The organism is Pseudoalteromonas byunsanensis (genome assembly GCF_001854475.1).
Lineage (GTDB): Bacteria > Pseudomonadota > Gammaproteobacteria > Enterobacterales > Alteromonadaceae > Pseudoalteromonas > Pseudoalteromonas byunsanensis.
Map to the genome: position 1 here is coordinate 315,788 of NZ_MNAN01000032.1, position 57,671 is coordinate 373,458.

53 protein-coding genes (1 of these 53 cut by a window edge) are annotated in these 57,671 nt (G+C 42.8%); 19 read left to right on the plus strand and 34 right to left on the minus strand.

Annotated features, from left to right (window positions below; translation table 11 throughout):
- Positions 1-158: 158 nt before the first annotated feature.
- Both BIW53_RS13425 and dnaQ read right to left on the minus strand, forming a co-directional pair.
- A complete protein-coding gene (locus BIW53_RS13425; protein ID WP_070992520.1) occupies positions 159-1,526 on the minus strand; it encodes a TIGR03503 family protein in 1,368 nt (455 codons plus the stop codon).
- 11 nt (positions 1,527-1,537) lie between these two features.
- Entirely contained in the window at positions 1,538-2,245 is a 708-nt protein-coding gene (gene dnaQ / locus BIW53_RS13430; protein WP_070992521.1) for a DNA polymerase III subunit epsilon, read from the minus strand.
- 70 nt (positions 2,246-2,315) lie between these two features.
- On the opposite strand from dnaQ, the gene rnhA reads away from it, so the two are divergent.
- Positions 2,316-2,795 carry a ribonuclease HI gene (gene rnhA / locus BIW53_RS13435; protein ID WP_070992522.1) on the plus strand — a complete coding sequence of 160 codons (480 nt, stop codon included), beginning with the start codon at positions 2,316-2,318 and terminating at the stop codon, positions 2,793-2,795.
- 9 nt (positions 2,796-2,804) lie between these two features.
- Here rnhA and BIW53_RS13440 read toward each other — a convergent pair whose 3' ends face one another.
- Positions 2,805-3,560 (minus strand): class I SAM-dependent methyltransferase, encoded by a 756-nt coding sequence (locus tag BIW53_RS13440; RefSeq protein ID WP_070992523.1) that lies wholly within the window; start codon positions 3,558-3,560, stop codon positions 2,805-2,807.
- Between the two features lie 52 nt (positions 3,561-3,612).
- Between BIW53_RS13440 and gloB the strand changes: the two genes are divergently transcribed.
- Together gloB and BIW53_RS13450 are read left to right on the plus strand one after the other, a co-directional pair.
- A complete protein-coding gene (gene gloB / locus BIW53_RS13445; protein WP_070992524.1) occupies positions 3,613-4,380 on the plus strand; it encodes a hydroxyacylglutathione hydrolase in 768 nt (255 codons plus the stop codon).
- An 85-nt stretch (positions 4,381-4,465) separates the two neighbouring features.
- The gene (locus BIW53_RS13450) at positions 4,466-6,031 is read left to right on the plus strand and encodes a lytic transglycosylase (RefSeq protein ID WP_070992525.1); all 1,566 of its coding nucleotides are present in this window, start codon (positions 4,466-4,468) and stop codon (positions 6,029-6,031) included.
- A gap of 24 nt (positions 6,032-6,055) precedes the next feature.
- On the opposite strand, the gene BIW53_RS13455 is transcribed toward BIW53_RS13450, so the two are convergent.
- From BIW53_RS13455 to BIW53_RS13465, 3 genes are read right to left on the minus strand one after another with little or no spacing between them, the layout of a single operon-like run.
- The gene (locus BIW53_RS13455) at positions 6,056-6,499 is read right to left on the minus strand and encodes a flavodoxin (protein ID WP_070992526.1); all 444 of its coding nucleotides are present in this window, start codon (positions 6,497-6,499) and stop codon (positions 6,056-6,058) included.
- Positions 6,499-7,233 (minus strand): tRNA pseudouridine(65) synthase TruC, encoded by a 735-nt coding sequence (truC, locus tag BIW53_RS13460; protein WP_070992527.1) that lies wholly within the window; start codon positions 7,231-7,233, stop codon positions 6,499-6,501. The genes BIW53_RS13455 and truC overlap by 1 nt, the downstream gene beginning before the upstream one ends.
- The gene (locus BIW53_RS13465; protein WP_245699414.1) at positions 7,227-7,535 is read right to left on the minus strand and encodes a YqcC family protein; all 309 of its coding nucleotides are present in this window, start codon (positions 7,533-7,535) and stop codon (positions 7,227-7,229) included. The genes truC and BIW53_RS13465 overlap by 7 nt, the downstream gene beginning before the upstream one ends.
- A gap of 155 nt (positions 7,536-7,690) precedes the next feature.
- Here BIW53_RS13465 and BIW53_RS13470 point away from each other — a divergent pair, with 155 nt between their 5' ends.
- From BIW53_RS13470 to BIW53_RS13480, 3 genes are all read left to right on the plus strand, one after another.
- A complete protein-coding gene (locus tag BIW53_RS13470) occupies positions 7,691-8,719 on the plus strand; it encodes a DUF3549 family protein (RefSeq protein WP_070992529.1) in 1,029 nt (342 codons plus the stop codon).
- Complete coding sequence (locus BIW53_RS13475; RefSeq protein ID WP_070992530.1) at positions 8,720-9,025, plus strand: DUF3301 domain-containing protein; 306 nt, start codon at positions 8,720-8,722, stop codon at positions 9,023-9,025.
- Positions 9,026-9,101: 76 nt separating this feature from the next.
- The gene (locus tag BIW53_RS13480; protein ID WP_070992531.1) at positions 9,102-10,139 is read left to right on the plus strand and encodes a S66 family peptidase; all 1,038 of its coding nucleotides are present in this window, start codon (positions 9,102-9,104) and stop codon (positions 10,137-10,139) included.
- Positions 10,140-10,737: 598 nt separating this feature from the next.
- Here the strand turns inward: BIW53_RS13480 and BIW53_RS13485 are convergent.
- Positions 10,738-11,388 (minus strand): GNAT family N-acetyltransferase, encoded by a 651-nt coding sequence (locus tag BIW53_RS13485; RefSeq protein ID WP_070992532.1) that lies wholly within the window; start codon positions 11,386-11,388, stop codon positions 10,738-10,740.
- A 102-nt stretch (positions 11,389-11,490) separates the two neighbouring features.
- Between BIW53_RS13485 and BIW53_RS13490 the strand changes: the two genes are divergently transcribed.
- From BIW53_RS13490 to BIW53_RS13500, 3 genes are read left to right on the plus strand one after another with little or no spacing between them, the layout of a single operon-like run.
- Entirely contained in the window at positions 11,491-11,718 is a 228-nt protein-coding gene (locus tag BIW53_RS13490) for a DUF2789 domain-containing protein (protein ID WP_070992533.1), read from the plus strand.
- A gap of 48 nt (positions 11,719-11,766) precedes the next feature.
- Complete coding sequence (locus BIW53_RS13495; protein WP_070992534.1) at positions 11,767-12,030, plus strand: hypothetical protein; 264 nt, start codon at positions 11,767-11,769, stop codon at positions 12,028-12,030.
- Between the two features lies 1 nt (position 12,031).
- On the plus strand, positions 12,032-12,805 hold the full coding sequence (locus tag BIW53_RS13500) for a Zn-ribbon-containing protein (RefSeq protein WP_070992535.1): 774 nt from the start codon (positions 12,032-12,034) through the stop codon (positions 12,803-12,805).
- 1 nt (position 12,806) lies between these two features.
- Here the strand turns inward: BIW53_RS13500 and syd are convergent, their stop codons facing one another.
- Complete coding sequence (syd, locus tag BIW53_RS13505) at positions 12,807-13,346, minus strand: SecY-interacting protein (RefSeq protein WP_070992622.1); 540 nt, start codon at positions 13,344-13,346, stop codon at positions 12,807-12,809.
- 61 nt (positions 13,347-13,407) lie between these two features.
- Here syd and queF point away from each other — a divergent pair, with 61 nt between their 5' ends.
- The gene (gene queF, locus BIW53_RS13510; RefSeq protein WP_070992536.1) at positions 13,408-14,253 is read left to right on the plus strand and encodes an NADPH-dependent 7-cyano-7-deazaguanine reductase QueF; all 846 of its coding nucleotides are present in this window, start codon (positions 13,408-13,410) and stop codon (positions 14,251-14,253) included.
- Here the strand turns inward: queF and BIW53_RS13515 are convergent.
- The 3 genes from BIW53_RS13515 to BIW53_RS13525 form a co-directional block, all read right to left on the minus strand.
- On the minus strand, positions 14,240-15,109 hold the full coding sequence (locus BIW53_RS13515) for a peptidylprolyl isomerase (protein WP_070992537.1): 870 nt from the start codon (positions 15,107-15,109) through the stop codon (positions 14,240-14,242). The two genes, queF and BIW53_RS13515, sit on opposite strands and share 14 nt — an antisense overlap.
- A 65-nt stretch (positions 15,110-15,174) precedes the next feature.
- Entirely contained in the window at positions 15,175-18,843 is a 3,669-nt protein-coding gene (gene tamB, locus BIW53_RS13520) for an autotransporter assembly complex protein TamB (protein WP_175442141.1), read from the minus strand.
- Between the two features lie 8 nt (positions 18,844-18,851).
- Positions 18,852-20,588, minus strand: a complete 1,737-nt coding sequence (locus BIW53_RS13525; protein ID WP_070992539.1) for an autotransporter assembly complex protein TamA — start codon at positions 20,586-20,588, stop codon at positions 18,852-18,854.
- Positions 20,589-20,751: 163 nt separating this feature from the next.
- Here BIW53_RS13525 and BIW53_RS13530 point away from each other — a divergent pair, with 163 nt between their 5' ends.
- Entirely contained in the window at positions 20,752-21,081 is a 330-nt protein-coding gene (locus tag BIW53_RS13530; protein ID WP_070992540.1) for a ribonuclease E inhibitor RraB, read from the plus strand.
- 33 nt (positions 21,082-21,114) lie between these two features.
- Here BIW53_RS13530 and radD read toward each other — a convergent pair whose 3' ends face one another.
- From radD to pyrC, 4 genes are all read right to left on the minus strand, one after another.
- Positions 21,115-22,860 (minus strand): DNA repair helicase RadD, encoded by a 1,746-nt coding sequence (radD, locus tag BIW53_RS13535; RefSeq protein WP_070992541.1) that lies wholly within the window; start codon positions 22,858-22,860, stop codon positions 21,115-21,117.
- A gap of 116 nt (positions 22,861-22,976) precedes the next feature.
- Entirely contained in the window at positions 22,977-23,282 is a 306-nt protein-coding gene (locus tag BIW53_RS13540) for an H-NS histone family protein (RefSeq protein ID WP_070992542.1), read from the minus strand.
- Positions 23,283-23,485: 203 nt separating this feature from the next.
- Positions 23,486-23,695 carry a cold-shock protein gene (locus BIW53_RS13545; protein ID WP_070992543.1) on the minus strand — a complete coding sequence of 70 codons (210 nt, stop codon included), beginning with the start codon at positions 23,693-23,695 and terminating at the stop codon, positions 23,486-23,488.
- Between the two features lie 318 nt (positions 23,696-24,013).
- Complete coding sequence (gene pyrC, locus BIW53_RS13550; protein WP_070992544.1) at positions 24,014-25,054, minus strand: dihydroorotase; 1,041 nt, start codon at positions 25,052-25,054, stop codon at positions 24,014-24,016.
- A 186-nt stretch (positions 25,055-25,240) separates the two neighbouring features.
- On the opposite strand from pyrC, the gene BIW53_RS13555 reads away from it, so the two are divergent.
- Complete coding sequence (locus BIW53_RS13555) at positions 25,241-27,616, plus strand: bifunctional diguanylate cyclase/phosphodiesterase (protein ID WP_070992545.1); 2,376 nt, start codon at positions 25,241-25,243, stop codon at positions 27,614-27,616.
- A 122-nt stretch (positions 27,617-27,738) separates the two neighbouring features.
- Here BIW53_RS13555 and metE read toward each other — a convergent pair whose 3' ends face one another.
- Positions 27,739-30,012, minus strand: a complete 2,274-nt coding sequence (gene metE, locus BIW53_RS13560; RefSeq protein ID WP_070992546.1) for a 5-methyltetrahydropteroyltriglutamate--homocysteine S-methyltransferase — start codon at positions 30,010-30,012, stop codon at positions 27,739-27,741.
- 286 nt (positions 30,013-30,298) lie between these two features.
- Between metE and BIW53_RS13565 the strand changes: the two genes are divergently transcribed.
- Both BIW53_RS13565 and BIW53_RS13570 read left to right on the plus strand, forming a co-directional pair.
- Positions 30,299-31,186 (plus strand): LysR substrate-binding domain-containing protein, encoded by an 888-nt coding sequence (locus BIW53_RS13565; RefSeq protein ID WP_070992547.1) that lies wholly within the window; start codon positions 30,299-30,301, stop codon positions 31,184-31,186.
- A 59-nt stretch (positions 31,187-31,245) separates the two neighbouring features.
- The gene (locus BIW53_RS13570) at positions 31,246-31,995 is read left to right on the plus strand and encodes a YdcF family protein (protein WP_070992548.1); all 750 of its coding nucleotides are present in this window, start codon (positions 31,246-31,248) and stop codon (positions 31,993-31,995) included.
- A 24-nt stretch (positions 31,996-32,019) separates the two neighbouring features.
- Here BIW53_RS13570 and BIW53_RS13575 read toward each other — a convergent pair whose 3' ends face one another.
- Positions 32,020-32,772: a Nif3-like dinuclear metal center hexameric protein gene (locus tag BIW53_RS13575; protein ID WP_070992549.1), complete on the minus strand. Its 753-nt coding sequence runs from the start codon at positions 32,770-32,772 to the stop codon at positions 32,020-32,022.
- 154 nt (positions 32,773-32,926) lie between these two features.
- Between BIW53_RS13575 and BIW53_RS13580 the strand changes: the two genes are divergently transcribed.
- On the plus strand, positions 32,927-33,316 hold the full coding sequence (locus BIW53_RS13580; RefSeq protein ID WP_070992550.1) for a hypothetical protein: 390 nt from the start codon (positions 32,927-32,929) through the stop codon (positions 33,314-33,316).
- A 77-nt stretch (positions 33,317-33,393) separates the two neighbouring features.
- Here BIW53_RS13580 and BIW53_RS13585 read toward each other — a convergent pair whose 3' ends face one another.
- The 5 genes from BIW53_RS13585 to BIW53_RS13605 form a co-directional block, all read right to left on the minus strand.
- A complete protein-coding gene (locus tag BIW53_RS13585) occupies positions 33,394-33,933 on the minus strand; it encodes an SRPBCC family protein (RefSeq protein WP_070992551.1) in 540 nt (179 codons plus the stop codon).
- A 112-nt stretch (positions 33,934-34,045) separates the two neighbouring features.
- A complete protein-coding gene (locus BIW53_RS13590) occupies positions 34,046-36,889 on the minus strand; it encodes a pentapeptide repeat-containing protein (protein WP_070992552.1) in 2,844 nt (947 codons plus the stop codon).
- A 198-nt stretch (positions 36,890-37,087) separates the two neighbouring features.
- Positions 37,088-37,696, minus strand: a complete 609-nt coding sequence (locus BIW53_RS13595) for a transglycosylase SLT domain-containing protein (RefSeq protein ID WP_070992553.1) — start codon at positions 37,694-37,696, stop codon at positions 37,088-37,090.
- Between the two features lie 124 nt (positions 37,697-37,820).
- Positions 37,821-39,398 carry a glutamate--cysteine ligase gene (gshA, locus tag BIW53_RS13600; protein WP_070992623.1) on the minus strand — a complete coding sequence of 526 codons (1,578 nt, stop codon included), beginning with the start codon at positions 39,396-39,398 and terminating at the stop codon, positions 37,821-37,823.
- A gap of 59 nt (positions 39,399-39,457) precedes the next feature.
- Positions 39,458-40,396 carry an NADP-dependent oxidoreductase gene (locus tag BIW53_RS13605; protein ID WP_070992554.1) on the minus strand — a complete coding sequence of 313 codons (939 nt, stop codon included), beginning with the start codon at positions 40,394-40,396 and terminating at the stop codon, positions 39,458-39,460.
- A gap of 203 nt (positions 40,397-40,599) precedes the next feature.
- On the opposite strand from BIW53_RS13605, the gene BIW53_RS13610 reads away from it, so the two are divergent.
- Positions 40,600-42,147, plus strand: a complete 1,548-nt coding sequence (locus BIW53_RS13610; RefSeq protein ID WP_070992555.1) for a methyl-accepting chemotaxis protein — start codon at positions 40,600-40,602, stop codon at positions 42,145-42,147.
- A gap of 230 nt (positions 42,148-42,377) precedes the next feature.
- On the opposite strand, the gene BIW53_RS13615 is transcribed toward BIW53_RS13610, so the two are convergent.
- The 4 genes from BIW53_RS13615 to rluD all read right to left on the minus strand — a co-directional run bounded on the left by BIW53_RS13615 (position 42,378) and on the right by rluD (position 47,942).
- A complete protein-coding gene (locus BIW53_RS13615; protein WP_070992556.1) occupies positions 42,378-43,145 on the minus strand; it encodes a response regulator in 768 nt (255 codons plus the stop codon).
- Positions 43,146-43,566: 421 nt separating this feature from the next.
- A complete protein-coding gene (gene clpB / locus BIW53_RS13620) occupies positions 43,567-46,140 on the minus strand; it encodes an ATP-dependent chaperone ClpB (protein WP_070992557.1) in 2,574 nt (857 codons plus the stop codon).
- Positions 46,141-46,229: 89 nt separating this feature from the next.
- Positions 46,230-46,955, minus strand: a complete 726-nt coding sequence (pgeF, locus tag BIW53_RS13625; protein ID WP_070992558.1) for a peptidoglycan editing factor PgeF — start codon at positions 46,953-46,955, stop codon at positions 46,230-46,232.
- A 9-nt stretch (positions 46,956-46,964) separates the two neighbouring features.
- Complete coding sequence (rluD, locus tag BIW53_RS13630) at positions 46,965-47,942, minus strand: 23S rRNA pseudouridine(1911/1915/1917) synthase RluD (RefSeq protein ID WP_070992559.1); 978 nt, start codon at positions 47,940-47,942, stop codon at positions 46,965-46,967.
- 123 nt (positions 47,943-48,065) lie between these two features.
- Between rluD and BIW53_RS13635 the strand changes: the two genes are divergently transcribed.
- Positions 48,066-48,824 carry an outer membrane protein assembly factor BamD gene (locus BIW53_RS13635; protein WP_070992560.1) on the plus strand — a complete coding sequence of 253 codons (759 nt, stop codon included), beginning with the start codon at positions 48,066-48,068 and terminating at the stop codon, positions 48,822-48,824.
- Positions 48,825-48,906: 82 nt separating this feature from the next.
- On the opposite strand, the gene glnB is transcribed toward BIW53_RS13635, so the two are convergent.
- A complete protein-coding gene (gene glnB / locus BIW53_RS13640; protein ID WP_070986635.1) occupies positions 48,907-49,245 on the minus strand; it encodes a nitrogen regulatory protein P-II in 339 nt (112 codons plus the stop codon).
- Positions 49,246-49,387: 142 nt separating this feature from the next.
- Between glnB and BIW53_RS13645 the strand changes: the two genes are divergently transcribed.
- Together BIW53_RS13645 and BIW53_RS13650 are read left to right on the plus strand one after the other, a co-directional pair.
- Positions 49,388-49,924, plus strand: a complete 537-nt coding sequence (locus BIW53_RS13645; RefSeq protein WP_175442142.1) for a GspH/FimT family protein — start codon at positions 49,388-49,390, stop codon at positions 49,922-49,924.
- Between the two features lie 88 nt (positions 49,925-50,012).
- Positions 50,013-50,531, plus strand: coding sequence for a GspH/FimT family pseudopilin (locus BIW53_RS13650; protein ID WP_175442143.1), 519 nt, complete (start codon positions 50,013-50,015; stop codon positions 50,529-50,531).
- Between the two features lies 1 nt (position 50,532).
- Here the strand turns inward: BIW53_RS13650 and BIW53_RS13655 are convergent, their stop codons facing one another.
- From BIW53_RS13655 to BIW53_RS13685, 7 genes are all read right to left on the minus strand, one after another.
- On the minus strand, positions 50,533-50,952 hold the full coding sequence (locus BIW53_RS13655; RefSeq protein WP_084228162.1) for a type IV pilin protein: 420 nt from the start codon (positions 50,950-50,952) through the stop codon (positions 50,533-50,535).
- Positions 50,939-53,971, minus strand: coding sequence for a pilus assembly protein (locus tag BIW53_RS13660; RefSeq protein ID WP_070992564.1), 3,033 nt, complete (start codon positions 53,969-53,971; stop codon positions 50,939-50,941). The genes BIW53_RS13655 and BIW53_RS13660 overlap by 14 nt, the downstream gene beginning before the upstream one ends.
- A gap of 1 nt (position 53,972) precedes the next feature.
- Positions 53,973-54,446, minus strand: coding sequence for a pilus assembly protein PilX (locus BIW53_RS13665; RefSeq protein ID WP_070992565.1), 474 nt, complete (start codon positions 54,444-54,446; stop codon positions 53,973-53,975).
- The gene (locus BIW53_RS13670) at positions 54,434-55,426 is read right to left on the minus strand and encodes a PilW family protein (protein ID WP_070992566.1); all 993 of its coding nucleotides are present in this window, start codon (positions 55,424-55,426) and stop codon (positions 54,434-54,436) included. The genes BIW53_RS13665 and BIW53_RS13670 overlap by 13 nt, the downstream gene beginning before the upstream one ends.
- Positions 55,427-55,430: 4 nt before the next feature.
- A complete protein-coding gene (gene pilV, locus BIW53_RS13675) occupies positions 55,431-55,988 on the minus strand; it encodes a type IV pilus modification protein PilV (RefSeq protein WP_070992567.1) in 558 nt (185 codons plus the stop codon).
- 98 nt (positions 55,989-56,086) lie between these two features.
- A complete protein-coding gene (locus BIW53_RS13680; protein ID WP_070992568.1) occupies positions 56,087-56,752 on the minus strand; it encodes a LytR/AlgR family response regulator transcription factor in 666 nt (221 codons plus the stop codon).
- Positions 56,749-57,671, minus strand: partial view of a sensor histidine kinase gene (locus BIW53_RS13685; RefSeq protein ID WP_070992569.1) — the 3' portion only. Its footprint extends 103 nt past the window's final position; only the last 923 of its 1,026 coding nucleotides appear in the window; its start codon lies off the right edge, out of view; it ends in the stop codon at positions 56,749-56,751. Before BIW53_RS13685 ends, BIW53_RS13680 begins: the two co-directional genes overlap by 4 nt.

Here is a 57,671-nt window from a genome sequence, read left to right on the forward strand (position 1 = left end):
CTCGAACCCGCGACCCCCGGCGTGACAGGCCGGTATTCTAACCAACTGAACTACCACTCCGCATTATTCTTGCTATCAGACTGCTCCCTGACAGCGGCGTGAATAATACGAATCGACCCCATGAGAGTCAACAGTTTTTTTGAAAAATACCCGCTTTTTTAGTCATCTGACATCGAAAGGTTCAAAATATCACCTGATTTGTCATTTTTTGAACCACTTTCCTCCTCGTTTTGTTTTTGAGTTTCGTTTTGAGGTTCTTGAGATTGTTTCTCTGTGCTCTTAGATTTCGCAAAAGGTAGTTTAAATTTAAAATTAAAATTAATCGGTTTATTTTGAACTAATATTCGAACCGCAGCCCAACCTGCTAATAAAACAAGTAGGTTCCCCACAACAATAACACTAACCACTAAAGGTGTATTGATCTCAGGTTCTGGCTCTGGCTCAGGGATGAGTATCGTATCAATTGGTACATGTAATTCTGGTACCTTCTCAATCGGCCTTTCAATTTCAAACTTGTATACAGGTAAGGTCGCCATAAACTCACGACCGTTAATATTTTCACCGAATGCGGAGAGCTCAACGCTATAACGGCCCCAATCATAGTTTTTAATAGCGAGGGTTCTAAACAAGCGCTCTTTGGGCTCAATGGTAAATGCCTGCTCTTCTCCATTTGGGTAGAAAATTTTACCTTGGAAAATAACACTTTCGGGCTTAACAATTTCATTATCGAGCTTGATCATCAATTCATGTTCAAACTCTTCGTTTTCTGAAAGGGTCAATTCGAAATTAAAAGGAGGCTCAGAAAGTAAAATAGGTTTGCCAACAACTTTACGTTTAACGAGTGGAGTTTCAATGAGAAACTCAGGCCGCCACTCTCCAGCTGGGAATGACAATTTAAACTCACCAGTGAAAACCCCATCTAATGGACGCTCATCAAACTCTCTACCATCGTCTTTAAATTCTGTAACGCTCTGTGTACCTGCACCAAAGTTATCATAGTTGTCATTATTGGTACTGACAAAATCAACTACTAACGAAATTACATCGCGAAAATAGCCAATTTCTATCGGTTCACCATCATTGGTAACGCGGCCCGTCACTTTTAAGGTTTCTCCCCTAAAAATAAGAGGTGGCAAAGGCTCAACTTCCAGCTCGATGTCACCCACAACCATCACTCGGCTACCATCTTGGATATTGCCTATTACTTGCCAAGGACCAGGTGTTGGGTTGGAGATCACGACCAAGTCAAAGCTGACTTCGTCATACCACTGTAAACTGTCATCACGCAATGCATGTGTTGCATAAATCTTGCTGCCATCAGGTTGAACCAATACGACAGCGGGGGAACCTGGCTTGCGGAAAAAAAGTAGCGATATTTTTTCAACTTCATGATCTATTCGAAAACGGTTATCCAGTAATGGGACTTCATTTGATACCCCATCACGCTCTAGCACTGTCACCTGAGGAGTGGCAAACGCATAAGTGCTTACCAAAATCATAAGTAGAGCGAACCACGACCGTTTCATAATTTACCTCACTATTTTTGCCATAAGGTTTCGCCATTTTTATTGACAACCTGTAGCCTGGCCACATGGGCCTGTAACTCTTCATCAGTGGCTTTGACAACTTTCAACGCAGGTCTATCCGCTGCTAAACGACGAATACCACCACTATCATTTTGCTCATTACTATCATTGCCTGTTGCTAGGTTCAATTTGACTTGACCGCCGGTCATACCCAGATAAACATCTGCAAGTATCTCGGAATCCAGTAATGCCCCGTGCAATGTTCGCTTTGAGTTGTCTATATCGTATCGTCGACATAATGCATCTAGGTTGTTCTTCTGACCTGGGTGCAAGTTTCGCGCCATAACAAGGGTATCCAAGACCTCACAGTAATCATGTGTTGCAGGGAAGCCTTGATTAAGCATAGCAAACTCATGGTCCATAAACCCAACGTCAAACGGCGCGTTATGAATAACCAACTGCGCACCTTTTATATAATCAAAGAACTCTTGGGCTACTTGATGAAAAAGCGGTTTATCACGTAAAAATTCATTGGTGATACCGTGAACATCAATAGCTTCTTCTTCTATTTCTCTTTGCGGATTAATGTAAACATGAAAGTTATTACCCGTAAGTCGGCGATTTACAAGCTCTACACAGCCAATTTCTATGATCCTATGCCCAGCTTTTGGGTCTATGCCTGTAGTTTCCGTATCCAGGACTATTTGTCGTTTTAGCATATCGTCTGCCGCCCAACTTTGTTATGGTTAGCCATTAATACATATATTCTACATAAAAACAGGTCTATTCGTGCAAAAAACCGTAGAGATTTATACTGACGGATCATGTCTTGGCAATCCTGGCCCTGGTGGCTATGGTATCTATATGAGTTATCAGGGCCATGAAAAAAAGCTCTCACAAGGCTATCAACTAACAACAAACAACCGAATGGAGATGCTTGCTGCAATAGTCGCGTTAGAAACGCTCACCAGAGCATGTCATATCATACTCTATACCGACAGTCAGTACGTTAAGCAAGGTATTGAATCTTGGCTTGAAAACTGGAAGAAGCGCAATTGGAAAACTGCCTCAAGAACCCCTGTAAAAAATGTTGATTTGTGGCAAAGGCTCGATAATGCTTGCCAAAGACACACCATCGAATGGCGTTGGGTTAAAGGGCATAGTGGCAACCAATACAATGAGCTGGTTGACGATCTTGCCCGTGAGGCTGCATCGTCTGATACGTTACTGATTGACGAAGGATATCAAGCCGAACCCGCGAGCAATTAAAAGCCGCCACTACTTTTCATTTGATGAGCGGGTTTGGGTTAGTCGTGCACTTTTCACCGCTGGCGCCCATTTCGGACGGGCGTGCCATTTGGGTTTTATCGGAGTCAGTGGCGCAACACGTTTGCGTGCAACGAGCATATAGCAGCTTCCCATAGGCTTTAAATACTGGCGACAAAAGCGTCGCCATGGGGCAAAACGTGACAGACGACTTCCCCGAGCCAGTGAAGCATAAATAAAACGTTCATCGGCTAAAATCTCGAACCCTAACAAGTCTAACCAGTCTTTAACCCTAGATGGGGTAAAAAATCGTCCTGACCAAGGAAGTTTCTCTTTACTAAAAGGCAGTAAATTCGCTAACCCACATAGGCTAAATGGATTAAATCCTGTAATAACTATGTAGCCGCCAGGAATAAGCGTGCGATGTGCCTCTCTCAATATATGGTGTGGATCAGAATGATATTCTAAGCACTGACTTAAAATACATGCATCAACGCTATACTCTGAAAAAGGCAGCTCATCTACTTCAGCTACTACGCCAACATGTTGTAACTTGTGCGGCGCAACACACACCTGATGCTTGATAGCACTCTTAGAGGTACTGATTTGACCGCTAAGACTCCCCAACTTCAACATATGATAACCGAACATCCTCGGCAGCCACTTGCCCACCCTTCTCTCTATGCCGACTCGTAAATAGTCGCCGTGAGGAAAATCTTGCCATTCAAGTGGCTTTGGACCTTGTTGAAAACTTAAGGCTGGTTTCATTGAGTTTGCCCGTTATACTAATGCTACCAATCACTTTATAGAGCAATCACCTATGGTGCAAGTAGAGCCAATAAAAGCTTTTCAAGATAACTATATTTGGGCTATCCGCGACACCAAGCAAAACCAAGTCTGGGTAGTTGACCCTGGACAAGCTGCTCCCGTAATGGAATATTTGCAACAACATAATGCAAGCCTGCAAGGCATCTTGATCACACATCACCATTGGGATCACACCGACGGCGTGGCTGAACTACATCGCTTTGCGCCAACTATCACGATTTACGGGCCTAAAAAATCACCTTTTAAAGGCGTTACTCAGCCACTGGTTGAAGGCGATGAAATTAATGTTCTAGGTGTAAAATATTCGATTATCGAAACACCTGGGCATACTCTGGACCATATATGCTACATTAATGACCAGCATAGTTTTACTGGAGACACACTATTTAGTGCGGGTTGTGGACGTCTCTTTGAAGGGGACCCACAGCAAATGTGGCAATCTCTGGAAAAGTTAGCTTCACTTAGTGATAACACTCTGATTTATTGTACCCATGAGTATACTGCTGCTAATTTAGCCTTTGCTCGTGCTGTTGAGCCACACAATAAGAATATTCAAGAGTATCAGCAATGGGTAAACGAAAAGCGTCACCAAGGCAAACCAACCTTACCCACCTCGATGGCTAAGGAACGTTTGGTTAATCCTTTCTTACGGGCTGAGCACGAACATATTAGTGAGCATATTCCCACCCAGTTCCAGCGCAATCACGATGAATCTTGGCTCGTTTTTGCCGCTTTACGAGCATGGAAAGACGCCTTTTAACCTATAGGCTATACTAACTACTTTAAATATATGTACTTAACAGGTAGTATTGGCGAGTTTTTGCTTGAGTAAAAGAAAGTTGCCCATGAATAAATTGTCTATTTCTATTGTATTGACAGCACTGCTTAGTAGCGGTTGTCAGACGTTGACCGCTGTCGATAAGAATACCGAAGAAACGGTATCCCAGCTCAATAGCGCAAGTCCTGCAGAGATCAGTGACACTTTATATAGTGCAATTCAAGAACAAATTGAAGCGGATGAACCGCCTCCTGTATTTGACGATGTATGGGAGCGTATTCGTTACCAGCTTTCTATTGATGTGCCACAAAATCGTCCTGTGGTTGCAGAAAGAAACTACTATCAACGTCATCAGGCCTATTTAGACAGAATTGCCAAGCGTGCAGAGCCTTATCTCTATTTCATTGTAGAAGAAGTAGAAAAGCGCCAAATGCCAATTGAAATTGCTCTGCTACCTATTGTTGAGAGTGCTTTTGACCCATTTGGCTATTCACACCGCAGCGCATCAGGGATCTGGCAGTTTATGCCACAAACTGGTGAGCGTTTTAACCTAAAGCAAAACTGGTGGTACGATGGCCGCAGAGACATAGTGCAATCAACTCGTGCTGCATTAGACTACCTGAGCTACTTACACAAAACTCTCGAAGGTGACTGGCTCAATGCGATCGCCGCTTACAATTCGGGCGAAGGTCGACTATTAAAAGCAATTAGAAAGAATCGTAAAAAACACTTACCTACCGATTTCTGGTCATTGGATTTACCGCAAGAAACAACTGCATATGTTCCTAAGTTACTGGCCTTGTCCGACTTACTAAAGCGACAAGAAGAGTTTAAGGTAAGCTGGAAAAAAATCATCAATGCACAGGTCGTTGAGTCTGTTGATATTGGTTCTCAAATCGACTTAGCAATGGCCGCTGATATGGCGGATATTTCTTTGACTGAACTGTATCGACTTAACCCCGCATTCAACCGCTGGGCAACCGATCCAAATGGTCCTCATTCATTACTTCTGCCGGCTGACAAAGTTGACGCATTTAAAGATAAACTCGCTGCAACACCACTTGAAGACAGACTTCGCTGGCAGCACTACGCCGTTAAGAAAGGCGACACTCTTTCAGTGATTGCGGCGAAGTTTTCGACAAGCCCCAGCGCAATACAGTCGTTAAACAAGTTAAACTCTCATATCATCCAAATAGGCCAGAACCTATTGATACCTCTTAGTGAGGGGAAACTTAAAAGTGAACACTTACCAACTGATGTTCGTAATGCGGTTGCTAAAACGCCCCAAGCTCAGAAAACACACATTGTCACAAACGGTGATACCTTGTGGGACATCAGTCGTGAGTACGATGTGACCATTAAACAGCTTGCTCGTTGGAACAAATTAAAATCCAATACGATTTTACGTTTAGGGCAAAAGCTTACCATCTACCAAGAAGCTAAAACTGAAAAAGTGGCTGACACCAATCGTACCATTACTTACAAAGTAAGACGCGGAGATTCATTGGCTCGGATCGCTTCTAAATTCAACCTTACGGTTAAAGAGATAGTAAAATGGAATGACTTAGCGGGACAAAAATACTTATATCCCGGCCAAAAGTTAAAGCTCAAAGTAGATGTGAAAAACTCTTAAAAAAAGCGCCAGTGGCGCTTTTTTTTATAAATGTGCGGCCCAGCGCATCAACCATGGCGCTGTAGGTTCCCACGGTTCAAAATGTTCACAGGCATCTATATCTAGGCGCTCAACTGGAACTGTTGCATTCAACTCTTGTACCAAAGCGTCAATCTGGCGCCCCGCACCGCAAAATGTTTCTCCATAGCTGATATCACCCAAGCCGATCACGCCAACTTTTTTATTGGTCAACATTGGAAATTGGCTTTGCATTTGCGTAAATAATGGCTGCAAGTTTTCAGGTAAGTCCCCCGAGCCAGTCGTTGAGGATATAAACAATATATTGCTGGCATTTTGAAGCTGTTCCAGTGTGCCTCCCTCATACACAGTTGCTTCATGACCAAGACTAAGTAATTTATTTTTTACTTCGATTGCTAAGTTATCGGCATTGCCGTAAACACTGCCTACAAAAATAGATACTGACGCCATTATTCATAATCCTTTTCAGTATTTGGCCAGCCCAATTGCGCACAAATTGACAACATGCGTTCTCCAAGGCTCGCTTTAATCGTTATGATTTCATTTGTATAAGGATGGATAAACTTAAGTGAAGTTGCGAACAACATCAACCTTTGTAAACCAAAGTGCTCAAAAAAGAAGTGATTATGTTTATTATCACCGTGATTCACATCGCCGATAATCGGGTAAGATAAATGTTTGAGGTGGCGACGAATTTGATGCTTTCTCCCTGTTTTTGGAAAGCACTCAACTAAAGAATATCGAATACTGGGGTATTTACCAAATGGGATCGGCAAAGTTGCCTGATATAAGCAATTAAACTGCGTTTGCGCTTCCTGTGGTGCTTTATTTTGATCCGCAAATTTATCTGCTATTTTATCTAGCTCTTCTTTAAGAGGCTTATCCAAATATACGGACTCTGGTGCAAATCCTCTCACTAGCGCTAAATAACGCTTTTCAATCTTGCCCTCAATGAATACCTGATTCATGTCACGTGCAGCCTCAGAGCTCAAAGCAAACAGCAATACACCAGATGTTGGTCTATCCAAACGATGTATAGGAAATACGTGCTGACCAAGTTGATCCCTCAGCATTTGCATCGCAAATTGCGTTTCTCTTTTATCTAAAAAGGAGCGATGTACCAATAAACCGGATGGTTTATTAATTGCTACATAATTCTCATCTTGATAAATAATCTCTAGCATATTTTCCCCTGAGATAAGCTCTGATCTAACCTTGATAGGATATGCTTAACATCAGCAAAGTGGACATGTGTATGTAATGAGACATCAGCCATCGGAGCCAGTGCAATGTTACTTGGCAAATCTTCATGGTGGCTGAGTAGCTCCAACATTTTCGGAATGAATACGAACTGTAGCCACTGTTCAAAACGCAATGTATCGCAACAAAATGGCTGAGTAGATTGCAACAAACTAGGTTCAATTGCCTGTGTTTGCCACAATGCAGCTGATTTTAGTGTTTGCTCCAACTCTTGTACAAGTTTCATAACATGTTGATGAAACAGACTGTGCATTATCAAAACTCAATATACATATTAATGACGCAATTATACCTAAACTGTCGATCTTTACCCATAGCTTGCTTATCAGATCCACTAATAACGGGTATAATCTCGCGCTCTAATCATTAAGTGGGTGAATCATGACAGCGCAAATTTCTACTTTAGGCGAACTTTTGAGTGCAGCAGGCACACAGTGGCGAGTATATGATATTGGCCGCAGGATCACGAAAATAGATAAACAACACTTTGCGCAAATTGAAACAACACAAACCCCCTATCCTTTCCCCTTGGGTGGACATGCATTACTGGCGATTCAGTTTTGGGATAACCAAGCTACTGTCGACCCCTATGTTTGGTTTTTAAAATTTCCTCTAGATGAGCAGAGCAAATTGATTGTGGCTAGTCGCGATCACTTTGCCAGTATGGTATTAGAAGCTTTAGGAACGGAGCTAACCGGACAACAAGCCGAGGGAAAACTAGACAATAACCCCTATGTTTTTACGCCCAATGCAAACAAGTTAGCCGCTTTCAATGCATTGTTGAAAACTGAGCTAAAACGCCCAGCATCTCAGTACTATGAGTACAGCGAACTGTACTTTTCTGGTAAATTGCCCGTTGAAGACTGGCAAAGCCTCGCAATTCAAGGTCTTGCAGACTTCGCATTTCGCCTTGACCATGGCCAAAACAGTGAGAACTTACAAGCCATTTGGGCCTCTTTGCCACTTGAGGTTAAGCAGCCGCTCAGTGCTATGCTGGAACATGTCGCTATCGACATCCGTTTCACAGAAAAACTACAAAGTGAAATAGATTCTTGTCTCAGTGAGCAAAACCTTAATGCTCTAATCTGTAACCTTAGAGCAATCTCTGGCAGTAATGCTCAAGGCCTATTAGCACAATGCGTTGATACCATACTGGACAGTGAATACAGCACTGAATCTGACGTATTACTCACTTTGGCCGGGCGCTGTTGGGAAACATTCTTAGACTCGCAGCGACTGTTTAAATTTTTAGAATGCGCTGCACAGAACAGCAAGCTCGAGGGGCTATTTGCAAGTATTTTTGCAGATCTAGTTGCAATTCCATCATTGCGCCCACATGTTTTAAGCATTCTAAGAGCAGAAAATCGCAGTGACAATTTGTCTCGCGCTATAGGCAGGTTATTTTCATAGATGGCAACACTTTGGCTTTTTATTCTAGTAGGTGCGGTGATAGCACTATTTTGGAGCAGTCGGCAAGCTGCTGAAGCTGCGAAAGATCACGCACAACATCAAGCAGACAAACTGCAAGTTCAACTGTTGAGTGTAGCGTGTCAAAAGCGTCGCTTGGGCATACTCAAAAATGGTAAGCCTGGTATAAAAAGCCAGTTTATTTTTGAATTTAGTTCCGATGGTGAAACGGTTTATCAAGGCGTATTACACCTTGAAAATAGCCGCTTGGTTAAAGCTGATGTTCCCCCTCATCGTATAACTACCTAACGATATAAAATTTATTGATTTCAAGATACTAGCAAACTATTCTAGTAGGCTTTCGCTTACTAAGGATAGCTCGCTTGTGAAAAAACCATATTATTTGCAATCAGGTAGCACTATTGCGGTTGTTTCCCCATCTTGGGGGGGACCCGCAACCTTCCCACATATTTATCAGCAAGGCATTGATAATTTAGTATCGCTTGGGTTCAACGTTAAACCCTACCCCACGGCAACCATGGATGCAGATACACTGTTTCAGAATCCTAAAGTTCGCGCTGATGACATCAACGCTGCGTTTTTAGACCCCGAAATCGACGCAATCATAGCCACGATAGGCGGTTCTGACTCTGCACGTATATTGAAATATTTAGACTTGGAAACTATCAGCCAGAATCCCAAACTTTATATGGGTTACTCTGACAGCACGTGCTTAACAACAACACTGAATCAATCTGGAATTGTTACCTTCAATGGACCATCAGTGATGGCTGGATTGGCGCAACTACATAACTTTGATGATAACTATCAAACCTACCTTAAAGCATTTTTAACAACCAACCCCGCAAAGCGCATGCTGCCCACATTTAGTCACTTTTGTCATGGCTACCCCGATTGGGAAAATACAAAACACACAGGCCTATGCCACTCATTTATCAAAAGCAGAGGGCCGCAGGTATTGCAAGGAAATACTCAGGTCACAGGCAGGTTATTTGGTGGGTGTATTGAGGTGTTAGAAATGCTAAAAGGAACGAACTATTGGCCTGCTACAAATTTTTGGCAACAAAAAGTCCTATTTTTGGAAACCTCACAAGAAAAGCCGTCAGTAGAATATATCCGTTATTGGTTACGCAATTATGGGGTGATGGGTGTATTTGAACAACTTAGCGCACTGCTAATTGGTCGTCCTAGAGACTATAGCGAACACGAACAGCTTCTCTTGGAAGAAACAGTGCTAAATGTGGTCAAAGAAGAGTTTAATAACGACCAACTCGTGGTTATTGCAAACTTAGATTTTGGTCATACCGATCCGCAAGTCATACTGCCATTGGGCATTCAATGCCAAGTAGATCCACAACATGGTTCTATTACGCTAGTAGAAAAGGTTTTCAATGACCGATGAGGTTGGATTGTACGAATAATAAACGCAAAAAAAACTAAGGCGCAACCTTTGTCGCGCCTAGTTCTGACTACATCCATGATGGGTTTTCCGTTCCCAATGCGTGAAGCCACCTTTTTCTTCATCCCCTGAACGGGTATACATCCTAGTCATACCCCGATACCATCCTTGCTTGCTTCCTATATCACGTCCTGTGACTTATCCACTTGCCTACTTGGCCTCCTCTTCACTCATCCTGAGCGCTCCTTAAGCAGCACGCCATGTGCCTGTCCTGCCTTCCTTGTGTATACCTTCCTGATATACGCCCACTTCCTGTGAGTTCCTAAATCAATCCTTGCTCCTTTATGCTCCTTGCAATTGCAGCTTACCTTAACCCTCTGCACTCCACTCCATTTGCGATTCCTATCGCTTTGTCTTCCTGACATGATTAAGTTTACGCTGTTATTCGTGTTCCAAAAGGCAAAAAAGAAAATATTCTCATTGAAATATTATTGCAAATAAAATAAAGATATTTAATTACAACAGGTTAATGTAAAAAACAGGACGAATAACAGCAGCACAAAACACCTTAGCTCACATTCATGTAGGAAAAGTCTTACAACTAGTTTTCCGATCCGTCCGATTGTTGTGTCTTAAATAATAACTCTCCCGTCACTTTCTCAAACGAAAGCTGCTTTATTACCTGATATCCATGCCCCAAAAAGAAAGCTTTTTGGGAAGTTTGTGTAATAAACACGGCCATTCCATTGATATCTTTATTGCTTGAGATCAAATCATCCAATCCGCTAAGTAAATAATGACCGAGCCCTTGTCCTTGTACATGAGGATCAACGGCGATAAAGGCAAGAAAATAGTAATGCCCATATTCTTCTAAAGCGGCTCTAATGGTATTTTCTTTTTCGATTAATTGCTGGGTCTGTAAATATCCAGCGCTTAACATTAAACGCAACCGCCAATGCCAATATCGCGATGCTTGTAGCTCTGTTTCCGACTCAAGAACACATGCAACCGCGTATAAATTTGAACCATCAAACAAACCCACCATCGGCTGGCGGCCCTGACCAAAGCTTGCAAGCTCTTCTCGAATGAAAGCTCTTAGCTTCATTTCATAGCTACTGTCATCTTTTGCAAAGAGCACACTGCGCAACACGTCATCATCGTGATACGCCTGATACAATAAGCTTGCTGCGACACGCATATCTTCTGGTGTTAAGTATTTCACTGCTAGGTTTTGCTGCTGTAGAACGCGCATAATTTCCCCTTATGTTGTTGTTATTAGGGCGAACGGATTGTTGTTAAGTGCACTGTCTACTATAGTTACAGAGTGTTTTTTAGGCAACTTACGGAGTGATTTATGGATACCTGCAAGCATAACCTTGCCACTTTATTTGCTCAATTAGGATTGGACAACTCACCTGACCAAATAACGAAGTTCGTTAACAAGCATCGCATTGCTGACGATATGTTACTCGCTGAAGCGCCTTTTTGGAATGAAGGTCAGCGGCACTTTATCGAAGAGTCTTTGCGTGAAGACGCGGATTGGTGTGAACTGATTGATGAACTAGATGCCATGCTACGCTAACATTTTTAGCTATGGTATGATGCGCTTTATTTGTGTGGAGTAAAGCGCATGCATCCTGCAGTACAAAAGGCAATCGCCGACCTAGTTGCAGAAGGTAAAACCCCAAGTGTTGCATTAACCAAAGCCCGTTTAAGTGGGTCTATCCCCATGCCTGTCATTATCGCAGGGATCAGTGCCTACAAAAATAATCCAGATATAGTAACACAGCCTTTGCCACCATTTTCTGAGCAAGACACCCCCTCTGGGCAGAGCCAGCTTGATAGAATCGAGCAAAAGCTTGATAGATTATTATTCCTATTAGAGAAAAGCTAATATGTTTGTGGTTGATTTAACATTCGATTGCTATCAAGACACGACCCTCGATTTGGCGGAAGTTGCCATCAATCGAGTGGTTAATGCACTGCGTTTTAATGGCCAAATCATCGGGGATGAATTTCCAACCGTGCTAAAAGATGGCTACTTTATTACTCGGGTTATGTGTCCACTTGAAGATGCCTTGCACCCGCTCAACCATAGCCCTTTTGTTAAACATGCCATTGACCAATTGCAAAAGGCTGGATTACTTGCGCCCAAGGTCAAAGTCATAGGACAGGATATCCACGCCAATGGGGCGGATCAGTGTGCCCAGCCCTCAAGCTACATTTTGTATACCACATATGTGCATACATGTAGCCCCTTGTACTGTGGTGACGACTTTTTACCCGTGCCACTTTACAAGATCCCTGCCATAGCTAATGGCGACTATAAAGCCCTTATAAAATGGCAAGAAGACTGGCAAGCTTGCGACCAAATTCAGATCAACGGCGCGACACGCTGTGAATTTGCTGCGCTAGAAGAAATATCAAGTACCAGCAGTGATCTATTCAGAAGAGGGATGGATCTCTCAAAACGGATCCGGTTTTTAACTAAAAAGCCTGTGTACTATTATATATATCGCGTAGGCGGTGAGAGTTTTGAAGCAGAAAAGCAGCGTAAATGCCCTAGCTGTCACGGCGAATGGGCACTCAATGAACCTTGGTTTGGATTATTTGATTTTCGCTGCGACAACTGTGAACTCGTGTCAAATATTTCCTGGGATTTTCAGTAAACTAGAAACTTACTTGCTGCAAAAAATCCGCTAAATCCGGCGCTAACACATGGTGTGGTGGTTTACCGACATATTCGAGGCACACCTCACCACTGTTTAGCTTAACACTGAGCAGCAAATCATCTTGTTCTGTTAAGCCTATAAATACAGTCTCTTCTTGTTTTAGCTTTCTTTTCATCAAAACATGGCCGGTAATATTTTGCTGTAGTCGCTCATAATCTTCCTGATTCCACGCTTGCAACAATTCGACTTGATGCCCTTCTATGGTGCCAACAATATTGCCCGCAAAAAAACTACTATAGTACTCATCCAATGCTGTGGGAAAGGCGCATTCCAGTGCCATTGCCAATTGCTGCAAATTATTTTCATTGGGCTGTGGCGCTGCTTGCCATTGAATACGCTCATCATCAATGGGTTCTCCTACTTCACAAGGGCTTGGCCATTGAGGGTCATAGTACATACATGGTAATGACTGATGCTCCTGCTGATAATGCACTGCAAAATTTTCATGTAATTGAGATAAAATCTGGTTTATAGCCATATACTGCCAACCGTGTTGGGATCCGTTATAATATTGCCATTGTAACCACAAATGGTGAAACATGACAGATTACACAAATGCCCCTGAGCTAAAAGCCTCAGTCTTAGGTAAAACGACCGAATATGCGTCACACTATGATGCTACTTTGCTGCACCCAATCGCGCGTAAGCTCAACCGCGATCAAATCGGGGTAGATGAATCAGCCCTCCCTTTTAAAGGAGAGGACAGTTGGACCGGTTATGAGCTTTCATGGCTAAACCTCAAAGGTAAGCCGCAGGTTGCAGTAGCAAGCTTTGTATTTCCTTGCCAAAGTTCACATATTATTGAGTCAAAATCTTTTAAGTTGTATTTGAATAGTTTTAATCAGAGCCAATTTGAAAGTGCCGCAAAGGTACAAGCTATTCTCACCCAAGACTTATCTAACGCAGCAAATACACAAGTAGAAGTGACGCTTTATAAGGCCGATGACTATGCTTGTTTGCCATTTACCAAGATGCCAGGTGAGTGTATTGATGACCTGGATATTGAAGTAGATATCTACAGCCCTCAAGCGGGGATCTTAAAAGGAACCGGTGAAAACAAGGTCAGCGAAACGCTACACAGTCACTTGTTAAAATCAAACTGTTTAATCACATCCCAACCTGATTGGGCCAGTATTGTCATTTCTTATACTGGCACACAGGTTTGTAGAGAATCTCTATTACGCTATTTAATTTCTTTTCGCAGCCATAACGAATTTCACGAGCAATGTGTTGAACGTATCTATTGTGAACTTATGAACACGTTTACCTTTGAAAAGCTTGATGTCTACGCCAGATATACGCGACGCGGCGGTTTAGATATCAACCCTTATCGTTCTAGCGACCAAGATAAAACGCCATTTCAGATCCGCATTAATCGCCAGTAAAACTGCGCACAGGCACTTTAATTGCGCATACATCTGCATAATTGGGCTTGGCCACAAACCAAGCCTCAGGCCTGTTTTTTCTAGCCTCTATCAACGCCTTGAAGTCTTTTGTATTTGTATCAAACACTTTAAATCTAAGCTTATCTTCTTTGCTAACATCAGCTAGCACTTCCACACTGGTGATAGGATTAAACACTTTTCCAGATTGAGCCGTTCGATCGAGCCGCTGAATATGCTCCATACCTTGCAATACTTGACCAAACACCGTGGTGTTTTGATCTAGATAACGCTGCGGCGTTAGTGCGATGTAAAACTCTGTGCCGCCAGAGTTAGGTGCATCTTCTCGTGCCATAGCAAAAGCACCTGTGCAGTGAGTTTGCCATGTGTGTGTACCGCTCGCATTTTGCGCAACGGCAAAGCTATTTAAAAACCCAGTTCGCTCAGCATAGCCATCGGTCATATTTAGCGCCGTAATGCTAAGGGGAGTTTTACTTTTATGAATAAATTCTGCGGGTAGTTGCCTTTTAGCTTTAAGAGGCTGCTTTTGACTAGTTTCATCACCTCCTTGCGCAACAAAACCTTCCACAAATCGATATACATTTAATCCATCATAGAACCGTTCGCGTGCAAGTAGCTTGATATTATCAACATGCATAGGCGCTAGGAATGGATTGAGTTCAACATACACCGCCCCTGTTGCCAGCTGTATTTTCAATACATTTTCAATATTCACTGTTCGCCAAGCCGATTCACTAGCTTGGGCAACGATCTCGTGTGGTGCTTTGCTTGCATTAGCGTGCACCTGCAAAGCGCTCAGTACCAACACACCGCTCACTAAGTAACGATAAATAGACATGACATATTCCTTTTTATTGTTATTTTTATTGTTATTTTTATTGTCTAAGAGGTTCTGTGACTGTATCAGTCCCAATCAAACTTATACAGTAAATCTATACTGTCATATAAGCCACTGGTTGCTTCAATATAGAGCTTTGAAAATACTCTATAACGAACCGCTATTTCACTCAATGAGTCAAACACGCCCACACGATAACTGACTTGCACACTGGGTGTCAGATATCCAGACACTTCAACCTTAGTCGACTCACCACTGCCTCTTGCACCAAGTGATACATCACTAAATCCGAGCTTTTCACCTGTTTTGGCCACGAGGTTTTCACTACGATTTAACCCCTGAGATAACAACAATTGTGTCAAGATAGCATTGTTTGAGCTTTCCCCTTCGCCAAGTGGTTCTCCATTGAGTAAATAAGCGAGTGCTTGAGACTGATCCATCACAGGTTGTGAATAAATTGAAAAACGTGGTGTACTAATACTCCCAGACAATTCGATCCCCGCCTCGACCCCATCGGCAGTCACTTCTGGATTACGAATAGCACGAACGTTTAAATAGGGTTTATCCAGCGCACCATTAAAGCCAATTTGCCCTGTTTTTATGATTAAATCCTGACCGAAGGCACGATAACGGCCCTCAAGCAGTGATAACTCGCCACTGGCAAGAAGCGCCATAGCAGGCACCTTTGTCATATCTAAATGACCTGCTATATAACTGTCCAAACCTAAGGCCTTTATTCTGAAATCATCGCCCACTAGTACGTCCACATCGATAGAGTATGCAATAGGAGAGCGACTAACACGTTCTTTTTTAGCATCAACAATGATCTGATCATCAGACACTTGAATAGCTCCCGCTGGTATATCTTTGATTTCAATACGTCCATAAGGTACTTGTACTTTACCCACTACCGAGGCTTGATTATTACCATAATCGACCGTAATATCCGGGGAGATTGTCAACTCAACATTCGTCTCTGGTGAGAGTAAAAAATCTTGCCCCTGAGCGGTAACACGTGCTGTAAGTTCCGGCTCCCAAGCCATTGTTCCGTCCAACGCCAAACTGCCGCCTTGCTCACCTTGTAATTGCCCTGTAAGAAAGCCTTGCTTGCCAGCAAATTTAATACCCAATGTCGACGAAACTAAAGAAATAGGAGATATTGGACTGGCAAGTGCAATGTCTGAAATGTTAACTTCACCTAATACTTCTGGACTGCTCATGTTTCCAGATAGAGTGATATCACCACTAATATTCCCCGCCAGCTTTACCGATTGCTTTAAATTTTTGCTTAAAATCGGCGCCAGCGGTGACAAAGACATGTGTACAATTTCTACCGTTGCTCGCACTGAATCGGTATTTTTCGCTGCTAAAGGAAACTCTAGTAACCCCTGAATTCGTCCCAATACAGATGAATTAACTTGCCAGTCCAACTTTGCTAGCTGCTTGTTACTTGTCAACTGCGTGCTCAAATTCTCAACTGGCAACGTGTGTGTTTGTCCCTCATGCTGACTATGCACCTTGAGCTGTTGCATTTGTAATTGACCATCCACCTTTTTCAGCTGACCGTCATGCCAAGCAACTGACAACGTTCCATGGGCAAATCCATCTAGTTGCGCTTTATCAGCAAGCCAATGGTTGACATCTTTGAGCATAAACTGATGCACATGCGCATCTGCACTGCCTGCGCCACTGGTTATATCCTGCTTACCCGCCACACAAACTTTGCTATTAACCAGCTGCCAACAATGATTGTCCACACGAGCGAAATCCTGAGATACGCTAATATTCGCTGACTCTAACAGCGTCAGCATTTGTTGCTGATAAGTCAGTTTTGCATCGCTGAGCACACCTTGCCATTGCTGGTTATGCCACCCTCCATTGGCTTTGAGTGATGCTTGTAAATCGCCCTTAGTATCCACCGTTACCGTATGCTGGGACTTATCGCCCTGTAACGCGACACGAACATGACTCATTTGCGAAGTGCCGTACTGAATATTACGGGCCTTAATCTGAGCATTGGTCGCCCAATTAGCTGCACTATCCGTTTGTACCTCTAAATTCACATGACTCGCTATCACACTATCAAAAGCAAATTGTTCAATCTCTAAAGTCGCTTCAACTTGTGGCGCGCTATGCGCTCCGCTAATCATCATCTTGCCTGTTGAAACGAGATCAACTGGAATTAACGCATCATGTTGATGATTAACATCTATTTCTCCTGATAACGCCAGCTCTTGTCCTAATTTACCAGACACCTGTAGCTTACTTTGTCCATAGCTCAAAACCAGTGTATTGAGCTGTCCCTGCAAATGTTGATTTAGGTTGAGTTGGGCGTGGGCGGCAATGTCTTTACCCAGCAACTTTCCTGAGACTTTCAACGCGTCCACGTCTAACAGCCATTGCTCCCCTTCTAAATTGAAGTTAGCTGTCAAATTTGCGCTAAGTTCAGTATCGGGATAATCCGGCAAAAATGTTTTTATTGGTAAAGGACTTAACTGCGTTTCTACTTTTCCACTCACCCCTTGCTGCCAGTTGAGCTGTGCGGCCAATGTTGAAACAGACTCTTGCCATTTTAACTGAGCTGCGCTGATATTAAGATCGGTCAATGTCCCTTGTAAGTTGGTAGTAAATGCAATTGGGATGTCTGGCGAAGTACTCCCCTCAAGTATCAATTGTGCTGAGTAATCATTAGCATCACCGACTACACTCATTGAAGCTTGCTGGATTTGTAACTGCTCTAATGGGACCTGCAACAACCCACCAAGGTGCCACGACTGAGCATCAAATTGCATATAGAAAGGCCAGTTCGCGCTAGTTAAGTCTATTTGACCTTGCAGCTCACTTGGATACTCTCCACGGCTTTTAAGTTCTAACTTCAATTCAGATAAGGGGCCAAACGCATCTATTTGCAATTGATTATTCCCTTTGTCCAAAAGCACGCCCATTTGCAACTGCCATTTCTCAGACCAGCTTATTGTGCCTTGTGATTCAGCGCTGATACCCATCGCTTTTACAGCGAGTCTGTGCCACTTTAGCTGATGCGAGTTTACTTCTGCTTGGAGCACAAGCTCATCAATCACGGTCGTTTGTTTGCCTTGTATTACCTGTATTTCTTCTACCTTTAGCTCTTCAAGCGTTGCATCAACAGGAACAAACACAGGTGGAAGCTCTAGGCCAGCCAAACTAGTCGGTACAGGCTGGGGGTTATCTTTTGCAGCCACAGGTAGATTTAGACTCATTTGCTCAACAAGTAACTTACTTACATTGATATGCGAGTCTTGCCAATGTATTGCACTTTGCAGCTTTTCAATGGTAATGCGCTGCTGTTCAAAGGTGATATCAATGTGCTCCACATTGATATCGTTAAGCCCAAGAGACAGTGGCAAGTTTATGGTGGCCGTCGTTTGCGATTGTTCCTTTGCTGTTGGTTTAGAACTTTTCAAGGCCGCTTTTAACCGATCTGCAGATACATCTAGACAAACTGTTGCGCAACTAAACCATTCAAGTGACACACTAAGCGCCTGCGCGTTAAAAGCCAATTGCTCACTACTGTATTCCACATTCATTGGTGTGCCAGATAGCAACCGACCATCTGCCAGCTCTACCTTCAATCCCGGTATCGTATAATTTGCAATAGCCACCAATAAATGATGACCGGGCGCGGTCGCAATAATACAAAAAATAACCACCCCAACAGCTGCAAAGCCGCCGAGTATTTTTTTAAAACGTGACATACGTGACATTAAATTTCTGGCCCTATAACAATACTTAGACGCGTACTTTTACTTTCTTTACTTAACCCCCAAGCATGGTCAATACGAATGGGACCGACAGGCGTGAGGTAACGAATACCGAACCCAGCCCCCACAGACCATTTCTCAGAGAAATCATTTGTCGCTGTACCGGTATCAATAAATACAGCGGCGCGCCAACTGGGTAAAAACTGGTAGTTATATTCCAAAGAGCCGGTTACAAGGTACTTACCACCTATCTCCTTATCACCTTCTTTTGGTCCGATAGAACGATAAGCAAACCCTCGAATGCTTTGATCACCGCCAGCAAAGAACCGCATATTAAAAGGCACTTCATGAATATCATCCGCAACAATAGCGCCAAGATTAATGCGGCTAATCACAAAGTGTTGTTGTTGATAATTTCGTAACCAAGCATTATTCCAACGCGCTTTTAATAATGATGTTGATGACACCAACGAGTCGCTGGCAACTTCCAATGACAATAACCGCTCATTTGCCCAATACGGGGTTGTCCCCCCTTTTGTTTGCTTTTTAGCATAACTAACACCTGGCAGTAACATTTCGGTTTCTAACCGTTCGCCATCTTGCTCTGTGGTTTCATGCTCTCGCTTAATAAAGGCTGTGCGGATCCAGTTATCATCCGTTAACCATTGTCGCTGTAACTGCACGTTCCATATTTTGCTGTTGATCCCTTGTTGAATGTCATCATTGAATTGATAACCTCCAAGAATACGCCAAACATCGTTGTTAGGGTCTGCGACAGGAATTGTATAGCTGCCTGTAATGTCCTGGCGGCGCTCAGACACAGATAAATTACTTTCCAAAAAGTGCCCATCATCTGTGATCCAAGGTTTTGCCCACTTTAGACGAACTTTTGCACCAAGATCTGTACTGTATCCACCGCCGACTTCAAAACTGTTATCGGGCTTATCTATTACATTTACTTGTACTGGCAATACCCCATCGTGGCGATCTTTTAGCAAGGGATAAACTTTGGCAGAACGAAAATAAGGAGTGGCATTTAATGCTAGCGTGTAATCCGACAATAATGCCCCTTGAAAAGGGGTACCTTGCTGAAATGTCGCTAAAGAGCGTATATATTGCGTTGCTTGCGTATCTTTGCCCACTTGCAGCTCACCGAAGTGATAGCGCTCTCCCCCATCAAGTTGCCATTTAACTCTTGCTGTGCGTTCACTTTTATCAATTAACAGCTCACTGCGTTGCCATTTAAAATCAAAGTAACCACGCTCTAGCAACAAGCTCTCCAAACTTGATTTCGCCTGTTGGTAATGATCATGACGCACCGTTTGTCCGACCATTATAGGCAACTTTGCAAGTAAGCTCTTCAATGCTTTGTCATGTTGAGCTGAGCCAATCAAATGCACTGATATTTCGTTCCAACTGAGTGGTTCATCTGCATCGATATTGACTTGTAGTGAGTTGCTGCTTGGCGTGGCAATAAAAGAAATCTGGCTATGATAATAGCCCAGCGCTTGCATTGCTTGCTCAACAGCTTGACGCAGTGGCTCTAATTGCTGTTGCTCAAAGGGCTGTTCTAAATAGTAACTGATATAGCCGCTAATATTATCTTCTAGATTGCTATTTACACCTTCTATATCAATACGCTGTAGTTGCCAACCTTCTGGCACTTGGGGTTGCGCCTGAGCAGCAAAGTGCGTATTCACCAATGCTACTAGCAGCAAAAATATAACGGCCTTAAACACTTACCATCTATTCCTTATGTCAAACTCTACATATTCTATCATATTCATACATAACCACCCTATGAACATTCGATGCACAATTATGGGCAAATTTCTCTCCACCTCTTTTTATTTGCTCGCGAATAGCCGACAATAGCCATAATTGAGTTACTTGGACCTAAATATGCAATTCCCAGATGATGATAACGGCCAACTTCTAGCCGAGATGGCAGAAGCAGGCATTGACCTTACGCAGTTTCACACGGTCGATTTTTTCATTCTCTTTGAGCAAAAACCTCAGGCAGAGTCATTTATAAAAGCAATTTCAGACGATGAACTTGCGCCACATACCCAACTACAACAGTGCAAAGATACTGGTGTTTGGGAAGTCATCACATCTGTAAAAATGGTGCCAGAGCATCAATTGCTGAGCCAAACAGAGCAATACCTAGAAAGCATTGCCAATGGTCATGAAGGTTATGGTGACGGCTGGGGGATCATGGCCTCAGAATAACCAAGTTTAATCCTAGAGCCCAGTGAGTAGGTTCTAGGATTTATCCGCAATTCGATACAGCCCCTGATAATCAAATATTTTTTCGCTGACTTGCCAACCGTATTTTTTGTGCTGTTTCGCCACCACAAAGTCTGGTGCTTCTAATAGGTGAGACATTTCATACACTTGTTGTGCATTTTGCCAACTAACTTGTAAATTTCTACCCTTCACTCGTCGGCCAAATTCACGATTAAACACGAAGCGGCTTTTGGGGTTAACAAAGTCGTATACTTCATCACAACTTGCACCATCTTCATCAAAGTAAGTAACTTTGAACTGTTGCGCCTTGAGTAAGGAGACACTTAACCCACTGCATCTAAGTACCATGGCATTTTTTAGATTTAGCGCGGCACGCAGCTTATCGTCAGGGTCTGCCATGACTTCACCACAATGTAAACACAACCTTGCTGCAATATCGTTTTCTCCGCCACATGCTTGGCACTCTTTAAAACGGAAGCGATAATCGCACTGTTGCTGATCAGGTGGGTCTCCAAGTAAGCCTTGGCATCGACGGCCATAATGTTCAATAAGTTCTCCTTGCTCATTAAGCTGCCCCCAGAAAATGTTTGCAAAGCCGCATCCAGGGCAAATAACCTGTACAGGCTCACTTTGGGAGTTCGGCTTCTTACTGCCAACTTCGGGGTGAAATAAATTGAAGTCGTTGCCTGCGTAATCAAGTACCAAGCAATCTTTTTTCCCTTGTGATAAACGCAGTCCTCTGCCAACAATTTGCTGATATAAACTGACCGATTCTGTCGGGCGTAAAATAGCAATAAGATCAACATGGGGCGCATCAAATCCAGTAGTTAATACAGATACATTTACTAAAAATTTTAACGTCTTATTTTTAAAATCTTTAATTATATTGTCTCTGTTAACAGTTTCTGTTTCTCCAATAATTAATGCGGCACTACCTTTAGGTAAATAACTAAATATTTCTTTTGCATGCATAACTGTTGCTGCAAATATCATCACCCCGCTACGTTGTTTACTCTGTTCGATAATATGAGAAATAATACTAAAAGTTGCACGAGTCTGAGCTGATAACAGGGTATTCATATCTTCTTGAGAATACCTTCCAAATTGATCACTTTTTAAGGAAGAAAAATTATAATGACTAACGGCTGGATCAACCTCTTTTGGAGGGGTTAAATAGCCATTTTTGATCATATAACGTAAAGGTAGCTCATAAATACAGCGCTTAAATGGGCTCTCAGATGTTCCTCTGACAAAACCGTGATAATGATTTTGGTATATCCATCCCATACCCAGACGGTATGGTGTTGCACTAAGACCCAATACCTTTAAATTTGGGTTATGGACTTTTAATGCTTTAATAACCTTACCATATTGACTATCTTCTTCTGCACTTACACGGTGGCACTCATCAATTATGACCAACGAGAAGTAGCTAGTAAGTTGCTCTAGGTTTCGTGCTATTGACTGAATACTCGCAAATGTAACTTGCTCTGATAAGCTCTTTTGTCCCAGTCCCGCTGAGAATATACTTGCTGATAAATCAAAACTGGCATATTTTTGCGCGTTTTGTTCTACCAGCTCTTTTACGTGTGCCAAAACAAGGATTTTGTGACGGGCAAGCCGCGCTAACTCAGCTATAACTAGACTCTTTCCAGCACCGGTTGGCAATACGATAACAGCGGGTTCATCGCTAAGTCGAAAGTGAGCAATGGTATTTTGAACGGCTTCTTTTTGATAAGGTCTTAGCGTATAGATACGCACCTCTCAATATTGCAAGCAGAGAAACGATTTGGCAATTATATACTTAATAAAATTAGGCTTCGAGACAAAAGGCCCATAATGGGCCTTTTTATAAATATAGCTGCTTAGTTTTTCGACTAGATAGTATAGTCGTCTAAATTAACACCCACGAATGCTTTTGGTGTTTTTCCGCGGCCAGTCCATTCAAATACTTCGCCGTCTTTTTCGATTCTATATTTAGGTTTAACTTTTGCACGTTTATCTACCGGTGCGCCAGCAACAAGATCATCAAGGGTTAAACCTTTTTCCTTGATCAGTGCTAATACTTCCTCTTTTACTTGCTGCTGTTCACGCTGAGATTCAATTGCTTCATTTATTAATTCAGCGGCTTTCTCTAAGTCATTAAAACTTGCAGATTTGATAAAAGATTTAATTTCTCGCATTGATGGTTCTCTTAAATTATCAGGTTAATACCTAAAAAAGGTATACTATAATCAAACTTTAAAAAGTGTGCACTCATATTTCAATTACTATATTTTTACATATAAATATAATAAAGCAAATAATATAAGATGGTTCTGATAAAATATTTAGAAATGTGAATAAAATAGGAGCAACAGAACGTTACTCCTCAGGCATAGTGAAGTTATAACGCGACTACATTTTCCGCTTCAGGACCTTTTTTACCTTGCTTAATATCAAACGACACGGCTTGACCATCACTCAAAGTGCGAAACCCTTCACCCGAAATAGCACTGAAGTGTACAAACACATCAGGACCGTTCTCTTGTTCAATAAAGCCGAAGCCTTTTGATTCGTTAAAAAACTTTACTTTACCTGTTTTAGAATTAGACATACCTATTATTCCTGTAAGTCAGATCAATTTAACACTCGCCTTGAAGGCTTCCTCCTTGAGCTTGCGCCGCAACCCGTCGGAATAATAAATACAGCAAAAAACACCTTATGCTCACTAACCCGTAGCTAATGAAGCTTCCTTACCGCAACTCTTACATCCATAGAACAGCAAAAACTCAAAGCATTCTAAGCCTAACATATAAAATGACCTACAGTACAAATTCCCATCAAAATTAATAATTAAATAATATGATGAAATAAAAAAAGCGCACTAACATGTGCGCTTTTTTTATCTAATTCAAAATGTTATTGATTGCTATCAGACTACTTCCCAGGATATTACTGCTCCGGCTTTAATCGGAACAACATGGCTATCCCCTAACGGATAACTTTCAGGAACTGTCCAACTTGATCGTTTCAACGTCACGGTATCTGCATTACGTGGTAAGCCATAAAAATCAGGACCAAAGTGACTGGCAAATCCTTCTAACTTATCCAACGCTCCTGCGTCTTCAAACGCTTCAGCATATAATTCAAGTGCAGCGTGTGCCGTGTACGCGCCCGCGCAGCCACATGCAGCTTCTTTTTTATCTTTTGCATGAGGAGCAGAGTCGGTACCTAAGAAGAACTTTTTATTGCCGCTGATTGCTGCAGCTATTAACGCCTGTTGGTGAATGTTGCGCTTCAATATTGGTAAACAATAATAATGTGGTCGAATACCACCTGCTAACATATGGTTTCGATTATACAGCAAGTGGTGCGCCGTAATTGTTGCTGCCACGTTATCTGAGGCTTTTTCTACAAACTCCACAGCATCCTTAGTGGTTATATGCTCAAGCACAATCTTAAGCTCTGGGAATGCAGCCACGACCTTAGCAAGCTTTGTCTCAATGAATATCTTCTCTCTATCGAAAATATCAATCGCAGAGTCTGTCACTTCACCATGGACCAACAACAGCATCCCAACTTCTTGCATTGCTTCAAGAACAGGATAAATATTTTCAATATCTGTTACACCAGAGTCAGAGTTTGTCGTTGCACCTGCGGGATATAACTTCGCTGCAACAATATGACCACTGGCCTTAGCTTTTTTAATTTCTTCTGGTGTAGTGTTGTCTGTCAGATAAAGTACCATAAGTGGCGTAAAATCACCCTGTGGCTGTGCTGCCATAATACGTTCTCTGTACGATAACGCGGTTTGTGTACATGTAGCCGGTGGCACTAAGTTAGGCATGATTATAGCGCGTCCCATATAGCGGCTAATATCTCTTACGGTATCTTTTAATTGTACACCGTCACGTAGGTGAACGTGCCAGTCATCAGGTCGAGTAATTGTAAGGGTGTCTACTGTACTTGTCATTGCTCATTTTTCCACGGCTGAATTTGCCCGATCATAGGCAGTTAACAACATAGAGTAAAGTTTTTGCGTTCACTCATCCCAACAAATAGCTTATTTGTTTCTAAAATGCTTTTTTTTGCGCAATAATGTGTCGTTTATCTTACAAGTAAGTTAAATTGTCCCTAATTGCATATATGAGTGATGTGAATGCTTTCAAACAACAAACTAGAATCAAAAACTGAGCAGCTTAGCATCATTAATCAATTTTCTTCATCTTTGTTGCAAATCACTCAACTCGATGAATTATTTGATTATGTTACATCTCAGGTGGTAAGCCGTCTGGGTTTTGTTGATTGTGTGATCTACCTTGCTGACGAACAAGGTAAATTTTTAGAAGAAGTCGCCAGCATGGGCGTTGCACACCAAAGTAATGACTATAAAGTTGCACAAACTAGAATTCCCATTGAACAGGGGATCACAGGGCATGTTGCCAGAACAAGACGAGCTTTTGTATCTGGAGATGTGTCAGTTGAGCCAATGTATATCGCTGACTCACGGCCTGCTCTGTCTGAGATCTGTGTACCGCTTGTGTACGAAGAAACTCTACTAGGCGTTATCGATTGCGAACATCCACAACGAGATTACTTTACTGAGGGACATCTGCAAATCCTCTCAACGGTGGCGCATTTGCTAAGTGCCAAAATTAATCAGGTAAAAACCCTCAATAATCTGACTAAAACAATAGAGCAACTTAATCAAGCGCAACAACTTGAACAGTGCTTGTTAAAAATTGCTAATATCACCTATCGCTCTTTGGATTTGGAAGCATTCTATGACGAGCTATATCAGATTATTAACAGTCAGCTACCTGCAGAAAACTTTTTTATAGGCTTGTATGACAGATACAGCGATATTCTCGAAATTGATTACTTAATCGAAAATCAAGTCAAGTGTAATGCACACCAACGGGTAACTAAGGCACAGATCAAACATACCGCCTCTTATTTTACCCTTACCTCAGGCAAACCCTTGCTATGTAATACCCGAGAGTTTGAGCGTCATATTGAGTTAGGTAACTTCCAAATGGTAGGCCAGTCACCAAAATCTTGGTTGGGCGTGCCTTTCGCTGTAAATGAGCAGTATCAAGGCGTTATCGTGATTCAAAGCTATACACAAGATAAAGCTTTCAATCATCACCACTTGTCTATTTTGACCTACATTAGCCGTCAGGTAAGCATGGCAATTGACCGACAACTATCACGTCAGGCACTTGAGCATAGGGCACTACATGACGAATTAACTGGGCTCGCCAACCGCTATTTATTGCTTGAACGTGTAAAACACGCCATTTTGAGCTTAGACCGAGATGATGATGACAACTCACACTGCCTACTTTATCTTGATTTTGACCGCTTTAAGAGTATTAACGACGCACTAGGTCATGATGTTGGTGATCATTTTTTAGTTGCTATCGTTAACAAGATTAAAGACTGTATTCGTCGTACCGATACCTTTGCACGACTGGGTGGTGATGAATTCGCTATTTTCATAGAAAATGTCAAAGATAATGAACAGGTTTCTCTGGCACTAGAGCGCATAAATGAAGCTATTGCGAAACCATTGTACATAGATGGCCACATACTTCAGGCGTCTACCAGTATTGGCGTCGCTTTTACGGATAACGCCACGGATAACGCGATTACATTGCTACAGCAAGCTGATGCAGCAATGTACGAGGCTAAATCTCGCGGACGGGGCCAAGTATGTTATTTCAATAATGCCATGCGCAAAAAGCTCAAACGTCAGGCCGATATAGAGAACGACTTACAACATGGTATTAAAAACAATGAATTTGAGCTCTACTTTCAACCCATTTTTGCGCTAAATGATCCTCATGTGGTCAGCTTCGAAGCACTAGTGCGCTGGCACCATCCAAAGAATGGCCTAGTACCACCAAACGATTTCATCGTTATCGCAGAACAAACAGGACAGATCATTGAACTAGATTTGCATTTGCTTAAACTGGCTGCTCAGCAATTAAAAAGCTGGCGTCAAGAAGGCAGCCCTATGATTAGGATCACCGTAAATGTCTCATCCAGACACTTTGCTAGTCTCGATTTTGTCACCTACATGCAACAGCTCTATATTGATTATCAGCTTCCCAATGGAGCCTTGTGCCTCGAGATCACCGAGTCCGGCTTAATTGAAAACCTAAAACTAGCAACAAAAATAATCCAGGGTTTAGAACCATTGGGCGTCAAACTATATTTAGATGACTTTGGCACTGGCTATTCAGCCTTAGGATACCTGCACCAGTTGCCAATTCACGTGTTGAAGCTAGACAAGAGTTTTGTAGATCAGTTAACGCATAAAGAGAACCCCTTAGTCGATGCTATATTATCACTTGCCCGTTCGCTCGATTTAAAAGTCGTTGCTGAAGGGATAGAAAACCCGAAACAATGGGCATTACTAAAACGTAAAGGTTGTCAGTTTGGTCAAGGTTTTATGGTGTCTAAACCGCTACCCGCCAAAGAAGCAATGCAATTTTTAATCGACAACACCCAGATGACCTTGTCGATTTGATTACTTTGGCACACTTTAGTTAAGGTGTCGGTTATTGAAAAAACCATATCATGACGTGACCCCCAATAGTTGGACTATCCAATTATTAGGGGGCACTTTAATTAGAGGTTTTTTTATCTAGATTAACCAAGCTCTTTGCGTAACTCTTTTGTAGCACGCACCATATTGGCTAACGCCTGTCGGGTTTCTTCCCATGCCCGCGTTTTAAGGCCACAATCAGGGTTAACCCATAAGCGCTGCACCGGAATTTTCTGAGCCGCCTTGTGGATCAGTGCTTTGATCCAGTCAACTTCTGGTACATTAGGGCTGTGAATGTCATAAACTCCTGGACCAATATCATTGGGGTAATCAAAATTCTCAAACGCCGCCAACAACTCCATGTTTGAGCGAGAAGTTTCAATCGTGATAACGTCTGCATCCATATCGGCTATCGCTGCGATAATATCGTTAAACTCGGCGTAACACATGTGGGTATGGATCTGAGTTTTATCTTCAACACCACTGGCTGAGACTCTAAAAGCATACGCGGCCCAATCCAAATAGTTTTGCCACTGACTCGCTTTTAATGGCATCCCTTCTCTAAATGCAGGCTCATCAATTTGAATAATATCAATCCCTGCATTTTGTAAATCAACCACTTCATCCCTCAGTGCCAAAGCGATTTGGTTGGCAATACTCGGCTTATCTAAGTCATCACGCACAAAAGACCAAAATAATATTGTCACAGGCCCTGTTAACATGCCTTTCATCTTTTTCTCAGTCAGTGACTGTGCATATTTGGTCCAAGCTACGGTCATTGCCTTGTGACGGGACACATCTCCCCAAATAACCGGAGGTTTAACGCAGCGTGAGCCATAACTTTGCACCCAACCAAATTGCGTGAATGCAAAACCTTCGAGCAACTCGCCAAAGTACTCAACCATGTCGTTACGCTCAGCTTCACCGTGTACCAGCACATCCAAATCTAGGGCTTCTTGCTCCTCAACAGCATAACGAATTTCAGCCTCCATCTGAGCTTGATATTGCTCAAATGACAGATTGCCCGCCTTAAAGTCGCGTCTAGCCGCTCGAATTGCTTTCGTCTGCGGAAATGAGCCTATCGTTGTAGTTGGTAATAAAGGTAGAGATAACGACTGTTGCTGTGATTGAATACGCTTTACAAACTCATTATTTCTTTGACCATCACGCGCAGTCAAAGATGCCACTCTTTGTTGTACTGCTTGGTTGTTAACACGTGATGAAGTCAAACGCGCTTTTACTGGCGCACAATATGCCTCTAGTATGCTTTCATCTTGTTGGATTAGTGCCTGTTTGAGTAATGCTAGTTCCTGACCTTTTTGTGTGGCAAATGCCAACCATGAACGTAACTCGCTGTCGAGTTTAGTCTCTTGCTCTAGGTCAACAGGCGTATGGAGCAGTGAACATGAAGGTGCAAGCCAAAGTTGTTCTTTTCGCTTATCTGCGACATCTCGAATATTGGTATAAACAGTTTGTAAGTCTGCACGCCAAATATTGCGACCATTAATAACACCCAATGACAACACCTGCTCTGGGCGCAATGCTTCATCCAACTGGGCTATATCATATTGGCCTGCTACGCAGTCAAAATGTACACCATCAACTTGGTAAGTACTAACGTCTGATAAATAATCACTTACTGAATCAAAGTAAGTAGCCAGTAGCAGCTTAACGCCTTGGCCTGACAAGTGATTAAAACTCGTTTTAAGTGCTTCACGATAATCATCATTTATTTCTAGCGCCAAAACTGGCTCATCGATTTGAACCCATTCAACTCCCAGCTCAGCTAACTGGCGCAGAACTTGTTGATATACAGGCAAGATCCTTTCTAGTAGCGATAATTTATCAAATGGTTCTTTAGCACATTTAGACAAATGTAAATATGTCACAGGCCCAACTAGTACAGGTTTGACTTGATGCCCTAGAGCCTGTGCTTCTCTCACATGCTCGAATAACTCAAACCAAGCAAGTGTAAACGTTTGGTCTTGTTCTAATTCAGGCACGATATAGTGATAGTTGGTATTAAACCATTTAGTCATTTCACTGGCAGCACATGCGCACCCCGTTGGGGCTTTACCTCGACCAATGCGAAACAATGTATCTAGGTTGATTTCTCCACTTTGACTACGGTGGCGCTCTGGCACGGCCCCAAGCAGCAAGCTAGTGCTCAAAACATGATCATACCAAGCAAAATCACCCACAGGTAACAGCTCAACTCCTGCCTGAGCCTGTAGTTGCCAATTTTGCGCTCTAATCTCTCGTCCTTTTTCAACAAGTTCACTGTGCGTCAGCTTTCCCACCCAATATGCCTCTATTGCAAATTTGAGTTCACGCTTCTTACCTATTCTGGGAAAACCTAAGTTATGTATCTGTGTCATGCTCTTTCCTTTGGATGTTTGGATGTCTAGAACTCTATTTGTTAACCAATATGAATACAAATGATGCTTTCTCAGGAGGAAGTTGAATAAAATTAATTTGTATTTTTTGAAAAAAAGTTAAATAAATAATGACAACGCTGTCAAAAATAATGTTATAGTGATTTTGTTAAAAATTAATCATCGATTGCTGGTTTTGTAGACGTCTAGACGTTACTATTAGGTAATGACTGAGATTCAAGTAAAGCAATCTGAGTTTAACTCACACTAATAATGAGATTTATTAAAGATGATCGACATAAAGCATTTGAAAACCATCGCAACCCTTAAAGACACTGGTTCACTTGTTAATACGGCCCGTGAGTTGTTCTTGACGCAATCAGCTTTGTCACATCAAATTAAAGACTTAGAAAACAAACTCGATTGTCAGTTGTTCGAAAGAAAGACGCAGCCAGTACGCTTTACACCACAAGGTATGCTATTGCTGGAGCTTGCTAATGACATTTTACCTCGAGTAGAAGCAACCAAATGTCGTTTGAAAGAAAGCCTAAATCAGCCGATCTCCCAGCTCAGGCTTAGTGTTGAGTGTCACGCATGTTTTCATTGGTTATTGCCAACTATAAAAGAATTTAATAACTTTTGGCCTGATATCAAAGTCGACTATGAGCGAGGCTTTAGCTATGACGCAATTCCTGAATTATTAGAAGATGATCTGGATCTGGTACTGACCTCAGATATGCGCGAGCAAGATAAACTCGAATATGCACACCTTTTTGATTTTAAACTCAAGCTGATTGTTGCCCCTGATCATGAATTAGCTAAAAAGGCATACGTAACCGCACTAGACCTTAAAGATGAAACCATCATCTCTTACCCTATTCCCCGTGAGCGGCAAGATATTTTCAAACACTTTATTCAAAATGCTCGCTTTGATGGCACACTTAAAACGGTTGATCAAGGGTTACTCATTTTTCAACTTGTAAGCGCAGGAATGGGAGTCGCAGCATTGCCTGATTGGCTGGTGACACCTTATGAAAGTCAAGGCCTTATCAAGTCCATTCCACTTGGCGCACTTGGTCTTAATCGTCCAATGTACTTGGCAATGAAAAAAACCATGAAGGATAACCCGGTTTACAGGCACTTCCTAAATACCTGTAAACAGAACAATTCGCGTTAAGCTATTATTTTTGTAAGATTTTAACTAAACTGAACCCAATCTAATTGATTGGGTTTTTTATGTTTTTGTTTAAGAAAGTGCTCGGCGGCTTACTCATGCCGTTACCGCTAACATTGATTGTTGTCGCAACGTGTTTGTTATTTGTAAGCAAAACCAACATAAAGTCATATATTGTCCTCTGGCTTACATTAATAGGCCTATGGTTTATCAGCACCCCATTTTTCGCAAATAAGCTGATGGCTTCTGCTGAGTCACAAATACGAACCTTTGATGTGAGCAAACACCGCAAAATAGACAAGATAGTGGTGCTTGGCTGTGGCGTACACCTAAACACTCAACAAATTGCCAATGCACAACTAACAGGTTGTTCGTCTGCCAGACTGACTGAAGGGCTCCGACTTGCGCATCATTATAAAAATGCTGAGTTGATAGTCTCAGGCCACAACAGTGCCCGACTTATGAAGCAAACAGCAATAGCGCTTGGAATATCAAATAATCGAGTTCGAGCTAACTCCACAGCCATGGATACCAAAGACGAAGCAAAGCTTTTAGCGCCTCATCTAGTTGATAGACAAGTCGCTTTAGTGACCTCCGCCAGCCACATGGCACGTGCTAAGAATTTATTCTGGGCGCAAGGCGTCGATACTGTTGCAGCACCCACTTTGTTTTATAACCTGCATAATGAGCCCAGCTATAAGCAGTTTATTCCACAAGCCGCGGTACTCCAAGCGGTTACGACTCATCACCATGAAATGTTAGGAACGCTTTGGATAAAGCTCAGGCGAACAATTAACCCAGAGGCGCTGTAACGCGCCTTCGTTAAACACCAGAACTTAGACGGGATTATCAATATCGATAAAGGTCACATCAAAACCATATTGCTCAGCTAAATACTCACCGAGTGCCTTGATACCGTAACGCTCTGTGGCATGGTGCCCGGCTGCAAAAAAGTCAATGCCCTGCTCATTAGAGCTATGAATGGTTTGCTCTGATGCCTCTCCCGTCAAGTAGGCGTCAATGCCTTGACTGGCGGCCAAATCAATGTAGCCTTGCCCGCCCCCCGTACACCACGCAATGGTTTCTATAGGCTTATTTCGAACTGCATTAATTAGAGGTTTACGATTAAGTACGGTGGTTATCTTCTCTGCAAAAACCTCAGCTGACATCGGGTTTTTCAGCCGCCCATGTACAGGCACACTACTCGGTCCAGCTTCTAATCCACCCAACACCTCAATATCCAGCAGCTTTGCCAACTGTGCGTTGTTTCCAAGCTCAGGGTGAATATCGAGCGGTAGATGATACCCGTATAAGTTAATATCATTGGCGAGTAAAGTCGCAATACGGCGCTTTTTCATACCCGTAATAACTTGTGCTTCACCTTTCCAAAAGTAACCATGGTGAACCAAAATAGTATCGGCCTGTAGCTCTACCGCAGTATCGACCAATGCTTGACTGGCAGTCACCCCCGTTACAATTTTACGAATATTTTCAGCGCCTTCAACTTGCAAACCATTTGGCGCAAAATCTCGGATCGCATCGGGTTTTAACAACTCCGTTAGAGTGTGTGTAAATTCTGAACGCTTCATGAAGTAACCAGTATTTGTCCTAAAAATTTTACAAATTTTGGCGTTTATACAGCCAAAATGGAAGCAAAACCCTTAAAAAATTGAAAAATAGCGCAAATATGGGTATAACTATTCATTAATCTTAATCCCGCGTATAAAACGACTAGGATCTACGATGAGTAAACTAGATAAAAATGAAGTATTAAGCGCTTTTGAAGCTGCTTACGAAGCTGCCCATGGCAAAAAGCCTGAGATCACAACCAAACCGGGTTGGTACAGCATTGACGGCGGGAAAAACCTGCGTCTTGCTGATGTAGCAGCACTGACAGAAGAGCTTACTTCTGGGTCTTCAACAAAGAGTGAAGCGCCAAAGGCAGCACCTGCTAAAAAAGCAGCGCCTGCTAAAAAAGCAAAAACAAGCAAAGCTGCACCTGCAAAAGCACAAAAGAAAGCTCCTTTTAAAGTAGTTAAAGAAAACTCTGAAGGTTTCACCGCTGAAGAATTCTGGATTGCTGAGCTTGCTGGTAAAGACCATGATTGTCGCTTACCTCGTGGTGTTGTATAACACTTGCGCTTTGTAAAGACATAAAAAAACCGCAGCGTGCGGTTTTTTTATGTCTGTAATACGTGTTTTTCGCTTTGTCATTCAACGGGATGTTCAAGCACTTCTTTGAGATTTTCCAACCCCATTTGTAAGTCATCACCTAACATTTGTTCAAAGTCCATCACCAGCAACATCAAATTCATTGGGTAGTCCATATGGCCGCTAAATCCCCATTTTACTCTGGTGCCCTCGGGTGTTTGTTCGGTGATCATATAAGCTGGGTCTATGGATTGAAACGGCTCTTTAAAGCGTAATTCAAAGTCGATGCGTTTATTTTTATCAATTTTGATGATCTCTTGCTCGCCCACCCCCACTTCAGGGTGTTTACTTCGCCAAGCTGAAACAAAACCCACCGTGCCGTCTTCACCGCGATATTCGCTTTGCATCGCGGGATCCATTTGCGCCCAAGTACTGTAATTACCCTGATTTTTTAGCAGCTTAATATACGAAAACACCTGCTCGACAGGTTGCTCAATCACCACTTCACGCTCCACGTGGTAACTGTCGGCCACAAACAGCGCGAGAATAAATGGGGTGGCGATGATCAGCAGTAATAGTATTATTATTTTTTTAAACATGCTTGGGTTCCTGTGTTTTAGTTATTTGCTATCAAGCATAGACGATTTATACGTGCCTACCGAATACTGATAGACGCATCAGACTCTCTCGCTATATGAATTCAATAAACACTTATTCCAAAATCGCCTCGGATAAATCCACCTTACTTAGATCTACATTACTCAGATCAACCCCTTTCAAATTAGTACCTTTTAATTTTGCACCGCTAAGCTTAGTGTTATTTAACATTGCTTCGGTTAAATCTGCGTTGGTTAAATCTGCGTTGGTTAAATTTGCATTGGTTAAATTAGAATCTATTAAATCTGCGTTTGTTAAATCTGCGTATGTTAAATTTGCCTCGGTTAAATTTGAACTTGATAAGTCAGTTCGATGAAATGTCGCGCCTTCAAAACAGGCTGACTTTAGTATGCAGCAAAACATTGTAGCGTGGTCAAATTCGGCGCTCGCAAAATTCGCATAAGACGCATTGGCAAAACTCATAGATATGCCTATCCAAGTACTCTCTATCGCACTCACGCCTTGCAACCTAGCATGACCTAATTCCCCCCCCACAAAGCTGACTTCATTCAGATTACTATTTTGTAAATTAGCCATTCTTAGATCTTTGAATTCAAAATCGCACTGTTGCAAATCAATATGAGTAAGGCACCGAGTGGGTATACGGTCATCCTCTTCTCCACTCCCTTTAACCCGTAAAAGCCACTGAGAAAAGCTATGCATATTTTCTAAGTTCAAATCCGAGACGTTTTCGGTAGCACAGCCACAAGCATGATGAATTGCCAACAGCGCCACCTCCGCATTACGAGCATATTTTTGCATCTCACTAAATGTACTCAACTGCAGCTCTTCCACTGGCATGCCTTTACGTAGTGTCCGCGAGAACAACCCAGCAAAACACCTCTGCCATTGCTGTACGTCGTTTATGTGACGTATGCTCACTTCATCTTTTAAAAAGCGAAATATGTACTCATCCAGTGCTGTCGGCCCGCTTAGTTTTGCCCAGCGCACTAATGCACTGGATTGATCACACCCCACATCTGGGTCTTCAATATTGCGATTCACTTCACTGGTAATTGCGGCCACTTCACGAATAATACGCCGAGCGATTAAATACTCACCAAAGCTTTTGTGAGTAAACTCAAAGGTTTTATCCTGCCCGTCTAACAACTCACTTTGGCGAAAATAAAAGGCGGTTAATAAACGAGAGATCCCCGACGTGGCGCTTTCTTGAAACACCTCCAGATATTTTGTGACGCGGCTGCTTTCACATTGCTGCTGAATTTTACTAATGCTGGCCACACGGCCATTACCATGCCAAACCGCCAAAGCAATTTCTTCTAACACGCGAATAAAATGCGGCTTCTCAAGGTCTCTCGTTTGCTTATAGCCACCATGCTCCCACTGCCTGTGATACACCGCCTCTAACAAATCCTGATAGATTTGATTGAGCGTTAAGTGCTCATCAAAAACCACTTCCCCACGCTCAAAACTCAGCGCCACCAAATAATTCAATAACGGCTCCTGCGTAATAGGTTGCAGTTGGCTTATCGCCAGTGGCTCGGGTAGTCTTTCATAGTCTACCCCTTTGGCCCGACCATAGTTTTGCCACCACGTATCGCGCAAATCCGTTGCTAGCAATTTATCAGGGTCGATGTACTCGCTATCATCCGTATCGTCATCTTGTTCTACAAAATAGGGCAGCACGTACAATAGCTGTTGTAACCCTCTAAGCTTTGCTGCTACCGACTGAACCGCCATCTCTCGACCCGTGATCAATGCTTGCCATTGGAAACCCGCATCGTTAAAGCGGTTTATTTTACTGATCACTTCTTCAACAAAGTAATTAGCGGTCTCAGCCGCTAATTTGCCTTGCATAGCAAGCTCATCTAGTCCGTCAAAAATCAACAACACTCGCTGTGTTTTTTGTGCCTTATTCAATGGGTTGGTTGGTAAGTATGGGTCTGATTCTACATAACGGGCGAGCGCGTTAAGCAGGTCATCACTTGGGTCAAAATGGTGCAGTGGAATAAACACCACCCGTATATCTGGACGTTCACGCACCATATTTGCCGCAAACATTTTCGCAAATGACGACTTACCGGAGCCCGGGCCGCCACTAATTACTTTGATGGCGCAATTCTTATCAAACTGCCTTGCCCAGTTATTTATTTCACCGTGCAGGTCAACAACCTGCTTTTTGGTATTAAACGCTCTGCTGCGCAGCGACTCTTTTTCATCGTCTTCTTGCATCGCTACTTTATAGTAGGCATTGAGATTGACATACACCTGACTGAGGCTGAACGCTTCGGCAAACATGCGCTGGTTCACTTGTTCCTGTAACCACACGTTATATAAATGCCAGCCCCGCAGTTCCTTATTCGCATCTGCAAATGGGCTTTGTAGATGCTCAGCAACGCATAAGTAGTCTTCTCGGTTGTTGTGCCACTGCTTATGCAGCGCCAACGCAAAGCTTTGTTTTAAACGTGCGAAAAAACCTTCCGCATCTTGTGTGCGCATCCCTAAACTTTCAAGCCAATAAATTATGGCTGGTTTGATGTGCGTAAATAGCGACAAGTTTTCAGGATGGTCAAAGAAGTCAGCGATAATTCCCAATGGAACATCATTGACCTGCTTTGCCATATTATCGCTAAGTGTTTCGACCTCTGTATCATCAAGCTGACACTCAAATAAATCTTGATAATCAGGTACTAACTCATAAAGGGTGACTTGCAAGCTTTTAAACACCAGCACCCATGCTGCTTGCTCAGGCTTTTTCTCAAACCCGACAATGCTGCTCGCTTCAACCACATTGTCCAATATGCCTTTACTGTCGCCGAACATGCCTGCAACAGTGGCTTTAGCCAAATTTTTAAATAATTCCCTGATGGGTAAGGCAAGCTCCTTATTCCAAATTGAAACAGGTTGCTCTAAGGCTAGATCATACTGATTGCTCATAACGAGTCCTTGCAATGATGCGTAACAATGACGGATAGAATTGTTTCTTTATCACCATACTCAGACATTTTTGCCCAAATATCCAGCACTTTCATACTGTTAAATCAGGAACACGTGATGTATTTTCGAGTATGTCTAACAGGAAGGTAGTTTAAAAATATGAAGAGGGAGGCAACCAAGGCTACCTCCTAAAATGAGTTATCCAAACAAACGTTCAAACCAGTTTTTATCTAGGTCTTCTTCACAACGTTTGAGTTGTGCGCCATAGCGGCTGGCGCGATGTTTGACCTTATTGGCCACGGCCATCAACCATTTTTTCTTGCGATAGGTGCCGCGTTTATATCCGCCCCAACCTTCATGATAATTGAGGTATTGTGCATAGGCATCCCATTTAGAGACACCATTAATTTTATGAGTTTTATAAACAAACCACGCCATAAAATCGATAGCATCTTCAAAGTCGTCTCTATCGGCACCTGAGTTACCTGTTTCGCGAATATAATCGCTCCAAGTAGGCGTTTTTGCTTGAGAATATCCATAGGCCGAACTCGCGCGCCCAGTGGGAATAAACCACAAGAAGTATTCCATTGGCGGAGCCGCGTCATGTTTGAAGGAGCTTTCTTGGTACATCATTGCCATTAATACGTGCTTTGGTGATCCCCATTTATCTTGAGCATCACGTGCATCATAGTACCAATCTTCTTTTTCCTGGAAAATCTTACAAATATCATTAGGTTGCTTGGGAGGTGCTGTTGCACAACTCGCTAGCAATATCAGTACAGGCAATAAAATTATAATTTTTTGCATTTTTTTACGAACCCGTTGAACTTTTATAAATAATGCCTGTCATAACCTATGAATGCAGCAGTTTAGCATTGTTTCATCCCTGAAATTTATTTGCGCAGCCTATTTGAGCTGCGCTTTTTTTTGCCTAGGCTTTAGCAAAGTAATCGCGTAGGAATGTCACAAAGTCCTTATCGTCGCTTTCCTTAATTGAAATTGCTGCCTGCTCCGACTCAGCCGCCGCAAGGTCAAGCCCCTTTTGACTATATTCTGAATAGTCAACATCCTGATACGATGCCTTATACTTAGCGGCTAAATCAAGTGCTAATACACCGCCGTCCTGCTGCTTTTGCTTAAGTAATGATATCAAACGACCAGAATAGGTTTTCTCAGGCTGCGCAACCCAAGTCTTTAATTCATTGATAGTGCTAATATATTTACTAGTACCGTAGGCTTCATCCATCCATTTAGCCACATCTTCTAACTCTGAGAAGATACGCTCTGCCCACTCTCTTAATGGGATGTCTTTACTACCTTGTAATAAAGTAACGGCTGGATCTCTACCTTGATTTACCACGGTTGTTAAATTGTCTTGGCTGAGCTTTTGCTCATCCCAACTCATCTGTGAAGATGGTTTTAGCAAACAATAAGTCAAAAACACATCAAGGAAGTTAATCTGTTCGATGCTAATACCTGTATCTACAAATGGGTTAACATCTAAGGCGCGAATTTCCACATATTCAATACCACCGCGCTCTAATGCATGTGTAGGTGGCTCACCACTGAGTGCATTGCGCTTTGGTCTGATTGGAGAATAGAATTCATTCTCGATTTGCAAAATATTTTTGTTCAGCTGCTTAGGTGTTTCACTGGTGTAATCATCCAACTCACCGTAAAGGTCTGAGTGGCAGCGGATTGCTTCACGTAGACCCGCAATGTACTCATCTAAACTGTTATACGTTACTTTCAAAGACGACTGTGCACTGTTGGTATAACCAAGATCACCTAGACGTAGCGCCGTTCCATGCTCAAGGTACAGTGTACCTATACCTAATTTTTTAAACGGCAAATGGCTTTCTTTGCCTTGTAAAAATGACGAACACAGAGCTGGTGATGCGCCAAATAAATAGCTGATCAACCACAACTCTCGCTTAAAGTTGCGGATCAGACCTAAATATTTGTCAGATATAAACTGTTGTAACGGCAAAGTGTTGCTTTGTAGTGTTTGCAAACTGTGCCAAAGTGAATCAGGATATGAAATGTTAAAGTGCACACCCGCTATCGCTTGCATCATACTACCATAGCGGTTTTTCAAACCTTCACGATACAAGGTCTTCATTCTACCAATGTTTGAATCGCCAAATTGTGCCAACGCGATGTCACTTTGATCGGTGATAAAGCATGGCATACTCATTGGCCAAAGCAGTTCATCACCCATTTTCGACAAGGTGAATTTTTGCAATTCTTTTAATTGTGCCAAGGTCTGTTCAGGAAATTCACTGACAGGAGTGATGAACTCCAACAACGACTCTGAGAAGTCAGTAGTAATACTGCTGTGTGTTAATGGATGTCCCGCGCCTTTTGGATGAGGGGTTTGAGCTATCGTACCATCCTTTTCAATTCTTAAGGCCTCTCGCTCTATTCCGCGCTTAATACCTCTGATGGCATGTTTATGCTCAGGCATCGACAATGCTGAAAGTATTGTCTGTAAATCTGTTGTTATCAAAAAAATATCCTCGGCCAAAAAAGGCAATGCCAAAGTTATGGGGGCTAAATTAGGAATACTCAAGCCAAAATAATGACTTTTCCACTATGCCCGCCGTTTTGCATGTAACGATGTGCGTCAGCAACCTCAGACAGTGCAAACTGTTTATCCATATGCACTGTCAGTTTGCCACTTCTATACGCACGATACAATTTATTGAGGTCATCGCTGTTTGCCGTAACAACCATTCCCTGTGCATTGATTTGTTTACACTTAGCATATTCACATACTTGTTCTTTACTGATTGTTGGAACCGTGACTACCTCACTTCCTGCTGTTAGGTTGTCAAGTAATTCAAGCGCTTTATCTGCACCAACTAAATCAAGCAACTGCCCCGTTCTTCGCCTATCGAAGAAAGTGGTGTAATCCATCACTTCAACATTTAACTGTGTCAACAAATCGTGACTAGGCCTTGTTGTTAGCGCAATAACCTTTCTACCTTCAAGCTTGGCAAGTTGAATCGCCAAATGCCCGACCCCTCCCGTAGGCCCATTAATATATATCGGCTCATCTAAATTTAACGGCGCGCATCGCAGTGCTTGAAGAGCTGTTAAACCACTCAAACAAAGACCCGCGATTGCTGAATTTTCTTTCTGCATTAATGGAATAATTTCACTGTGATGTGCATCGACTATTTGTGCATAGCACCTTGGCTGGTGTGCAAACCCCACCATACCGATCACATACTGATCCGGTGTAAAGTTTTTAACCTGGCTACCAACAGCCTTTATTCGGCCATAAACGTCATAGCCTAGGCCCATAAAATCATTAGCTGGCTTTTGTGCCGCAACAAAACCGAGCCCCATACGCGTTTTTATATCAATTGGATTGACACTCGTGGCAAGCACTTCAATACGCACATCCTGTTCACCCAACGCCTTTATGGCGTGTTCGCGCGCAACAATTCGGTCAGCTTCGCCAAATTGCTCCACCCCATACACATAGTTTGACTCTGTCATTGATATCTGCCTTGTTGCCTTGTCATATAACTCGCTATAATCTAACACAATTAAAGCAAATCTTAATGGTATGATGTCAACTGTCGATAACTACCGTTAAGGTTAACGTAACTTAATAAAATCGTGGAGCTTGGTGATTTCATTAAGTGGTGAACGAGGCCATCGCTAAAATAGCTTAACTCGTTATCCATAGGGAGAAAATTATGCGTCGTGGACAGAATATAATTAATGAAGAGGTGACTTTTGATGATAGCAAGCAGTTGGTATCAACTACAGACCTTCGAGGGATAACAACCTACGCCAACGATGCATTTTGCGCTGTATCTGGGTTCTCACGTGAAGAACTCGTTGGCAAAAATCACAACATTGTTCGCCATCCAGATATGCCCAAAGCAGCTTTCAAAGAGCTTTGGGATAAACTCAAAGCAGGCCATTCATGGCGCGGAGTTGTGAAAAACCGCTGTAAGGATGGCCGATACTATTGGGTTGACGCGTTTGTTACTCCTATTTTTGAGCATGGACAACTTACAGGTTATCAATCGGTACGCGTACGCCCTGATACTGGTCTCAAGCAACGTGCTCAAAAGCTGTATGACGCTATCAACCAAGGTAAAAGTATTTGGCATTGGAGCGAGCAATACAATTTGCGCAGAATACTTAGCTTTATGATCACCATCACTGCCTTGGTTACTGCATTTTGGTCTATCGGCACGATAGCAGCTTTATCGCTACTTCTTACCCTTGCCTTGCTAGTAGCAATAAATTACGACGAACTCATTCGGACTCCCCAAGCATTGCGTGCCCAGCAAGCGCAGTTCGATTCAGTCTCAAGATATGTATATAACGGTCATCATCCTTTTAGTATCGCACAATACAGCCAAGGTATGTTGCAGGCCAAGTTGCGCACCGTATTGGGGCGCATGAAAGATGCAACTTTGACATTCAAAGACATCGCCACGGGCTTGGATGAAAAATCAAGTAGTACAGAGCAAGGCATACAAGCACAGAGTCAACGTCTTAATTCAATCGCAACAGCCATGTCACAGATGAGTTGTACTATTGGCGAGATCTCACATAACACAGGCTCTACAGCCGAAAAGGTAGAGATAACACAGCAGCACTGTAAAGATATAAAGTCTTCCATGGCAGACAATGCTCACATGGTTAATACCCTAGCAGGACAAGTAGACGAAGCCGCGCAAACGGCTAACTCTTTGGCCAGTGAGGCAGAGAAGATCGGCAAGGTCATGACTGAAATCGAAGGTATTGCCGAGCAAACAAATTTGCTGGCACTCAATGCAGCAATAGAAGCCGCTCGCGCCGGAGAGCATGGCCGAGGATTTGCTGTGGTTGCTGACGAGGTCAGAGCTTTGTCTTCAAGAACACAAAATGCGACAAGCCATATTTATACATCAATCAAAGAAATTCAAGATACTTTATTTAGCTGGTCGCAGGTAATGCAAAGTACCAAAGACAGAGCCGATAACTGTGCGCAAGCCTCTCAACAAAGCCAACAAGCTTTAGAGACTATTTTTTCTCAAATAAGTGAGATAGCTCAGTCTGCTCAGGAAATCTCAGCGGCCGCTGAGCAGCAACAAGTGGTAAGCAGCGAAATAAACGATAATATAGGTAATATTAGCAAGCATGGTAACGACAACCTGCAACTAAGCTACCGTGTTGCAGAAGACGCAGCCAAACTGGTCGAAAGTGCGAATAAGATATCTGGGATGATCCTAACCTTTAGAACTTGATGAGAGCCTAAATAGATATCGAGCAACCAACAAAAAAGCCTGCACCTGACTAACGCCACTCGTTAAGATTATGAGATTTTGAAACAAGTTCACAATGACAAGAGCAATTAGGAAGATGACATTGACCAAACTCACATGTCCTCTTCCTGACGAAAGTCAGGATCTCTTAAGCGAATGGCATTATGCGTCTGACAGGCTTTTTATCTTTCAAAACTGGCTGTATTTAGTGGTCAGTTATCTTGGATCAGATCGCCGCTATCTTGTCCTATGCTCTTAAGTAGATAATCCAGCTTACCTTTGACTGTCTCGTGAAGCATTTCTCGATTAAAACGTATCCCCATCTGACAAGCCTTTGTGTTGCTGTTGGACTCTACAGCGATAAGCCGCACAGGCACGCCATACAACGGTTCAATCAGCATATTACCCTCATGATTTAAATCGAAGACATCTAGCTCTATGGAGTAGTTGTTAAACAAGTTCAACTCTCGGCTATATGTCAATTCAATTAACATACCCGTGTGGCTAATGTTTTTTACCACGCCTGCAAGCTTACGATTACTGGTTTGTATGCGCACTCTATGCTCAGGTAGACCCGACAAGCGTACAGCACCACGACGGTTCGCCGAATTCCAAGACTTCTGAATCGCATCTTCCAACTTTTCTGCACTGAATGGTTTCATTACATATTGCGATACACCATTTTGGATAGCTGCCAGCACATGCTCCTTATCTCCCAAAGAGCTCATCATAATAAAAGGCGTCAACTTATGTTTTTCTGACTTTCGAACAGTGCGAAGCAGTTCATCCCCATCCATTTGTGGCATTTGCCAATCAGCAATAATGATGTCAATCTGTCTTGCATTAAGCAGTTCAAGCGCTTCCTTACCATTGGTGGCGGTATAAACATTCTCCACACCCAAACGATTTTCTAGAGTGTTCCGCACTAGGTTGCGCACCAATTGGCAATCATCAACGATCAAAAAGCTCACATCTTGCATTTAATGCTCCGTAAATAGGAAAGAGAGATACACGGCAATCATAAAGCGCGAACATGATACAACAACGTCAGCGATTCCTTCATAACTTAGTTGTAGCACACCCAGCCCTGATAACAACAATTACATTGCTGTGGCTTTATGAACAATCGGCGTCTTCTCTAGGAATTATTAGGTAGGTTAAGACCCACAGCTTGCCTTCACTACAAAGTAGCAATACGGCGACTTAAACTTAGGTCCTTCAAGATTGGGAGGCGCTATACTCGCCCCGCGCGTTAGGGATTATACTCATTTTTGCGTAAAAAAACACTCACGTAACAGAAAAAAGAATGAGATTTAACGGTGGTTGGAGCAGTCAAACCATAAACACCATCACATAAAAGCTGAGCAGGCATAGGCTACAGCTTAGGCCTGCTCAAGTAGACTATTTTAGAAATACAATTTCGTCGTCTTGTACATCTACCGTAATACTGTCTCCGCTAACGAATTCTCCTGACAACAAGCGCTGAGCGAGTGGGTTTTCGATATATTGCTGCACCGCACGCTTTAATGGCCTTGCACCAAACACTGGGTCAAAACCACTGGCTGCAATTTTTTCAAGCGCAGCTGGCGTCAGGGTAAACTGATAACCCTTATCCGTCAGTCTTGACGTCAGTTTCTCTAACTGAATACTAGCAATTTGCTTGATATGCTCATCAATTAGTGGATGGAAGACCACGGTCTCATCTATACGGTTGATAAACTCAGGCCTAAATTGACTCGCAAGCACTCCCATAACTAATTCTTTAAGCGTCACATAATCGTTATTTCCAGCCTGCTCCTGAATGATGTCTGAGCCTAGATTAGAGGTCATGATGATCACAGTATTTTTAAAATCGACAGTGCGGCCCTGACCGTCCGTTAATCGACCATCATCCAACACTTGTAGTAAAATATTGAATACATCAGGGTGTGCTTTCTCAACCTCATCAAGCAATACCACTGAATAAGGTCGACGACGCACCGCTTCTGTCAAATACCCTCCTTCTTCATAACCCACATAGCCAGGAGGTGCCCCAACTAAACGTGCGACTGAATGCTTCTCCATAAACTCAGACATATCTATGCGTACCATGGCATCTTCGGTATCAAACATAAAATGCGCCAAAGCTTTGGTCAGCTCGGTTTTACCTACCCCCGTGGGCCCCAAGAATAGAAATGAGCCAATTGGACGGTTTGGATCAGCCAACCCTGCACGCGAGCGACGAATTGCATTAGCAACCGCATTTACAGCTTCATCTTGACCAATGACCTTCTTGTGTAGCTCGTCTTCCATTTGTAACAATTTTTCACGCTCTCCTTGGAGCATTTTTGCAACAGGAATACCGGTCCAACGCGACAAGATTTCCGCTATCTCATCTTCGCCAACCTGATTCTTAAGCAGACTCATCTCCTGCATTTCTGCTTGAGATGCTAGGTCTAGTTTACGCTCAAGCTCAGGAATACGACCATACTGCAACTCCGACATACGTTGTAAATCACTCGCTCGACGAGCCACTTCTAGGTCCAAACGTGCTTGCTCTAATTCAGCTTTTATTACCTGAGTGCCTTGCAATGAGGCTTTTTCAGCATTCCATACTTCATCTAGTTCTTTGTATTCAATTTCTAAGTCTGAAATCAGAGATTGCATCTCACTTCGGCGCTTTTGACTGGCCTCATCTTTTTCTTTGGCCAGTGCGTTGTCTTCAAGCTTTAATTGGATGATGCGACGCTCTAACTTATCCAATTGCTCTGGCTTCGAATCAATTTGCAAGCGAATAGAACTTCCAGCTTCATCAATTAAATCAATCGCTTTATCTGGTAACTGCCTGTCACTGATGTAACGATGTGATAGATTCGCCGCCGCAACAATGGCAGGATCGGTAATATCAACCGAGTGATGTAATTCATAGCGCTCCTTTAAGCCTCGCAGTATTGCTATGGTGTCTTCCACGCTTGGCTCACTGACGAATACCTTTTGGAATCGACGCTCAAGGGCTGCGTCTTTTTCGATGTACTGACGATATTCATCAAGGGTTGTAGCCCCAACGCAATGTAACTCACCCCGCGCCAATGCTGGCTTTAACATGTTACCAGCATCCATGGCTCCATCTGTTTTACCCGCCCCGACCATGGTGTGGATCTCATCAATAAACAAAATAACCTGACCTTCTTCTTTGGCCAGTTCATTGAGCACTGATTTGAGGCGTTCTTCAAACTCACCGCGATACTTAGCACCAGCAACCAAAGCGCCTAAATCTAACGATAGTACCCGTTTACTCTTTAAACCCTCTGGCACTTCACCGTTGATTATACGCTGTGCGAGCCCTTCTACTATCGCTGTTTTACCCACACCCGGTTCACCAATTAACACTGGGTTATTCTTGGTACGACGCTGTAAGACCTGAATAGTACGACGAATTTCATCATCACGGCCAATCACAGGGTCTAATTTACCTTGCTCTGCTCGCTCGGTAAGGTCAATGGTGTATTTTTCTAGGGATTGTCGGGTGTCTTCGGCATTGGGGCTATCTACTTTTTGCCCACCACGAATGGCTTTGATCGCGGCTTCTATTTTTGGTTGAGTAATATTCAAGGCTTTAAAAATATCACCCAATGGCCCTTTATCTTCACAGGCTGCGAACACAAACAATTCGCTGGAAATGTACTGATCTTTACGCTTTTGCGCATACTTATCGCATAAGTTAATGAGCGAAACGAGGTTGTTGGACAGTTGTACATCACCGCCTATTCCTTCAACTTTAAACACTTTTTCAATTGCTTGAGAGAGTTTACTGTTGAGCTCATCTGCACTCACTCCCGCTTGAGCGAGTAACGCCCGAACACTAGAGCCATTTTGCTGCAATAACGCATACATGAGGTGCACAGGTTCTATAAACTGGTGATCTCTTCCCAGTGCTAGAGATTGCGCATCTGAAAGTGCGGCCTGAAATTTACTGGTAAATCTGTCTAAACGCATTGTACATCTACCTATCAAAAACTATTAACTAGTTAATTAATGGGTATTGTTATGCGAATGTTCAAGTAACGAATGTGTAGAAAATAAGATTAATTGCGCCAGATCAAACTGGCCATCCGCCCTGTTTGACCGTCACGGCGATATGAAAAAAACAATTCACTTTGAGTGACTGTGCAAAATTGCCCGCCAAAAATTCGAATAACGCCCGCCTGTGCTAATTGTCGACGCGCAATACTGTATATGTCGGCAAGATACTTACCATTTTCCTGTAGGCTAAAATCGCTATGATGGGCTGAGCTTTGTGCGCAAAACTGTGCTTTAACCTCTTCCCCAACTTCAAACCTTAATGGCCCAATTGCAGGTCCAAGCCATGCATACAATTGCTCGGCTGAACTGTCGAACAGACGTAACGTATTAGCAATAACACCCTGCACTAAAGGTCGCCAACCACCGTGAATGGCTGCCACTTCAGTGCCTTGCTCATTACAGAGCAGTATAGGTAAGCAATCAGCTGTCATCACCGCTAGGGGTTGCTGTGCTATACGAGTGTACAAAGCATCAGCCTTAGGCCAAGGAATCGAGGCTGTACGACTGGTTAGCGCATACACCTTTGCGCCATGTACTTGTTCAAGCCACTGAGCAGGACGAGGCAAATACTCAAGCAACCGCTGGTGATTGCTATCAACAGCAGCGATTGAGTCACCAACATGATAGCCTAAGTTAAAACTGTCAAAAGGCCCTTGTGAGTCACCTCCAAGGCGCGTTGTGGACAACGCGCTAACTCGATGCTGAATTGGCCAATTGGGCAGTATCATCAAATATCCTTATAATGACAGATCCGGATTTACCTTAGTGTCTTCACGCAAAGCCTGCGTCAGAATCTGCATGTCTTCTGGTACTGGCGCCTCCCAAGTCATCATTTCACCCGTAATTGGGTGAGCAATACTCAGTTTAATTGCATGAAGTGCTTGGCGCTTGAAGTCTCTCAACTGTGCGAACAACTCAGGTGTAGCGTTACGAGGCGGACGTGGACGGCCACCGTATAGCTGATCCCCAATTAAGGGGTGGTTTAAATAAGCCATATGAACACGAATTTGGTGCGTGCGGCCTGTTTCAAGGCGTAAACGTAAACGCGTATGGGCACGAAACTTTTCCGCAACTCGGTAATGTGTTATGGCAGGTTTGCCCATTTCATGAATCGCCATATGTGTACGTTTTGTCGCATGACGACCAATCGGCTTTTCAACCATACCACCGGCTGTCATGGTCCCGTTGCATATTGCTTCATACTCACGGGTAAAGTTTTCTCGTGCCTGTAGATTCTTAACTAAATGGGTTTGCGCCTGAATAGTTTTTGCAACAACCATCAACCCGGTTGTGTCTTTATCCAAACGGTGCACTATACCCGCCCGAGGCACATTAATTATGTCCGGGTGATGGTGTAATAACGCGTTCAACACCGTACCGTCGGGATTACCTGCACCTGGGTGCACCACCAATCCCATTGGTTTGTTGATCACAAGAATATCATCATCTTCATACACAATGTCTAGTGCGATATCTTGCGCTTCATATTCGCGCGGGGCTTCAATCTGAGTTTCGATTGCAACCACTTCTCCACCGAGTAACTTCTCTCTTGGTGTATTGAAAACGGCACCATCTACGGTGACTTTATCATCTAAAATCCAAGTTTTTATTCTCGAACGTGAAAAATCAGGGAACAATTGCGCCAAAATTTGGTCTAGACGTTTACCACCTAATTCGGTTGGGACTTCAGCTTGAAGGGAAATTTGCTCTGACATCTGTAACTTTACCTAATTTACCAGTGCAAGCTGTGCTCGACTGGGTTAGAATCGCATAAATGCATAGTTTACTCGGTTTTACCGACTTGGCCTAGCCGAAGACAACAAAGGTAGTAAAATAAAATGATAAATAACTTAAGGACGCGCGCCTTTGCCATTGTACTTAGCGCCTCATTTTTAGGCTTAGCAGCCTGCTCTTCAGCGCCAGAACAAGATGAAATAGAACGCGTACCAAATAAATCAGCCCAAGCTTTATATGAAGATGCCAAAGAAACTTTGGACTCAGGTTTGTATGCTCGCGCGATTGAGTTATTGAGCGCAATAAATGCTCGATATCCTTTTGGCCCATACTCTCGCCAAGTACAGATGGATTTAATATTTGCTTATTACCAAACAGGTAATACAGATCAGGCTCTGGCAAATATTGACCGCTTTATACGTTTAAACCCTAATCATAAAAATCTAGACTACATGTACTACATGCGGGGCTTAGTCAACATCAAAGCGGATGAAAACGCATTCCAAGACTATTTTGGCGTCGACAGAGCTGACCGAGATGCCAACCGAACTCGCGTAGCATTTCAAGATTTATCAACTCTGATTAACAGCTACCCAGATAGCGCTTATGTACCTGAAGCTAAAAAACGTCTCGTTTGGCTGCTAAACAAAATGGCACGCTATGAGCTAAAAGTGGCCCAGTATTACTTTGAACGTGAAGCCTATTTAGCCGCGGCGAACCGTGGTAAATACGTTGTTGAACATTACTCTCAAAGCAGCTATCTCAATAATGCATTAGAAATCATGGAAAAAAGCTATGAAAAGCTTGGCTTAAGTGATCTCAGTGAGCATGCGCGCCAAACTAGAGAGTTAAACAAACGCTAAACTTAGCAACATATTGAAGCTAATCTAAAAAATCCCCGCAAGAGTGCGGGGATTTTTATTATATTTGACTTTAAAACAAGGATTAAATAGCGTCTTCGTCTTCTTCACCGGTACGAATTCGCACCACACGTTCAACTTCTGTCACGAAGATTTTACCATCGCCTATTTTCCCAGTTTGAGCAGTTTTCAGAATAACATCAATCGCACGCTCTACGTCTTCGTCAGCCAGTACGATATCAAGCTTTACCTTTGGCAAAAAATCCACCATGTATTCCGCGCCACGATATAGCTCTGTGTGACCCTTTTGACGACCAAAGCCCTTTACTTCGCACACGGTCATACCTGTAATACCAACGTCTGACAAAGCTTCCCTTACGTCATCTAACTTAAATGGTTTAATTATCGCTTCTATTTTTTTCATGGTCTTGCACTTTACTATGATGGTGCATCGATTTTAATCAATCCTAAAAACGTTAGCAAACAAAGTCATTGCGTTAAGGTAAAAAACCGCGCCATAATGAAGAAAACTAAAGTTGGACTCACTGTTGAATATGCGCCCTCATGTGTTTAAGTCTCGCGGACTCACTCTTATTGAATTACTTATAACTCTCACCATTTTCGCTACCTTGGCTGCAATCGCCTTTTATAGCAATGAGAATATATTGAGCAATAATCGTGCAGAGTCATACCTAATTGAACTTAAACGCAATATTACCTTTGCACGAGCAAAAGCAGCCGCGGATGATCAAGTTGTGATCCTATGCCCCGTACAGCAAGAAAAACTTGTTAGTAGTACTGATTTCAGCTGTCAACCAAATTGGTCTGATAATGCTCTGGTGACATTTGTCGACTTAGATAACGATGGCCAGTTCGACAGTGATAAGGACACTATAATACGTGCATTAGACCCAATTACTAATGTCGATACACTGAGCTTTAGCGCACCTTTCATCCGCTTTGATGGAAGTGGCCAAATTACGAGTGCTGTGGGGAGGTTTCTTTATTGCCCTGGAGCTGAAGATGCTAAAAATCAAATGCTTACTGTGACCCTATCTGGCAATGCATTATTCAATGGGACAAGTGAGGCTAACTGTGACTAGTGAGCCAAATTGACCTTGTGTTTACTTGGAAATGCGCTAGCTTTAATTGAATTAGCAAATTGTATAAGGTCCAAGGATGGACATTGTTATGCACTCCAAAACAGCAGGGGTGACCCTGTTTGAAACACTTGTCACTATGGCTATCATGGCTGTTTTGCTCACACTCGCACTGGCCAGCTATGGTGAAATCGTATCTGAGCACAGACCTGAATACACCCTCAAACGAATTAAACATGCGTTAAGTCTCGCTAAAGCACACGCTAGTGCTTCTGGCACTCAAGCTACAGTTTGTCATCTCGATCGCAACCGCTGTAGCGATAATCAGTGGCACAAATCAATTACAGTCTTTATTGATAGGGGTGAACCGACAATATTTGATGCAAATGATAAACGCTTATATGAGCTTGAGCCGATACACGCTGCCGATACATTAATTTACCCACGTCGTGCGATTGTGTTTACCCGCGATGGGTCAATTAAAGGCTTTACCAATGGCACCTTTGTTTACTGTTTGCCTGAACATCAAGGTCTATCAAGTGGCTTAGAAATGAGTATTAGCAACTCAGGAAGAGCGCGTCTTCGAGATACTAAAAAGTGTCCATTGTAATTTACTTTTGATTCCAACATTGTTTCGCTGAACCACTTCCGGTACTCAGTTTTTGCCCGAGCTCGTTAATTTTAAGCACTGTACATTGCGTATCATTCTTCACAGGGCCCGCTACTGGGGTTGCCTTTACGACAAATTCATTGTCTTTCACTTCAAGTGAAATAGTGTAATAGCCTCTTTCTGTTGTTTCAGACACGCCTATATCTGACAACGTGTCTGTATAGGTACGATTATCAACATAATATTGCTCTTGTCTGTTCGCAGCATCGAGCAATAACACGATTGCTTCCGCTCTGGCTGCTTTGACTACATGGGCTTGATAGCTAGGATAGGCAACTGACACAACAATGCCTAAAATGACTAATACAATCAGTGCTTCAAGCAATGTAAATCCGCAAACACTATTTTTACTTTTCATCATTTTGCTCTTTTTTATAGATAAACATTTGTCGTGTTGTTAAGCCAAAATCCAAGCCTGGATTTACCAAAGAAACCTTACCATTAACCAACACCGGCACAGGATCGTCCACCAGCGTCGAAGGTGTCCACGGAGTCCCCGCAGAAGGACCATCTTCTTGACTATTCACGGTAGTATCTAATGCAGGGCCAACCATTCGCACCACTGTTTTACAGCTTTCAGTTTCAGTCTTCCCCTCACAGCTAAAGTAAACTTTAGGGGTATCCGGTACTGTATGGGTAGTTTCATATTTCAACTGTCCATATACCTGTGTTCCATAATGCAGATGAAAAGCGTATAAGCTCCCTTTTCCTGTCGACACCTCACAACGACTGACATTTGCAGGAGGTGTAAAGGACGTAAAGTAGGCGATACCGCCAGCTACTACTGGCGCAGCCAAAGACTTTTCACTACCGGAAAGTGCATACTTCCAACCCTTGAATGTGCCCAATGTTGCTTCAACATCGGTAAACCCTTCCAAGCTGTTGCGCTGTAACGCGAATGGATCCCCAGTTATGTCCATTAAATCATTTATTTTTATTGTATCGGGTACATCCGTTTGAAATGACTGAGTGACCGTATGCTCATCCCTGACCATAAATAGAAAATCATTAACACCCGTTAAAGTAGGCCGTGAGCGGTTACCAGAACCTAAAATCACCGCCTCATATGGAGTATCTTTTCGCGTTTTAATATTGCCGTTAGGGGTAGAGGTTACCGTTACTTTACTGAAAAACGTTCTCACCACCGCAGGCTTATAAAAGAAGCGACGATCGCCACTGGAACCGCCTTGCGCTAGTTGAGCTAACTTAAAATGAGTCCATGCTTTGTCACCCCCACTAGGGTCTGCTCCCGGTATATCGACCCGCCATACATCGCCTCCAGTGTCTGCAAAGTAGAGCCTATCAGTGAAACCATCGTAATTTGAATCCAGCATGGCAACATCCCCTGCAACACTATGTACTCCCTTATACCCTGTTTGTGGTGTCAATGCCCAAACCAACGTACCCGTTGCAGCATCCAACACGAAAATACCACGGCCAACCTGATCCGTTGTTTTGGTATAATTGTCTTTACCTGTGTCGTAACCTGCCCCGAAGATAAGTACTGGTGAATCTCCTTTTGCCTCTATATACGTCACTTCTGGTTTTGACCAACTCTGTCCAAGTTCTTCAAAACCACCTTGACCACCAATTAAAGGCCCTCCCCACATCAACTTCGGATTATCTGGAGAGGTAATATCAAAGGCATAGTATCGTGTGCCACCACGACGCATTCCAGCAAATAACCAGACCTTGTCGTTGCCATCTACCACGCCATTTTTCTGAGTATCATGGAAATAAATGGTTAACGGTCCATCCATGCCATATAGCTTCGTATCCGGTTTGTTGTAACGTATATCTGAGACATTTTTAAATAAATACTCAGGCATAAAGGCCCAGCTTTCTTGTACCGTGTCGCCGCTGTCTTTAAACATGTGTAAAAAACCGGCGTTAGTACCAACAACAACACGTATATCACCATTGCCATAGTCCATGGATACAGGCTTAGAATGCAAAGGATCTCCAAAGATAGTCTCGCGGCGCTCCTGTGTATTGTTATCTTGATCTTCATCATCTACATCCTTGCCATAGAGCCAGTCCATGGTTTTTTGCAGTTGCGAAGCATTAGTACCAAACTTTCGAGCAAATTTATTTCTGTTCTTATATCTAGATACTCCCTCACTGATAGTGAAAGGAAGTAACGAGCCAGTACCAAAATCGGAATATATTGTACGTGTGATTTGTTGACTTAGTTGGTAATTTACCCCACCGCGCTTCACACTGTTGCCATCTTGAGAAGCACTTTGTGACCAAAAAGTAGTAGCACTTGCTTTGATTAAACCTTTCTCATCTAGTGCAGCGGCGCCGTGCATATCAACAACTGTATCATTTGAAAACTTAAGCTTTTTAAGGTTACCTTGCCAGCGCGTATGACTCTCTGGATAGAACATAGTGTAATAAAGCGACTCTCCACTTCGAGTGTGATCTGAACTACTGGTTGATACAGAAGGCGATGAGAAGCTGTCGTTGAGCTGGCGAATATTGTCGATTTGATTTTTTAACGCTTCTGATAGCTCATGCGGAGTATTCGCTTGTGTATAAATACCTCCCCCAAAATCCGCTGTTTTTTGCAAGATTTCGGTGCCTTCATCACTCATACCTCGACCAAACCCAATAGTGTACACCCGCCCTCTGTCCTCTACATTTCCAGCTTGTGTATATAAATCAGGCTTATGACGAATAATTTCAGCAAGTGCTGGCATATAACTTTCATGCACAGTGGTCGCGCTTTTTGAAAATGTATTCCAGTATTCTGTGGCAATATTCCAATTACTTTGACTATCATTGGAGGGGTCACCATCAGTCATCACAATCACATTTGCCGAGCTACTACAAATGTTTGGATCACTAGCTATAGACGCGAACGGTGAGATATAGTTACTGTAGCGTTCAACACTGGTGTCTCGATGCGGCGATGGCCAATGCCAAGAGTAATAACGACTGCTACCCGTGAGGTATAAATATGCTTCCCACAAGGTTTCACTTAACGGTGTTGCCCCGTTAGCCTCCAGTGCGTTGATCTGATGTTTGATTGTACTGGTACGTGAGCCCAACCCCGCCAGTATGTAACCGCCATTACTGTCATTGAAGCGCATGAGTCCAAAATCAATATCTGGGTTGTCATTAACTAAGGTCGTAATAGCTGTTTTGGCCACGCCTAAGCGATTATCTGCACATAGAATGTACCTGTCGTAAATATAATCATACCCACAATCGTTCCCTGTGGTACTAGAAAACGCCATACTCCCAGAGGTATCAAACACCACCATAACTCGAGGTTTTTGAGTTACATCAGCATTGCGCTTTATGTACAGCTCAATATCTTCAGCCATCACATGAGTCGTTATTAATCCGAGTAAAAGTAACCACCATTTCAACATCTTAACGACCCTCTCTCACACTGAGCATTTCTTGGCCAACACCTGTTACCACGGTAATAGTATATTGATTCTTACTACCATAAGTAATTGTTGTTTCGAGTTGAGTCATATTACATATCACACCATTAGTTGCACTGTATGAACGTGGACAATTAACTTCCATCGGGCCATTATTTAGGCTCGTTACTTTGTTTTTTGCACCATTCAACCCATCAAATGTGCTATTCCCTTGCTCTAACTGCTCTTTGCTAAGTGTAAATAAACTTCGCTCTTCGAGTGCAGCCTGTTGCGCGACAGCTCTTTGCACCTCTCCCATCAACAAACTTTCAGCTTCTTCACGTTCTTGCGCTGCATTGGTAATTTTTAAATCAATACTACTGGTACTCATCAAAGTGACTGCAATAGCTGTCACAGCCACTATCATGATCATCGCAGTGATCAATACTATGCCTCTTTGTTGATTTACAAACGCCATAATATTGACCCCATATTGTTAAGTCTTATTGTGGTAGAAAACACCGTACGACGAAAATTATCGTTGAACGTATGTATCCGTTTGTCTGGATCTGAGCCTAAGGTGTAAGTTTGATTTGCTAACTTTAAATCTGGGTCTGGCTCTAACGCTCTGACCAAAATAAATAACTGGACCGTTAGAATACCATTGAGTCTTTCCCAATCCGATGCAGTCATATCTTCAGTGCTTCTATAACTGTCTACTCGGTTATCAGCATTCGTATCAATCCCAAATACCAAGCGTAAATCTTCAACGCCTTCCATCACCGTTTCACTGATCATGCCACCGTTAACTGTTAAGCGACGGCGTGACAACACTGGGATTGTGATAGCTTGATCTCGCAATGTAACTTGTTGCTCACTCACGTAGTAAACATGATGACTATAAGGCCAAAGTGTTGAATTTACAGTGGGTAATGCCGTGCGCTGCTGACCCGAAGTGAATATTGCCTGCTCCTGATCAGCGATAAAATAGTAGCGATTAGCTTGCATAGCTGCACTATTGGGCAACTGATTACCTTCTAGGAATTTGAGTTGTACAGCTTCTGTGTTTTTCTTCGCATTCGAAATACAGTTAAGTGTATTATCTGTTGCGACAGCGGCATAAATGGAACGAAAATTGGCCGGTGCGGTATCCGGAAAACTGCCATTGTTAATACCACCAAAGCAATCTCCTCTAGGGTTACCAACGGAATCAGCCATAGTGACGTTCTCATCGCTAAAACCGGCTTCGTAAAAGGTTCCCCAAAATCCAACCTGTTCTATATCACGAGCTAAGATAGACAAAGCCAATCGACCCGTCTCTTGCATTTCACCAATGACGAGCGTGTCTCTGGTAGTTACCTTCATGCTGACATATGTTGCAACTACCCCACCGAGTATCAATGCTCCAATAAACAGAGCGATCAACAGCTCAACAATAGAAAAACCCTTCTCTCGCATCAGCTTAAGCCCTCACTAACACATAACTGTTAATCACAACGAGTCTGCGCCTGTCATTTTTTTCACCACAGTTAATTGCTTGGTTTTGAGTACTTGCTTTCATCGCTTGCTTACCTTGCCAAGCAATAACAACCTCTACGTTATATCCTCGGTTACGCGTCCCCCCAACCACAGAAGGGGTAATGCACACCGTAGTGTTATCCAGAGAACCGGTATTTTCTCTAGCGCGAATAGCCTGCCTCCAATGCTCAATATCCATAGCCGCGATGCTGGCTGAATCACATTGCTGACTAAAGCACCTATTAACGGGGTTAAGCGTTGAAGAACTATTAAATACCAATTTATAATTAGTGCTTAGCGCCTGCGTATCATTCACCCTCAGACGTTGAACTATGTCTTTCGCTAAGGCAATAGCCGCAGCTCTTTGCATTGCATCAAAACTGGCTTGCTTGGCCTTAGCTTGCAATGCTACCGCACCGAGTAAGCCAAAGCTCAGTACCATAAATGCAATCAGCACCTCAAGCAACGTAAAACCAGTATTGTGTGACGATATGATCCGCATAAAAAATCTAAAAATGGAGCTTCATGACTCTAGCCTATAATTTTGCAAAAGATAAGCAAGTAGTTTGGTGGTAAACGGTTGACTGGACCGATAAACGGTTAATATCCCGACTTCAATGCTTGAGCCGCACGACGACTCACCGAGATTGCTTCTGGGTAGCCATTTACCCGAACATGGTAACCATTATGGTCATAAGTCAATGATTGCATCTGGGTACGCTTCACTAAGGTATTCCTGTGTACCTGTACAAAATGTTCAGGATAAAGTACCTGCAACTGTTTAAGGCTCATATCCACTACAGCTTCTCCGCCATTAAAAAACAACTGAGTATATTTATCATCGGCACGAGCAACCAATACCTCAGATACTTCCAACCAGCGGGTTTGGTTGCCAACGGAGTACTTAATTCTTGGTGGAAACAAATGCCTTAACAAAGCATGCAACTCACTTTGCTGTACAGGTTTCACCAAGTAACCACTAGCAAACACCCCAAATGCCTCTAAAGCATAGTCGGGATGTGCGCTGATGAATATCACTTTGGGAGGACTATCCATCTCACTGAGCAGCTTAGCGACTTCTAGCCCATCCATACCTGGCATACTAATATCCAGCAATACTACCTTTGGTTGATGGCGCTCAACCAAAGATATGACTTCCTCAGCACAACCCGTTTGTGCACAACATTCGTAATCGGATAAAGAGGATAATAGGCGTTGAATTCGCTGCCGTGCTAATGGCTCATCGTCCACCACTATATATTTCATTGCTGCAGCCCCTTAGGCACACTTAACGTAACAGTATATACATGCTCGGTCTGTTCAATTTGCAAACTTGCTCGTTCGCCAAAGTGATGCGCTAATCTGGCTCGAATATTATTTTGCGCAATGCCATGCCCTTGATGAGAAACTTTGTCAGAACCGGCATAGCTATTACTGATTGTGAGCACCACATGCTGTTGCTCTACCTGTAAAAGCACATTGATCTGAGTGACCTTACTGGCGGGCTCTACACCATAGATGACCGCATTTTCAAGCAAAGGCTGTATTGTAAGTACAGGTAGTTGAATCTTAGGGATCGATTCAGGTAAATGCCAATTGACCATTAGCCGCTCACCAAAGCGCCAATGCTCTAACGCTAAATATTGCTTTGCTAATTGTAGTTCATCACTCAACCAAGTTAATTGCTGTGCTCGCATGGTAGCTTTACATAACTGCGCCAATGTTAGCACCGCTTGCTCCGCATCATCAGCATCGCTATGTGCAAGCTCAGCGATAGTGTTTAAACTGTTGTACAAAAAGTGTGGCCGAATACGTGCGCTCAGTGCTTCAAACTCGACTTTAGAGAGTGCTTCAACAGTTTGCAGCTTGTCCAAAAAAATTGTCATTGAGTGAATAAAAAATAACGATATAAACAAACATATCGCCATATTTTTCAATATAAATGTCCAATCTAAAGCACCATCATAAAGAGGAGAAAAGTAACTGACAGCCATACTTGACAGCGCGGTAGTACACTGAAATATCACTAGAATTAATACAACTTGGCTGGGTAAGCTGAAGCGGCTCACGCTATGACGCAAGCTGTAAAGTGTACTGAAGCCAACGGCGCTCACACAATGAATAAAAAGACTGAAGATACCAAGGCGAACCCAAACATCTTCATAGCTCAGAGGTGCAAATGCAA

Coding starts and splice junctions, on each gene's coding strand:
- BIW53_RS13670 (WP_070992566.1), bottom strand. CDS start 55,426: ATGCGAGAGAAGGGTTTTTCTATTGTTGAGCTGTTGATCGCTCTGTTT.
- BIW53_RS13650 (WP_175442143.1), top strand. CDS start 50,013: ATGCACTCCAAAACAGCAGGGGTGACCCTGTTTGAAACACTTGTCACT.
- BIW53_RS13575 (WP_070992549.1), bottom strand. CDS start 32,772: ATGAAGCGTTCAGAATTTACACACACTCTAACGGAGTTGTTAAAACCC.
- glnB (WP_070986635.1), bottom strand. CDS start 49,245: ATGAAAAAAATAGAAGCGATAATTAAACCATTTAAGTTAGATGACGTA.
- BIW53_RS13665 (WP_070992565.1), bottom strand. CDS start 54,446: ATGGCGTTTGTAAATCAACAAAGAGGCATAGTATTGATCACTGCGATG.
- BIW53_RS13450 (WP_070992525.1), top strand. CDS start 4,466: ATGAATAAATTGTCTATTTCTATTGTATTGACAGCACTGCTTAGTAGC.
- BIW53_RS13475 (WP_070992530.1), top strand. CDS start 8,720: ATGGCAACACTTTGGCTTTTTATTCTAGTAGGTGCGGTGATAGCACTA.
- BIW53_RS13585 (WP_070992551.1), bottom strand. CDS start 33,933: ATGTTTAAAAAAATAATAATACTATTACTGCTGATCATCGCCACCCCA.
- BIW53_RS13655 (WP_084228162.1), bottom strand. CDS start 50,952: ATGATGAAAAGTAAAAATAGTGTTTGCGGATTTACATTGCTTGAAGCA.
- BIW53_RS13455 (WP_070992526.1), bottom strand. CDS start 6,499: ATGGCGTCAGTATCTATTTTTGTAGGCAGTGTTTACGGCAATGCCGAT.
- queF (WP_070992536.1), top strand. CDS start 13,408: ATGACAGATTACACAAATGCCCCTGAGCTAAAAGCCTCAGTCTTAGGT.
- clpB (WP_070992557.1), bottom strand. CDS start 46,140: ATGCGTTTAGACAGATTTACCAGTAAATTTCAGGCCGCACTTTCAGAT.
- dnaQ (WP_070992521.1), bottom strand. CDS start 2,245: ATGCTAAAACGACAAATAGTCCTGGATACGGAAACTACAGGCATAGAC.
- BIW53_RS13515 (WP_070992537.1), bottom strand. CDS start 15,109: ATGTCTATTTATCGTTACTTAGTGAGCGGTGTGTTGGTACTGAGCGCT.
- BIW53_RS13570 (WP_070992548.1), top strand. CDS start 31,246: ATGTTTTTGTTTAAGAAAGTGCTCGGCGGCTTACTCATGCCGTTACCG.
- BIW53_RS13500 (WP_070992535.1), top strand. CDS start 12,032: ATGTTTGTGGTTGATTTAACATTCGATTGCTATCAAGACACGACCCTC.
- BIW53_RS13590 (WP_070992552.1), bottom strand. CDS start 36,889: ATGAGCAATCAGTATGATCTAGCCTTAGAGCAACCTGTTTCAATTTGG.
- BIW53_RS13545 (WP_070992543.1), bottom strand. CDS start 23,695: ATGTCTAATTCTAAAACAGGTAAAGTAAAGTTTTTTAACGAATCAAAA.
- BIW53_RS13615 (WP_070992556.1), bottom strand. CDS start 43,145: ATGCAAGATGTGAGCTTTTTGATCGTTGATGATTGCCAATTGGTGCGC.
- BIW53_RS13490 (WP_070992533.1), top strand. CDS start 11,491: ATGGATACCTGCAAGCATAACCTTGCCACTTTATTTGCTCAATTAGGA.
- BIW53_RS13540 (WP_070992542.1), bottom strand. CDS start 23,282: ATGCGAGAAATTAAATCTTTTATCAAATCTGCAAGTTTTAATGACTTA.
- BIW53_RS13485 (WP_070992532.1), bottom strand. CDS start 11,388: ATGCGCGTTCTACAGCAGCAAAACCTAGCAGTGAAATACTTAACACCA.
- BIW53_RS13610 (WP_070992555.1), top strand. CDS start 40,600: ATGCGTCGTGGACAGAATATAATTAATGAAGAGGTGACTTTTGATGAT.
- gloB (WP_070992524.1), top strand. CDS start 3,613: ATGGTGCAAGTAGAGCCAATAAAAGCTTTTCAAGATAACTATATTTGG.
- pgeF (WP_070992558.1), bottom strand. CDS start 46,955: ATGATACTGCCCAATTGGCCAATTCAGCATCGAGTTAGCGCGTTGTCC.
- BIW53_RS13605 (WP_070992554.1), bottom strand. CDS start 40,396: ATGACAGAGTCAAACTATGTGTATGGGGTGGAGCAATTTGGCGAAGCT.
- BIW53_RS13660 (WP_070992564.1), bottom strand. CDS start 53,971: ATGTTGAAATGGTGGTTACTTTTACTCGGATTAATAACGACTCATGTG.
- BIW53_RS13470 (WP_070992529.1), top strand. CDS start 7,691: ATGACAGCGCAAATTTCTACTTTAGGCGAACTTTTGAGTGCAGCAGGC.
- BIW53_RS13680 (WP_070992568.1), bottom strand. CDS start 56,752: ATGAAATATATAGTGGTGGACGATGAGCCATTAGCACGGCAGCGAATT.
- BIW53_RS13495 (WP_070992534.1), top strand. CDS start 11,767: ATGCATCCTGCAGTACAAAAGGCAATCGCCGACCTAGTTGCAGAAGGT.
- BIW53_RS13595 (WP_070992553.1), bottom strand. CDS start 37,696: ATGCAAAAAATTATAATTTTATTGCCTGTACTGATATTGCTAGCGAGT.
- rluD (WP_070992559.1), bottom strand. CDS start 47,942: ATGTCAGAGCAAATTTCCCTTCAAGCTGAAGTCCCAACCGAATTAGGT.
- BIW53_RS13635 (WP_070992560.1), top strand. CDS start 48,066: ATGATAAATAACTTAAGGACGCGCGCCTTTGCCATTGTACTTAGCGCC.
- BIW53_RS13580 (WP_070992550.1), top strand. CDS start 32,927: ATGAGTAAACTAGATAAAAATGAAGTATTAAGCGCTTTTGAAGCTGCT.
- BIW53_RS13465 (WP_245699414.1), bottom strand. CDS start 7,535: ATGAAACTTGTACAAGAGTTGGAGCAAACACTAAAATCAGCTGCATTG.
- BIW53_RS13565 (WP_070992547.1), top strand. CDS start 30,299: ATGATCGACATAAAGCATTTGAAAACCATCGCAACCCTTAAAGACACT.
- truC (WP_070992527.1), bottom strand. CDS start 7,233: ATGCTAGAGATTATTTATCAAGATGAGAATTATGTAGCAATTAATAAA.
- BIW53_RS13555 (WP_070992545.1), top strand. CDS start 25,241: ATGCTTTCAAACAACAAACTAGAATCAAAAACTGAGCAGCTTAGCATC.
- BIW53_RS13440 (WP_070992523.1), bottom strand. CDS start 3,560: ATGAAACCAGCCTTAAGTTTTCAACAAGGTCCAAAGCCACTTGAATGG.
- BIW53_RS13530 (WP_070992540.1), top strand. CDS start 20,752: ATGCAATTCCCAGATGATGATAACGGCCAACTTCTAGCCGAGATGGCA.
- pilV (WP_070992567.1), bottom strand. CDS start 55,988: ATGCGGATCATATCGTCACACAATACTGGTTTTACGTTGCTTGAGGTG.
- pyrC (WP_070992544.1), bottom strand. CDS start 25,054: ATGACAAGTACAGTAGACACCCTTACAATTACTCGACCTGATGACTGG.
- syd (WP_070992622.1), bottom strand. CDS start 13,346: ATGGCTATAAACCAGATTTTATCTCAATTACATGAAAATTTTGCAGTG.
- tamB (WP_175442141.1), bottom strand. CDS start 18,843: ATGTCACGTTTTAAAAAAATACTCGGCGGCTTTGCAGCTGTTGGGGTG.
- BIW53_RS13425 (WP_070992520.1), bottom strand. CDS start 1,526: ATGAAACGGTCGTGGTTCGCTCTACTTATGATTTTGGTAAGCACTTAT.
- metE (WP_070992546.1), bottom strand. CDS start 30,012: ATGACACAGATACATAACTTAGGTTTTCCCAGAATAGGTAAGAAGCGT.